Origin of the sequence: Nostoc sp. DedQUE05 (genome assembly GCF_034530955.1) — a bacterium.
GTDB lineage: Bacteria > Cyanobacteriota > Cyanobacteriia > Cyanobacteriales > Nostocaceae > Nostoc.
The window spans coordinates 1-57,671 of record NZ_JAVRCB010000004.1 but is presented as its reverse complement, the minus strand read 5'-3'; the positions used below and the strand labels follow the sequence as shown (position 1 = coordinate 57,671).

The following is a 57,671-nucleotide window of genomic DNA, read 5'->3' as shown; positions in this document are numbered from 1 at the left end:
GTGACCAGTTAGGTAATATTAGTTTTTTTGATGTCGTTGTAGATGTTACAAATTGTCCCGCACCAGAAGTTTGAGTATTAGTAACAGGGGATGATGAGGTTGGCTTAGAAGATGGAATTTGAGAAGGTTTACTTATAGGTGTATTTGTGACTGACTTAGATGCTTGTGGAATTGTTTGCTGAGGTAAATCAGGAATTGCAGAACTATTTCGCAACCGTTCAATTCTTTGTAAACTTTTCACCGCCTCCATATCTTGCCCTGAAGCCGCAGCTAATACCCGAATCCATAATTGCTCTGCTAAATCTAAATTCCTGTTTACTTCTGCTTGATAAGCATCATTTTTCAACGTGGCGATATCATTTAGAGTTGCATATCTTGGCACAAGTATTAGGTGGGATTTATTCACAGGTTCAGCAATCACATAAGGCGTTTGCCTTGTATTCTTATGCTGGCTAACCAGTTCAGGCACACGAAACCTGAGATACTGATCCAATCGTTCGACAGTAGCGCATTTACCTTGAATTCCTAACCCTTCTAGTAATGCCTTGGTAAAAGCACCTTGTTGTAAAGCATTAATTTCATAAGAATATTCCTGGGGAATACAAGAAAAAATGCTGATAACTCCTTGTTGACGTGCTTCATCTGCGGTTTGTCGCCCAATTCCTTCACCTGTTTTTTTGCCTTCATTGCGACAAGCATCCAGAATCAAGACAACGTTATCAGCACCGCAGCGACGCAGACGTTCAGTGACAAAGTTAATCGCAATTGCTGTGTTTTCAATATCCTCTGGATCGCCATCACAGGGCATGAGATAATCACGGTCAGCGTATCTTATCCCATGACCACTGAAGAAAAACCAGAAATTATCCCCTGCTCCCATAAAGGGTTTCTCAAATAACTGTCGTAAGACTCGCAGTAAGTTAGTGCGAGTTGGACGAGTCGATTTTCCAGCAAGTTCAGGGGAGTCATCAGAGAAGAAGAATATCCGCTCAAATCCGGCTTCATTGCCCAGAAACTCTTGCATTAACTGTGCATCCCGCTTGGCATAGTTTAGCGGTTGCAGATAATCATACTGGTTAATTCCGATCGCGATCGCCCAATTTTTTGCCATCTCATTATGGTTCTTGGCGCTTGAACTTCAGCTTAATTGCTCCTTTAGTCCCAGCTTTTGCACCATTGCCAATTAATTTAACTTCTCCATCTGCACTAATTTCTACCGACAATTCAATTTCATCTAGCTGCATCTTGGAGTTGACTTTTGCTTGCTGTTGGGCTTGACTAAACAAATTACCCACAACTTTGAGAAAGTGAGTCATATTTTGCTCTAATGTTTGAGCGCTAACCTTAACCGCATCTCCTACGCCTTTGCTACCAATACTTTCCCTGATAGTTTCGTCTCCCCAACCGCGTGTATTACCACTCCCGCCTTTAGCACCATCAGGAATTGCTATTTGCGGCGTTTCATCGGTAACAATCCAAATGCCGTCGTCTTGAGGTGTTTCTGACATATTACTTTAAATATTTAGATGAAATTTTCCCATAAATACAGATACAACGGTAGAGATAGCGATTCCGATTATTAAGAAATTTCAGTTACCCTGAAATTTCACTGAATATCTTGGATATTGTACCAAATACCATAGAGATGCCGAAATGTTTTACAGTCAGCTTCTTTTTGCCTCATTGAGATACTTCAAAACCAGCTTTACCCATTAGCAGTTAATAATTTAAAAGAATGCATCAATCAGAAAGAAGAAGACGGTTCTCAATTTATACGTAGAATATATTGCTACGAAGTTATTTGGAAGTGCGCCCAAAGTATGCTCTACCTAGCTTTTTATCAAGCTTGGCATCAACAAGAGAAAGTCAAAGATGGAGAGTAGGAAAAAAAATACTTCCTCCAGCCAAAACATAAGCGAAATGTAGAAGCAGCAATCCCTTGCAAAGACGCGATTCATCCCATCTCGTAAGCGTCTCGTAAATCTATCACGTCCGATCTTTCCGCAATCCAGGGAATGCGTCGCCCCTAGTAAAACAGATATCGTAAACAGAATGAAAATGCGTAGGCGTAGCCCGCCGCAGGCATCGCCTTTACGGTTTATATACCTCACTGCGATGAGCGATCGCCACAACAAGTACTTGCACAACTTCATCGTCTATAGAATAAATAACTCTGTAATCCCCGATTCGGTAGCGATAGTAACCTGCATAATCTCCCTTCAGGGCTTTAATGTTGGGGTGCGATCGAGGAGTTTGTTCTAGCTGCTGCAAACATCGGGCAATTTTCTTAGCAAGGGCTTTGTCAGCATTGACATAAACTTCCTGGACATCGGGATGAAGAATAACTTCATACATCAGAGCGAAGAGTTCTCCAGGGGGCGTATTGGGCTTTAGGCGTTACTTGATTTTGCTTAACTCGCTCTAACAATCCAGGAATTGCCAAAAGTTCTTGGGTTGCAGCTTCACTTTCAGCATTTGCCAAATAAGCAGCAAAATCAGTCAGCACCCGTAATCGTTCTGGAGATAGTTGCTGGAGTAAGTCATTAAGCTGTTGCTGTAACTCTGCAACAGAAATTAAATCTGCTGATGATCCATCATCCATCGGAGAATTATCGGTAGTATTCATTGCCTACTTCATAATTTTAAGGTTTAGTTTTTATTATGCCGCGATCGCTGGAGATGATAGAAGCAACTAGCTTTTATACTTCACTTTTAACCCAGTCCCCTGTTATAACTGAAAACTATTTATTGTTCCATTCCCTATTGACGCGTATAACGATGTTTCACCCCAATCGGGAAATATTCAAAATCACCCATTGGCGCTAATGTAACTTGTGGTGTTTGATATTCTACCGGAACATAATTAGCAAACTCGCTATTTAGACGTAACAATTGTGAAAGAATCGAAGAAGCGATCGCTTCTCTTCGATCTTCACTACCCTCTACCCCTACTGCTAATTCCACAACTACAGACAAAAATCGGTTTTTATCAGCATCTTCTTTCACCTGCAACACGAATTTACCCGTCACCCATTCTTGAATTCCTGGTTGTTCTAATCCCACCGTCACATTTTCGGGATAGATATTTGCACCAAAGTAGGAAACTGTAAAGTTAGAACGGCCGAAGACATAAACAAAAGGTAGCTGATGAATACCTCTAGGTGAGTGCTGAGTGCTGAGTTCTGAGTTTGGAGTGTTGAATTCTGAATTGTGACTCTCATTCTGTAACGCTGCAACAGCATCAAATCCCCATTCTGCTAAAAATTGCAGCATGGCATCATAACTAATTATCCCGCCAGTATCCAAAATGTCATAACGCACTAAGGGAATACCGTTATCTCCCGAAAACAGCAATCCGCCATCTTGAGCTTCAAAAAAGCGAGTAAAAGGATCGTATTGTACTAGTGTGGGTAAACGCGATTCTCCAAATAAAGCTCTGGCTGCATCGGGATTTTCTGCCAAAAAACGGCGAATACAGATACTTAACGGTGTTTCATTACCCAAAACTCCCGCATCCGCAGTGCCGTAAAGTGATGCAAAATCATAACAAGGATTTCGCGAACCAACTCTTTCGCCAACTAAACTTCGCCATTCTTCACTAAATACTTCTCCCGCCATCACTAATTTAACCTGATATTGCTGCCACTCCACACCACGAGCGATACCAGTATCAATCACATCTTTTAAAAATGGCGGGTATCCCAATAACACCACTTGCTCAAAACCTGAACCAAGTTCTTGGACAACTCGCAAGATTTCTTCTTTATTATTACCAGGAGTAATTACAGTGATGGGATAACCTTTGCTAGCAAGATAACGACAGCAATTAGTGGTAAACATTCCACCTACCCAAGTGCCTAAAGTGAAACAAATCACTGCTAGGGTACGTCTGCTATCTGTATAGAAACTATCGTGAAAAATCTGTTCAAAGCGTGTGGCGATTTGGAGTTCATCTGTGAAAAAACGAGGCCAAAATGTCGGTTTACCACTAGAACCTGATGAAGCAGCTATCATGTCGCACTCTTGGAGTTGTCCGTTGCGGCACAAGTCAGCTAGAGGATAACGCAGTATATAATTTTGTTTAGCGATCGCTGGTAGTTTTTGAAACTCCTCTAAGGTTTGAATAGTCGCGGGATTAATTTCCCTTTCTGCTAAAAACGCCTTGTAGGCTGGTACATTCGCCGCCACATCGTGAAATAAGCTCAAAGCTGCCGAAGTTTGAGTGTTGAGATGCCTTTGCAGTAGAGTTTCTAGGGAGGTAGACAAAAAATCTTCAAATGCTTTAATTACTTGCTGATGTCTTGATTTGCCGTTCATGACACTTGCTTATTTATCCTGAAGTAGAACCAACACCGTTTAAAATAATTCGTAATTCGTAATACTCGTCTTCATGCGAGAAGCAAGCTACGTAATTCGTAGAATATCCGAAAATGAGGGTATGTGCGTTGTAGTCATTAAATAAAACCTTAATTTATCCTTCAGCACCATGCAGCTCTATTGCAGTAAACAACACACAAATAATGGTAGTAACCGCTTTTGCACCCATTGTGGTGAACCATTACCTCTTGCTGTGGGACAGGTTGTGGATAATCGTTATCAAATTATCCGTCATCTAGGACAGGGCGGCTTTGGACGCACCTATTTGGCGGAAGATATCAATAAATCTCATCAAACCTGTGTGCTGAAGGAATTTGCACCCCAAGTACAAGAAAATCAAGATTTACAAAAAGCTAAAGAGTTATTTGAGAGAGAAGCGAATGTCTTAAAAAAACTCCAGCATCCACAGATTCCGCGTTTTCACGCCTCGCTACAAGTGAAAATAGGCACTAAAGATTTTTTCTTTTTAGTGCAAGATTATGTGGATGGTGATAACTACTACCAGTTATTAGAACAGCGTGAAAGTCAAGGAAAAACCTTTAGTGAAGAGGAAGTAATCATCCTCCTGCAACAAATTTTACCTGTATTATCATACATCCACTCACGAGATGTAATTCACCGTGATATCTCTCCCGATAATCTCATCTGGCGGCGTTCTGATAATCTACCAGTGCTAATTGATTTTGGTGGCGTCAAGCAATTGCCAGCTTCTCAAGGTTTTTGGCGCACCAAGTTGGCTGAAAATAATACTCTGCTGGGTAAAAAAGGTTACGCTCCAGAAGAACAGCTACGGCAGGGAAAGGCATTTTTTAGTAGCGATCTATACTCTTTAGCGGTAACATCACTGGTGTTACTCACAGGTAAAGAACCGCAGAAACTATACGACAGCTATCAGGGAATTTGGGGATGGGGAAAGGAAATCCAAGTTAGTCCCAAATTAGAGGCGGTGTTAAAAAAGATGTTGGCTTATCGACCGAGCGATCGCTACCAACGAGCCGAGCAAATCCTCAGAGATTTACCATCGCCAACTGCAACTAAATCTTCAGGTAATTATATTACCACCAAGATCAAGACGATGGTAGTTGCTCCGGGAAGACAACGCGCCAGTGCTGTTATGAGCAGATTTCAGAGGCAAACACAAGCAATTGTTAAACCAGCATCTTTCCCTGTTTGGATTCGCCCTTTTGTGATGAGTTTAGGGGGAACGGCTTTAGTTGTTTTAACTGGCGCAGGTGCTTGGGCGGTAGTAAATGCAGTGATTAAGAGTGTAACTTCAATTACTATCCCATCAATTTCATTACCGCAAATCCCCCAGTTTCCCAATCCCAGCGGGAAACCAGCAGGCGACAAAGGAAAAAATAGTGACCTCCAGAAAATTATCAGTCGTCGTCAAGAGCTAGAAATTACTGAAGGATTTTTTATTCGCACAGTAGATGATTTATTTTATACAAAAAAACCAGAATTAAAAGGACGTAGCCTGACATCTAAACCTGAAGATGCTGGTTTACGAGATGAATGGTCTGATATTGCCGATAATTTATTAGATAAACTAGAACAGGCTGACCTCAGTACAGCAGCTCGTCGGAAATTAGGTAACTATAGTCAAAAAGATTACGATACATTGAGACAACAAGCGCGATCGGGGCAGTTTGGCAACTATACAATCGATCAGTTGACTAAAGACACAAATGAAAAATTTGATCGCTTGTTTCCCGATCAGCAGCGTAAGAAACTCAATCAACAGACTTTTGGTCAAATTTGGTATGCGATCGCAGCCGATCGAGTCAGTAAAGTACAATCTGGCAAATAAAGCGACTGGGGATTGGGAACTGGGGACTGGGAACTGGGGAAGAGTAACAAATGACAAATGACAAATGACAAATGACAAATAACAAATGACAAAAATATATTGTTCTAAAGGACATGAAAATTCCCCAGGTAGTCGCTTTTGTCTCCAGTGTGGCGAAAATTTGTTGGATACACCCATGAGTTATAGTATCCAACCAGGAATGACTTTAGGCGATCGCTATGCGATCGTGCGTCAAATTGGCCAAGGTGGCTTCGGACGCACTTATTTAGCTGAAGATATCAACCGTTTCCGCGAACTTTGTGTTTTAAAAGAATTTTCCCCCCAAGTTCAAACCGCTTACGTTGTCCAAAAAGCTGAAGAATTGTTTGAGAGAGAAGCAAGTGTTCTTTATAAACTGCAACATCCTCAAATTCCCCGCTTCCGAGAACTGCTGCGGCTGAATTTAGGGGGCAAAGAATATCTATTTTTGGTGCAAGATTATGTAGAAGGGGAAACTTACAATTCTTTGTTAAATGCCCGGATACAACAGGGTTTGCGCTTTACAGAGGCGGAAATACGCCAATTGTTCTTTTCAATTTTGCCAGTGTTGGAATACATTCACTCACTAGGAGTAATTCATCGAGATATTTCCCCAGATAATTTAATGCTTCGGACTGTTGACAAACTGCCAGTTTTAATTGATTTTGGCGGTGTCAAACAAGTAGTAGCAACCGTAGCTTCTGAATATTACCAACCCGGTATGGTTGCACCTCCGCCAGCACCAACCTTATTAGGTAAAATCGGATTTGCGCCCCCAGAACAAATGCAAACTGGGTTAGTATCCCCCCACAGCGACTTGTATGCTTTGGCCGCAACAATGTTGGTTTTACTGACAGGGAAACAACCCCAAGAATTAATTGATACCTATACTCTCAGTTGGCAATGGCGACGGGAAGTTAATCTGAGTCAAGATTTGGCACAGGTATTAGATAAAATGCTATCTGCTAGACCCAGCGATCGCTATCAATCAGCCCGTCAAGTACTCCAAGCCCTCAACTCACCTCCAGCAAACTATCCGCCAACTCAATATCCCACTCCACCACAACCCACATCCGCCACCGTCGCCGTCTCTCCACCTCCCCCACCTTCCCCAACCCCTCCATATCCCTCATATCCCTCATCTTCCCCCTCTTCCTCGTGGTGGACGCCAACAAAAACCTTCCTGGTGGCGGCGCTAGTCGCTGGTAGTGTGGGATTAATTTGGTGGGGATTGAATGGCAGACGAGATGTGGGGCAAGTCGATCCTAATCCTACAGCCAGCCCCATTCCAACCAGCGAACAACCAACCGATCCTCTAGCGCAATATTCGCCAGCAGAACGAGAACGCAAAGAAAGATTAAGCGATCGCCGTCAACAGTTGGGTATTGACTCTAACTTCTACGTGAACTTGGTGAATCAAGTTTTTTGGGACAGAAATCCCAGTTTACGGGGACGTACTCTCAGCAATGGCCCTGAAGATGAGAGTTTGCGCGCAGAATGGGATAAAACAGCTTCAGAATTACTGGAAAAGCTTGCACCACTGAGTAATAATGCCCGCCAAAAACTGGGAACTTACACAACTGCTGAACGCGATCGCTGGAAAGCAGAAGTCAACAAAATCAATGTTGGTAGCCGTTCTTTGTATGATTTGGGAGATACTGCATTCTTAAGTGTATTTCCTGAGCAACGGGGTAAAAGTTTCCAAGGTCAGCCCATTGGACAAGTTTGGTACGGATTTGTTAGCGATCGACTCAGTGCAATCCTTGACAGTAGCGCTTTTCAGAAACTTGTCTTCGATCCTGGGGCTACTGGCAAAACAGTCAATGGTACTCTCCAATCTGGTGGTGGTAAAGTATTCATTGCTGGACTTGCCAAAAACCAATCTCTAGACTTGAACCTAGAAGCAAATTCCCAAGTCTTGTTATCAGTCTATTCACCCTCTGGCAAAATTCGATTTTTAGAAGATTCTACCAAGCGTAGTTTGTCAACTAAATTACCAGAAAATGGATTTTATGAGTTTGTTGTAGTTTCCACAGCAACGAAACCAGTAGATTATCAACTCACTATTACAGCCGAAAATCCCACAGTTCCCCCATCACCAACACCCACGCCCACGCCTACGGAAACATTCACACCGATACCAACTCCCACGCCAACGCCGACACCTACGCAAACACCTACGCCTACAGAAACCTCCACACCTGAACCGGAACCTACACCAATACCAACTCCTGAGACAACGCCATAGTACCGCAAGGCGGAAGTCAAAAGTCAAAAGTTTGTATATCAAGGCTTTTGCTTGTTTAAAATGGTGGCTTGATTTCCGCCGCGCTGTACTAGTATTGGTGTTTAGACTAAGAAAGGACAAAATGACCCAGTAGTGCTGAGTTAAGGATCTCAAAATGTATATAGTTAAAAGTCGAAGATTTAAATTAACTTTGAGGCTTATTTCCTTTGTTTAATAGTGCCTTTTTTAATAATACTTATAGCTAAGACCGCAAAAAAAGTGATGAAATGGATAATTTTTTATATAACAAAACCATTAGTAATCTCAGCAATCATAGGATCAATCATAGGATCGCTCTGGGCAATATTTTATCTACTGTATAGCCAAAATATTCAAATAACTCTCAAATTATTTTTCTACTCATTTTTGGGAGGATTGCTTGGTGGAATAATTGGTGGTTTTATTGGTCATCTAGTTGGTTCGAGGGTATCTGAAGAATTTTCAGGTGATTTCTTTATTACCTCTGAAGGCGCAAGTTGGATTATTTGGCTTTCAATTTTCTGGATTATAGGCATTATTGTGGGAGCAGTTTTAGGAGGATTGATTTTTATCAGATTTTATTCATAATCCGTTCTGGATAAGTACGTGTTTATAGATTTTATTCGTGCGCGTATTTTTTAGTTTTTTGTCGAATTTCCGTCTTTTATGTTATGTGTTTAACTAGAAATTTTTCCGGCTTATACTACTATACATATATTATAAATGAAAACTCAAAGTATTATTGTAATCGTAACGATTCCAACAGTTATTTTAGGAATGCTTGGAGCAATTTGGGCAATATTTTATTTCAGATATACCCAAAATATTCAAGCAAGTTTTGAATTGTTTTTCTACTTCTTTTGTGCCGGTTTGATTGCTGGAATAGTTAGTCTAATTATTGGTATTTTATTTAAGTCGATACTTTATTAAAGTATCAGGTTTGGGATGGACATTATTAGAAGGTTCTTTGAGAGAGAGTACACTAGTAGTACTTTTGTATACCTAAATAGTAATAGTTAATGTTTCACTCTCTAGTGGTCAAACTTTAGCTATTCTCATTGCTGCACCTTTATTATAGGATGTTTGAAAAGTCGTATTGTCGGTATAAAAAGTTATAGATACCCCTAAATCCCCCGATATATTGGAGGACTTTGATTCCCGTTCCCACTTTTTTAAGGGGAGCTAGGTAAAATACTTTTCAAACAACCTCTAAAGTCTAGCTAGTAGTCTCTCAAGTTTAAATTGATAGGTAAGTAAGTTCGTAGTAAAGACTTTAGTCCTTAGTTTTCTAAGCACTAAAATGCTTACTACAAACTTTTCATTACTAGCTTAGACATTAAACCTCTTGCAAAAATCCTTGAATACCCCTCCCCAACCCTCCCCGATGTGTTGAGGAGGGGGCAATATTTCAAGTTTCCCCCCTTTATAAGGGGGGATTAAGGGGGGTCTATTCGACTTTTGCAAGAGGTCTATTGTAGTAGTACAACACGGCGGAAATAAACATACCATTTCAAATCAACAAAACGCTTATGCTGCATTAATTTTGAATTTTGAATTTTGAATTTTGAATTCCGCCTTGCGGTAGTAGTCTCTTTCAACCTGTCTCTACTACACCTAAACGCGACGCAATTCGCTGGTGCTTGGTTGGATCGTAAGGTCTACCTCTGTGCATCACTTGTGAATTATCCCAAAAAATAATATCTCCTGGCTGCCAAACATGAGAGTAGACTGGCGTACAGTCTAGAACAGTCCTAAACAAATCCTCCCAGAAACGTTTTGCTTCTTCTGGTCGATCTTCCATACCAACTGCGATCGCAGTGTCCGAACCTAAATATAATCCCTTTTTACCAGTGACTTTGTGAGTGGATACAATGGGATGCAGTTTCTTTGGTATATCAGTATCTGCATTGGGTTTTTTAGAAAATATTGGTGGCGAGTGATACATCGACATCTGCTCTAATTGCTGCTGATGTTGAGGATCTAGGTTATTGTAAGCTTCTACCATATCGAGGAACTCAGTAGTGTGAGGTTGCCCATCTACACCTTCCGGCACTTGTATCCCATAAAGCATCACAACATATAGTGCGTTCATGTCCAGTCCCTCTGCACGGGGGAGACCATCTTTATCATGATGCCATTGCCACGCATATTTCCCAGATGGATCGGCAACCGGCCCTTTAGGATTGCCCAATATATAGACATCTTGGCTTTGTAAATCTGGACTAATCTCAGGATCTAATGTTTTCGGAGGGCCGCCAAACATAAAATCGCCAAAGGTCTGCTTGGCAAATTCTTTTAATTGTTGTGCAGTCATCTGTTGCTTTCTGACGACTACAACGCCATGTTTCCACAGTGATTCTTTTAATTCACGCGACTCTAGATTTGTGAGGCAGTTAAGATTACAACCGCGCAGGACTAAACTCCAGATCAAATCTTTCTCTCTAATTGCGGGTGCTACAATCTCGGCAAACTAAATCCTTATTTTTAGCGTTGCTGATTACGACGCTATCGAATAAACCGTTGATTAGTCGTATTGACACTTTTTCCATAACCTAGTTACGATTTAGTAACTGTCATAGCCGAGCGATTTATTATTAAATTGTTTAGCTGTAGATAATCAAGAATGTTTTGAAGCAGCAAATATTTGAGCAACAGGAATAATTTAGATTATGCAATGGAAACCAGACAATCAAACGCTATTAGCAATTGCCATAGTATTCATTGCAACGTGTTTTTTTGGAGGAGTAGTTGCTGGAATAGCTACTCTAATTATCACTAGGAAAAATAATTTTTTTGTTGAAATATTTAGACTATTAATTGGGGCTATAGGAGGATATGAAAGTGTATTAATCTGGAGTATTTTCTCTCTGAAAAACAAAAACTCAAATGAAATACTTAAAGCAATTATTTATTATCATCAAACCCCCCCTGGTTTCTTCCTTTTGAGTATATCGATTATATCCGGTGCAATAGGTGCAAGTATAGCTATATTTATGATGAGAAAAGTATTTCGCTGGCGTTCATAAATTTTGACTATAGGCTCCGACAAAATTGTGATTACCTAACTGCTGAAGAGTCTTGGTTATAGTGGTTCTAACCCCATCGCTGATAGCTATGTTAAGTTTGGCTCCTCTGGAAGGTGTTGGGTTTCGTTCCTCAACCCAACCTACGCATAGATTTATAAAAACTTATTACAACAAAGGTTTCTAATTTTTATCTCGTGAGAGTCATAAAACAGCGCTAATCAAAGTCTGTCGGTAAATTTGGTTGGCGATAATGTTGAAAAAGTCGATTTATTTGTGCTGGTGTCACACGTCCGAGAGAAAGTTCTGGTAACGCACCTTCAGGGAAAAAACCTACTTCTTCAGTTTCAATACTTGATGATGGCGAACCACCAATAAGTTCGCAGTGAAAAAACAATTTGTAGACATAAAACGGTAATGGTGGATGTCCCTGTTTGTTTCTGTCATAGACTGCTAGGAGTTTGATAGCGCGTGCTTGATATCCCGATTCTTCATATATTTCTTTCACAACTGCTTCACTGGGCGACTCACCAATATCAGCCCATCCACCAGGTAAAGTCCAGCAGCCGTCTACCCGTTCCTTGACTAACAATATAGTATCGTCCCGAAAAATTGCTCCTCGCACGTCAACTTTAGGAGTTGCATATCCGAGTTCACGGCTAAATAAATCAAGGACATAAGTGTGTTCTACATTTGAGTAACTCGCCATGATTTCGGTGGCGATCGCTCGTAATTGTTTGTAACGTTCTATATCAAAAGGGTTTTCAGAATAGGTTAGACCATTTTGAGCGATCGCTTGTAATTTTTGCGCCCATTCCAGCCATTTAGGTTGCATATATTTTTCTCATGTTGAGGATTGGGCATTGGGCATGGGGCATGGGGCATGGGGCATTGGGCATGGGGTATTGGGAAGTGACAAGGAAGAAACTTGTTCAATATTTCTCCCTTATCCCCCTAGTCCCCAGTCCCCAGTCCCCAGTCCCTACTTAAGCATCATCTAAAGCTGCAATTCCAGGCAACACTTTGCCTTCAAGTAACTCCAAGCTAGCGCCGCCGCCGGTGGAGATGTGGCTCATTTGGTCGGCTAAACCAACCTTTTCCACAGCCGCTACCGAGTCACCACCGCCAATGATGGTAGTTGTGCCAGTTTTACCGATTTCGGCGAGGGTATGAGCGATCGCTTCCGTACCTGCGGCAAACTTATCAAACTCAAACACACCCATCGGCCCGTTCCAAATTACCGTTTTGGTATCTGCAAGGGCATCTTGGAAAACTTTTACTGAGTCTGGCCCAATATCCAAACCCATACCATCATCGGGGATGTTCTCAATGCTGACGGTTGTCGCATTAGCATCAGGAGCAAACTTATCTGCTGATACTATATCTGTAGGTAACAAGAAGGTAACACCCCGTTCTTTAGCCTTCGCTTCCAAAGATTTTGCTAGTTCTAGCTTGTCTTCTTCTACCAACGATTTGCCGACACTCAAACCACGGGCTTTGTAGAAGGTGAAAATCATCCCACCACCGATGATTAGCTTGTCGCACTTCTCCAGCAGTGTTTCAATCACACCAATTTTACTGGAAACTTTGGAACCGCCAATAATTGCCGCCAAAGGACGTTGGGGATTTTCAATGGCGTTTTGCAGATATTCCAATTCCTTCTCAACTAAATATCCAGCTACGGAAGGACTGAGGAATTTTGTCACACCTTCAGTAGAAGCATGGGCGCGGTGTGCAGTACCAAAAGCATCATTTACATAAAAATCAGCATTAGCTGCCAATTTTTTGGCAAATTCTGGCTCGTTTTTCTCTTCTTCTGGGTAAAAACGGACATTTTCGAGTAACAGCACTTGGCCATTTTGCAGGGCGCCAACTTTAGCTGCAACTTCATCGCCAATGGAATCATCAGTTTTAATAACTTCTTGCCCCAGTAACTCCGACAGACGCTTGGCAACGGGAGTTAGGCGTAATTTGTCATCTACACCCTTGGGACGGCCAAAATGGCTGGCGAGAATGACCTTAGCTCCCTTCTGCGTCAAATCTTGGATGGTTGGTAGAGCGGCGCGAATGCGAGTATCGTCGGTAATGTTGCCTTGATCGTCTACAGGCACATTAAAGTCAACCCGCACTAAGGCACGTTTCCCAGAGATATCAGCCGAAGATAAACTTGCTAAACTTTTTTTGGACACACCAAACTCTCCTGATTGCCTTTTTGTTATTGTTTTGAAAGTAGAACCATCAAGATTTTACCGGAGTCAGGGGTACCCAAGTGACAGATATATTTAAGACGGTATTATTTCCTATCGATCAAAGCCGGGAAACGCGGGAAGCTGCTGATGTTGTTACCAACGTAGTCAAAAAATACAGCAGTCGCTTGGTACTGCTGTCTGTGGTAGAAGAAGCGCCTCCAGACGCACCTAGCGCCGATGATCCAATGGTGTCGCCAGAGGTAGTTGCGAAACTACTGGAAAATGCCCAATCTTTATTTTCTGGGCAAGGAATTCAATCTGAAACCTTGGAAAGGAAAGGCAAACCAGCTTTTACGATCTGCGATGTCGCTGATGAAATTGGGGCAGATTTAATTATCATGGGCTGTCGGGGGCTAGGTTTGACTGAAGAGGGAGCGGATGATAGCGTTACCACTCGCGTGATTAACCTTTCTCCTTGCCCAGTGTTGATTGTGCCTTAGCAGTGTGTTGCCGAATACTAGTTGTAGTGCGATCGCTAATAAAAAGTTCTGCGGTTGTTGTAAAAAGGGGGCTGAGGAAGGTTGTCCTAGATTTAGTAGTGCTAAATAAAGGCATCAAGTTTTAGCCTTAAGCAAGCATTATTGATTCCTACCTCCTGCCCCCTGCCTCCTTAAACCTTAGCATTTTGAATTTTTTGATTATCTAATTTTCTGATTCCTCCAAAAACAATTAACCAAACTACTACTACAATCCAGTGAATTAAAACGATCGCAAATAAAGATCCTGTGAGGGTATATGCAACAGTACAGATAATTCCCAAAAATGCCGCTAAAACAAGAAAAACACGATCAAAAAATGTAGGAATTCCAGCTTTAAAAAAAGTTTTAGCATTCAAGGGATGATACAAAATAAATAATAATAAACTCACTATTGCCCACAAAGACCATTGGAACCAACTGGTAATTTCGCTAGGATGAGGAAGCAAAAAAACCCGAAAAAAGAGTTCTTCCACAATTGCAGGTAAAAATAAGCAACGTAATATTAGCAAGCATTTATTAGTCCAATTTGCAGACCAAAGTTCTATCTGTAAAAATCCAAATTTCCAACCATAAGGTAGAGCAAGAATACTATAAATTATCAACAGTACAACAATAACTAACCAATCTTTGAACCTCGGAACTACTAAGGACGCTAAAACGCGATTTAAAAGAATTGAAAGTGGTAAAATATTAGTAAAAGGAATCTTAATTTGCCCCAAAAGTACTGTTGGGGCAATGGGTGTAATATTAGGTTCCCAACCACCGACTTGATTAGTTCGCAATACTTGCATAGTTGCGCCATGTTTTAAAAATATTGCAGCTAGGTCGTCGTGTGCAAGTCTTGGCATTATTGTTCGCCATGTTGTCAAACCAGCCCAAATACTACGATCTTGAAATGGTTTTGTCGTTTTTCCTCTACCCGTACCTGCGAGTATACCTGCTTGACTTTGCCAATCAGCGCGAACTATACCCAAGGGTGCTAATTGTTGTTCCAAAGATTGACCTAATTCAACTAGCTGCTGAAAGCGTAATGTTTGCGGGTGATTGGGGTTGGCGCGTATCCAAGTTTGAATTTGAGGAGTTGTAGCAACTTGGTTTTTAATTGCTAATATCGCAGCATAAAGTGCTTGGCTTGAGTCTTGAACGCATGAGGTAGCAGGTGATACCATTGCGCCACCAGTTCCATCACCAACTCGATAACGTGCCATTGTTATCTGTAATTGTTGCTGAAATTCTTTTAAAGGCGAAAGTTTAACACCATCAAAATCATAATCCTGCGTTACAGGGTCGAATTTGATGAGAATATCTGATACTGGACGTGTTGCTAGCCAACCACGTTGTAAATTACCCATATAATCAGCCCATGTATGCGTTCCGGCAATAATTCCATCGGGGTTATGGGCATAAATTTGGTGGTATTTAGTCTCAAAGCGTAATTCGTTAGTAAACTCGTCACGGACAACTTCTGCAATTCCAAAAGCAAAATGTCCGGTGATAGTATAAGGTACTCCCAATGGTTCAGCTTTACGTCCGCCAATTCCACCAAATAGGTGTAGGACAATAGCCTTATTACCTTCTTGCCATTTTGATATAGATTGATTATGTGAATTTTGTATTTCTACAGGCTTTAATAATACAGTATTGAATTTACCTTTATTTTTCTCAGTATTTTGCCAATTTACATCTTGGATGTAATTTAGCCCTAATTCCTTACCAGTAATAATTTGACGGGGTTGAATTTGCAACAGAGAACGAGGTGCAAGTGCGCGTACCGTAAATACGCCCTTTGCATCGGCAGCACCATAAATATACCACCCATCTTCACCCGCAGGCGATCGCTCGATTTGCTGCGAACTTGAAGGAGCAAAATTTCGCGAATCTATTACTTGTTGGGGAATGCGAATAGTTTCTTCAATCCCATTAAATTGATTTGCATTAGGATTATAATGTTGTACTAAAAAATAATCGTTAAACTGCTTTTGATTTGAAAATAAACTAGTTTTATATTGAGATTCAATCGGTTTAATTATTTTTACCAACCCATAAAATCTACCAGTTGCCAAAACAGGTTCGTGTTCAATTTGCAAAATAGATTTTTCTTGATTTGCATCAATGATTGTAGTTGAATCTAAAACAACAATTGTTTCATCATCAGGATTTGCACCAGCCAAAGAGCGTAAAATCCCTACCTGACGAACTCCATTTAGTCGAAAAGGATGAATATTTCCTTGTTTTTGGCTTTTAATCACTTCAGGAGTGAAATTTATATCTCGCGTTACAACTCGTTCTAAAGCCAGCAAATTTTTATTCTTTTTCCACTCCAAACGTACAATTTGACCAACCAAATTTTGTGCTGTAGGTGGTGCATATTGTACTTCCATCCATACCCAATCTAAACCATCTTGTAATTGCTGTTTTGTTGGTAAAATTAACCTTCCTACCCAATCGCCAATAGGTTTATAAAGGTTTGTAGATGGAATTTGGGCAATGGGATAAAAAGCAGATTGATTAAAGTTTTGTTGAATATGGATTGCGTAATTACTTTTTTGTACTAACTGAGGTTGGGTTGGGGAGAGTTGGCACAACGCAATTACTGCAATGAACACTAGCAGTAAAAATTTCGTAAATCGTAACCTTGCTTTTCGACTTAATCCCCGGAAAATCATATATTATCAGCAAGTTTTATTTGCTGATCATCTTACTATAAATACACAATTTTGACTTTTTGCTCTAATTAAGGGCTATTTCATTCTAAATGTAGGCGATATATAAGACATCTGGTGAAATTAAATATGCTTTATCTAGAATCTTTGTAGAGACGTAGTAATGCTACGTCTCTATATTCTTTCTCAGCAAATATCTAATGACAAACAGAAAATTCTGAGCGTGGAAAATCAGCGCTCAGAACTTTAGAGACAAAGCTTGCATATTTACACGCTTTGCCTAACAGCTTAAAAACGATAGTTGCGATCGCGCACCCACATACTAACTGGCACTGCCTTTCCTTGTGGATCTACTTTCGCCTTGACCACAATGGGTGGTACTTGTCCTCTGCGGGCGCGTTGGGCTTGCAAATCGTTGCGAATCTGCTGCCGTTGGTTTTCTGGGATGTAATATGTTTCTAAGCCGTAGTTAACGGAACCATCCTGATAAACACCTTTTAAGGCTGCCTGATTGGCTCTAAGAGTTGTGGGGCGATCGCTACTTACTCGTAACGGTCTCCAAGCCCTAGGAACACCGCGACCAGAAGATAATTGCTCTTGCAAAGTCACGTAAATATTGGTTCCTTCAGGCAATCTTCTGCCACTTCCACGACCTCTGCTGACTAATGTTTGCCAACCAGGTAGTCTGCTCAAATTTGAGGTACGGGATATGTTGTAGTCTAAGGCTAAGGTGTTACCTTCTAGCACATTGTTAGGATCTACAGGTACGGTTTGCAAAATCACCGTCTTACCTGTGACATCTGTATAAACCGCTTGGGCTGGTACTGCCATAATTAGCCCTGTTTGCAGCGCCAGGGGAGCTAGTAACCGCCAAAAAGGTAAGGGCTTATTCGATTTTTGTTCAGTAGCAATCAAGTAATCCCGAAAAGTCACTTTATTGGAAAATTCGGCTTCGGGAGACAAGGGTTTATTTTTAGATTCAGAAGAAGTATTACTCATGAGCGTAGTCCTAAAAAGCAGAGGTCTTGAGGAGGTTAAAAGTAACGAAATTAGGACTGACGCAGAGAAACTTTAAAAATTTTGAAGTACAGAGATTTCTCAATTTTGGATTTTGGATTTTGGATTTTAGATTTTTTATTCAATCCAAAATTTAAAATTCAAAATCTAAAATTTGCCCTACTTTTTACTTGTAGAGCTACCACCAGGTAGGCGGCGTTCAAACCAAAGTCCAGCGCTAATTAAAGCAGAACCGCACAGGATATAGACTAGCGACTTAAAAAGTAAGTCGGTGTCGTACTCCTGCACGCGACTGATAATTTGTAGTGTTACTAACAGCATACCGCCCCAAAAGGAACTTCTGTTGCTTAATTTCAATCCTTCTTGAATTAGTCCCCAGGCTAATGTTGCAAGAAGTACATTGAAAATAAAAATGCCAAGTTCATCAATCCGGCTGATAGTTTGATGCCAAAAAGGTACTATTGCAATAAAGACCAGAAATGTACTAATGACAGCAGTTGTGAAAATCACTTCGCGGCGCGGAGGATTATTTCTTTGGCGCAGTAGAAACAACCATTGTAATACCGCCAAGCCGCTGAGAATCCCCAAATCGATAATCGGCAGAGACTCAAATAAGTTTGTCAAATTCGTTGGCTGATTATAACTATAATTTGGAGATTCCCAGACCCAACGAAAAGACAGAACGTAAAAGACAACGCCGAAGCTTACTAACGCTAAATTACGGGCTAGATATTGAAACAACCTGTAATTTATGGTTGGAAACAGTAAATCATCATAACTCCAGAATAATGCAGGTGGGAGTGCAAAAGCAAAAGATGCCACCCAAGGGGCTATATCAGCATAATTTAGCAGTGGCAGTGGATTAAGGTTAGCTTGTAAGGAACTAGCAAAAACAAAGGCTGCTAGACCAAAAATCCAACGAGAGCGACAGAAGTATGCTAAAGGTACAAATACCAGCCATGCCAACAAAGGCAGATGCTGCACTACTAGCCGCGACCAAGTTAACTCTCCTGTTGCGTACCATAAGTCTTCTAGTCCAGTCCAGTAGCCGATTTCCACGAGGACAATTGATAGAATTCCTAAAGAATTTAAGGACAAACTGAAGGCCATGACTACAACACCGAATCCCCAAGCGAGAAACAGTTGGGAAGCTGAACCGACAATATTGAACATCTGGGCCATCAGCAGTAAATTTGCACCGAAGATGAAGGCACTTAAAATTAGCAACCCTTCTCCTAATAGGCGTTTGCTTCGTTCTGGCTTCTTTCCTTCAGGTGGTCTCCAGGTGTAAAATCCTGTGATGGCGATCGCAAAAAACAAACTCATCATCAAAATAATTTTGACTTCTCGCGATCCCCCCTGCCAGTTTCCTGATACAAAGGTAATTATGCCTAAGCATAAAAGGATGCTACCGATAGCGATCGCGATTGCTTTGTTGCGATCGCGTGCAGCAGCTTCCAGGTTTTTAAATTGATAACGTTCTGCTATCTGCTCATACTGCGAAGAACTAATTAATCCTTCATCCCTCCATAATTGTGCTTGTTTGCGTAATTTGTCCTGAAAACTATCTAAAAACATGACCTTCTCCGGTGCAGTGGGGTAGCTTGGCCATTGCGTTCCCAATGGCGGTCATTATATTTTGAGTATGAAGCCAAAAGCCTTAATTACATTGTTCTTGTGTAACAGTTTGATTTTGATTTAGATACAACGGACTAATTCGTAATTCGTAATTCGTAATTCGTAATTTATAATTCATAATATTGATGGAAAAACCTTCTAATTTATTACTTAAAGTTTCGCGGCGTTTGTTCGCTAATCTAGATGAACAAGAAAAATTTATTGAGGCTTTAATGAATCCTCAGCCTTTTTCACCTAGTATTCTTTGGTGTCAAGAAAAGCCAGATATTTCACCTTTGACAGTGCAAACACCAACAGCTTGGCAACCACAATTTATAGACCGCTTATCTCTGGGAGAAAAACCTGGTAAGCATCCCTTGCATGAAAAAGGATATTTCTATTGTTTAGATTTTTCTTCGGTGTTTGCAGCTAGTACTTTGTTAGCTATTCCTGAGTCAGTGCGTTTAGTTTTTGATATGTGTGCCGCACCAGGAGGTAAAAGTATCTTCGCTTGGAGAGCTTTAAAACCTGAATTGCTCATCAGTAATGAAGTAATTGGTAAACGTCTGGGAATGCTAATTTCTAATTTGAAGCGTTGCCAGGTTAGCCCTAGCGCGGTGGTTAATCGAGATTCGAGCATATTTGCTGAAATGTTTCCCGGCTCTAGCAATCTAGTCATCGTAGATGCTCCGTGTACTGGACAATCTTTACTTGCCAAAGGTGAAAAAGCACCCGGATGTTTTCACCCAACTGCTATTAACAAGAGTGCAAATCGGCAAAAGCGCATTATAGCTAACTCCGCTAAAATTGTTTCACCGCAAGGCTATCTGGCTTATATGACTTGCACATATTCGCCCGAAGAAAATGAGCAAGTTTGTGAATGGTTTTTAGAACGGTTTCCGCAGTTTGAAGCAATAGAAATTAGTAATTTAGCTAAATATCAATCACATTTAACCACGATGCCTTGTTATCGGATATTTCCTCAAGATAGGTTAGGTGCTGGTGCATTTACAGTCCTGTTTAAAAATACTAATGAAGATGAAGATGAACCTAAAGAAGCGGATTTAAATACAATATCTTCTCTATATATCTACCAAAATTTGAAAAATTCAAATTCTATTATGTCCGTATAATTAGTTAGGACTTAGTTGGGGAACTATATTTGATTAATCGTAACCCTTCTAGTCTGAGAGCTTCAGGATAGAGAGCTTTGTAAATATTGCAATTTGGAGATTGAATATCGTAACGACCTGTAGCTTTAAAGGTTGCTAGAGAACAACCACCTGTACACCAATATTTCCACTCACATGTACGACAGCCTTCTTTTTCTTCAACTGACAAATTTTGAATACCTGCTTTATCTTGCCGCACAATAGTTAAAGGATCTTGAGTTTTAGAGGCAGATATAGTTTTATGTAGTTGCATCTGGCATTTAGCAATTTGCCCTTTGTAATCAAATACGAGATAGCTTTGCCCAACTCCACAAGTTCGTTTATGAGGAGATGCTAAATTAGCACGATCGATCAATGAACCTAGCAAACTTCGATTAGGTAATTTCAATTCGATAACTTTGAATGCTGCCAACATTCCCTCAATTAACCGAGATTCTTCTAGTTGCAAGTCTTCATAAGAAGCTGACAGTTCATTTTCTCGATAGAAATTTAAACTAAAGGGCAGATTATATTCCAATATCCATTCCAGAAGTTCGGGTAATCCTTCTGCATTCCGCCCACTAACTGTAATCGAAATATCTGGTATTAAACCATTTTGCAAAGTAATCTTAATACCTCGTTCAACATCTGTAAACGATCCCTTTTTGCTTGTATAAGAACGTTGGATATTGTGGAAATTTGATAATCCATCTAATGAAATCATTAGACGCAGATTTAATATTTGTAGCATCTCAATAATTTCAGGCGTAATCAATGTTCCATTACTGAGAACAACTCCATCTAATATAATCTCTGTTTCTTTGCTAAGGGATTGAGCGTACAAATGGAGATCCTTAATAAAAGGAGAGCATAGTAATGCCTCTCCTCCTGCATATTTCAGTTTGACGCGGCGGTAATTATTTAAGGTTGCAGAGCGAAATGTAGATTCAATAGCTGCTTTACCTATATCGATTGACATATCTTTTGCTTCGTGCGGAAGATAGCAATAGTCACATCTTAAATTACAGCGATCGGTGATATGCAACCATGCTGTTAAAGTCTCTGGTATTTCATTTAAGTCAAATGATGAATAATTATTGGGTGCTATTAAACGTGCTTGGTATAGTTCTTGAATAGCTGTCTGTAAGTCTATTGGGTCAATCTCAGAATACTCTATTGCAATCTCATCTAATTTATGAGGATTTGTAAATTTTTCAAGTAAAAATATCGCTGATTGATTCAGAACTGCTACTTGATGATAAGTACCAAAACAGATAGAATAAGTATCATCTAAATTCATCATCTGCGAGTTAGGAACTCTCACAAATTCTGTGTCCAACATCCCCAGAGGTAATCGGATATTTGAGCTTAATTCTGTTAAAGGGGATAAGTCACAGGCACAATCTCCTCCATCACAATCGCATTGCCCAGTTGGTACGTAGGTAGAATTAAGAGAAACTAAAATTTGGGGTCGATCAATTTTTTTACTAAGCATGAGAAGATGGCTGTTTTGTGGCACGTATTCTGGTCAAAAACATTTGTTGATCGCACCATTCCTTGAGAGTTTTATGATCTTTCCACTGAGATTTTAGTTGCTGAATCAGAGTTTTAGAAAGTTCTATAGGCAATCGTTCAATTTTCTTTTGGAGCAGATTTAGCTCATGTTTAATCGAATACGGGCCGAAACCTCCATGTTGAAAGATTTGGGGTATTCCTTGAGCATATTTACTAAAAGCAAAATTGTAGTTAGCTTGTTGAAATGCAACATCACCTTCTATGCGTAACATGCGGCCAAAGTATAGTGTGTGGATATTTTGATATGATTGAAAGCGATCGCTAAGTTCTTGTGCATAATCGGAAATATGCTCGTAGGCTTTTGCATAATAATCAAACTCTGCTTTACCTACCAGGCTATCGATGGCATACCGCATGTCATTGTACTCTAAACTAGTCTGATAAGAGCGATCGTTGAGTTTTAAAGCTTGGTCTTGTAGCGTGCGATCGCCTGTTTGAAACCCAAGATGCCAATATACACTAGCAATTTGGTGCAAAATTCCAGGTAATTCCTCTTCAAGTCCATATTTCTCTGCGAGTTTTAGGCTTTTTTCTAAAGCATTTTGAGCAAGACTTAGCACATTGAGATCCCACTGCACCTGTGTCACATCCCAAACAGCTTCATTTATTACCTCAGCACTAAACCACTGATTTAAGCCTAACTGAAAGTATGCCCTACACAGTATTTGATTATCGTTTTCTTCATTGTCACAACGGCTTAATGCTCGTTCAAGTAGTTGTTTCGCTTTAACATAATTACCATTATCTACCAAAATAGTAGCAGAGGCAATTTCGGCGTTGGCTATTTCGCGTTCGCTCTCAACACTCGACCACATATCAATAGCAGCTTTAAAACATTGTTCAGCCTTGACATAATCTTTTTGTTGTCCGTATAAAAATCCCAAATTATTCTGAATGCTAGCCATAACTTGAGTTAAACCTTTGTCAGGAGTATCAATTTCCATAGCAGCCTCCCAACCTAGTTTGTAATATTTCTCAGCTTCCTGAAAGTTGTTGAGTTGTCTATGCAGATAACCAACTAGGTTAGCTACAGCAGGAATAGCGTATGATAGCTTTTTGCCTTGAACTAGGGATAAACACTCTTGCTGATATTTTAAAGCTTCTTCATAAAGGTGTAACTTGGTATTTAGCATTCCCAAGACATTGTAAATATCCGCTTGATGAGAAGAATTAGAAGATTGATCGGATAGCATTCCCTCCAACTTTACTAGTTCATTTTCTTTTGTACTCTTATCTTTAAGAGCATGAACAATCTTTGATTCAAAAATAATCATTTTAAATTTTTGATCGGGATTTATTTCTGTTTCAAACTGTTTGGCAATTGCCAACAATTGATTTACAAAGCCAAATTTTTTGGATTGGCGGCGTATCCTATCAGTAACTTCGTGCCAAGTTTCAAAGCCTGTTATCGGATCGGCATATAAAGCATTCCAGAGCCATCGCGTAGTATTGAATTCTCGCCGTTGCTTAACTTCTTCAATCAGAAACTCGATACTAGCAACTTGATGAGAATCATCACAATAACGTTGAACCTCCAATATCCTTTTTTGTGGCCCTAAATCATAATCTTTTTGCTCAAAATATTTAGCAGCAATCCGACTATCTCGTTTTCTCCATTCCAAATCGGGGTCAATATCTGCCCATACATATTTTTCAACTAAGTCTCGCACAATATCATGTAATGATATTTGAGAACCACCGATTACTGGTTTTATAAAAAAGTAGCTTTGTGCATCAAGAAATAATCTTTGAGCATCTTCTGTAGATAGTTCTAATAAATTAGCAATATCACAGCTATCTAATGGGTAGATACGTGAAAGTAACAGAGTTAGCCGATCCATTGATGTCCGAAGCTGTGTAATATGTCGAACCATCTCAGCTTCAAATCCACCAGTTTTTTCTAACCTGCTGGGAATAGTTTCTATATTTTCACTTTCTAACCAATCTGGTATGACTTCCCGATAAGCATACTCTACTCCAAATTCAATCATGATCGGGCTACCACCAGAAAGAACTATGATCTTTTTAACCAATTCTTGTCCGAGAGTAAAGTGAAGTTGTTCCTCCTTGCAACGAATGTATGTTTGTACATCCTCATGAGTAAATTCATTTAATTCTAAATAAGTTAATTCTTCTTCTTTGAATGATTTTTCTAAAATTTGATGAGCAATATTAGGACGACCTGCTAAAATAAATACGGCATTCTCTAGTTGATGGCATAAATTGCCAATACACTCCCAAACTTGCTCTCTGACATCTGCTTGTCCTAACTTTTCAACCGTATCAATTAGAAAGACTAGTCTCTGTTGGCTGGATTTGCGATTAATTTCATCGACCAAGAACTTTTCAAGTTGTCTGCGTTCTTGTTCGTATGCACTTTGACTGAGGCGGTTTTCATCTTCTCGCAGTTGTCGTAACCGCAGCAACCATTCTTTATATGTATGGTCGTATAATTGTTTGGCGATTTCAGTGTATAAATCTTCTGCATCATTAAAAACAGGGATATCGCAATCAATAATTTCACTTGTGCCAATTTGAACTTGGTTTAGACGAGATTTTAATGCATGAAGCAACCAAGTTTTGCCAATTCCACCTCTACCCTCTACTAAAACTACACGCAGTTTATTAGATTCCTGAACAAGGGAAATAATTCGATTTAGATGTTCTGCACGACCAACAAACTCTAATTTATTTAGTTCAGACATAATAGACTCCTATTTAATTGTTAGTTATTTTGAATGGCTTCATCAAGCTTTTGAATTAAATCTCGATAGGGTGCGTCATTATATTCATCATTGTGTAGATAGTAATTGACAAGAAACTGAAATTCCCAGTCATTTTCTACTTCAGATTTAAGGGTATAAATAAATTCATGAAATTGCTCTCGATCTGTATTGCGAAATATTCCCAGAGTTTCCTCAACGGTTTTATCAAAGAAATCATTACGGAGTTCTTGTCGATAAGCCAGACTATTTGGGCCATAATTGATGAATCCAGCGTGTTTCTGAAGACTTTGAAAAAAATATTGCATAGACCAAGTACCCGCAACAGCAGAATTATTCTTTGATTTCAGTTCGTGAATATATTCCCAACAGATTTGAGCCGCTTCAGTGCAAAGTTCTTGAAAGTCATCAGGCGAGGTTTCTCGGAGCAGACCAATAACTAACAGCCGCCGTGTCATCCCATCTTTAATAATCGTTTTATCACGAGTAAAAATAGATGTCTTTGTCAGTTCAGCATTTAATTTAAAACTATCGTCACTGAAAGGTAACTTAAATCTCCGAACAGCTTCCTTTAATATCCAAGTTCCATTGAGTATAGGAAATATACTCAATTTTTCAATAGATTCGTATAGATGATTATTTTCTTTTGTCAAGCTTTCTTTAATCTGATCTCTACACTTTTTGAGGTTTTTTTCCCATAATTGGTTTCCATAACTGTTTAAAAGCCAGCTAACTGTGTAACAACCATCTCGATAAACTTTTAGTGCTTCAGCGATTCCCCCTGGATGTCCACCAGTTAAATACAATAAGTGTCCTGCTAGTAAAGCAAGACTTTCAGAAGTCATCTCTATAGGCTTGAGATATTTTGTTGCTGTATCCTGAATTACTTCCCAGTTAAAAGGAGAGAGTATTAGTTTAGGAAAAGTCCGATCTAATGGAAGATCGATCAAACAACGAGCTGCTATCACAACTCGAAGTCTCCGCGAATTATCTTTAAAAAACTGTAATTCTTTTAAACATTTTTCAATTCTCCAGGCAAATTCTTTAAAGTCATTAAAAAGTTCATTTAAACGTTGCTTTTGTGGGGCACATCCATCCAGATCGATTAGCAGCACAATACCTTTTTTGCCCTGTGATTGCCATTTAGCCCAATTTCTATGCAATAGTGAACCTAAACGTTCTCCCCAACTTAAATCATGTCCTTCCAGAAGCTTAAGTTGCAGAGAATTTGCTAATCGGTTTTCTAAGTTTTCAATAGTTTCAAAACCAGAGATGGGAGCGTAAGCACAACACCATTGCAATTCTTGAAACCGTCCCAGTATTTGTTTGAGAAATTCTGTTTTTCCATAACCTTCAGGTGCTGTCACCAGACGATAAGGAGGAGAATTAATTGCTGTAATTTCATTAATTGCAGCATCGCGATTAGTAAATGGTATTTTATCCGGCTCAAGCTCTAGAGATTGTTGATTGAGCTGGTTTAATTCTGATTCAGCTTTTTCTATTTCATCGAATTTTTCTTTAAGTTGTCTTTGTAATTTACTTTTATCTACCTCATTAAGCATCCACCCTATTTGATTACTAAGACTTTCAATCTCAGTTTTTAAATTGGCTATTAACTGTTCTAGATAGTTTTTTCGTAAATCTACAGAGCTTTTCATTTTATTTAGGTATTAAATTAATGGTTTATGGTATTAAGTTCGCTTTCTACTCGCTCTAGTTCTTGTAAGATATTATCAATTTGGCGTTGGATGATATTGCGATCGCTCGCACTAAGTGTATAGTTGAGTTGATTGTAAGCCGCCTCATAATCACTACTTAGAACGTCAAAGCGTTGTTGCAAAGTTTTGATTTTGAGTTGTTGAACTCTACTAGGAATATTCTGGATATGCGCACGAGATGAAATAGACAAGCCGATTTCATCCCATGCTTCAATCAATACATCCGCAGGAATCATGAAAGCAGTTTTGATATCTTCTCGCCGCTTCTCTGCCGCTACTGCCATCCCAACCACTCCTACAAGAGTTTCATCCCATATCGGCGCACCACTAAAACCCGGTTCTATTCTGTAGCCGGTGACTTTACTATCTTCCAGTTGCACCCATCCCTTTCCTTGGCCATCTCGCAACACGCCTGTGGCCCAAACGCCATCATTATGTCCGTTAGGAAAACCGAATATGCGGAAAGGATGCTGCCAAATATTGTTAGCTCTTATTAGTTGGATAGCTTGAGTTTCTTTAGGCAACTGCTCTTCTATTTGTAACCCGGCAATATCTTCAGGCTCAGAGGTTGATGCATTGCTAACGACAGGTTGCCAAAAAACAACTTTAGCTTTTAGTTGTTGTCCTGATGCAATTAGGGGGAAATCTAAATAAATATCATTATTAGGAGCTTCAACTATATCCTCTGGTAAAGATAGGGCTGAGGTAACAACATGAGCGCACGTCAGGATGTAATTTCGAGTTCGTCCAGAGACTAAAAAACCTACACCAACTACCGCACCATTGGCATGAAAAATCCGGGCGATCGCTGACCTAAAAGTTTGAATATAATTATCTGTATTCGCTACCATACTATGCCTTGTCTTGCTTCCATTTCAAGGTAATTTCGTAGTTAGCTTCACCACTTACAGAGGTAAAAATTGCACCCGCCGCCGCATTTAATTTAATCCCAAACTTAACCTCTACCTCATTGGCAGGTGTATTAAGCTGACTCAGTTTGGTGATAATTGCTGAAGCGACAGGTTGTATTTGATCTAATACATCTTCAAATTTCTTTTTAGCTTCAACTACCATTTGCCCTGTATCTGGTCTAGCAACACGTACAAGAGCATTGCTATTTTCTGGTTCATCAACTTCAGCTAAAAACTTCGTGCCATCTTTGAGAGAAAACTCTGCGATCTGTTTCTGATTCATAGTGAAACCTGTGATTTGAAACTAATAGTTTAATGTGTTGACCATCAAAAGAGTTGGCAGAAAATTTTGTAATCTTATTCACATTTGATGGTTAACTCGTTAAATACTTCTCCAACAATTCATTACTTTCTCCCATTTCATTCAGCTTTTGCCAATACTCTCCCCACCCATCATTTATTGATTGACAGCTGACTAGAATCTGTCTCATTAATTTTGCGGGGTTGCGAAATCCCCGACTTATTCCAGAAGTCGAGGATCTCGTAGTCCTTATCTATCAGAATTAATAACATCAACTCTAGTAATCCATTAAGCTAACTTTGCCTGCTACGTAGTAAACACTTAAGTGATTAACACAGGACTAAGGTCTTGACTACAAACTGATTTACCCAGCATCTTTGACTTGATAGCCTTATAGAAATTTGTGAAGTTTCTAAATAAACCGACCAACTTCCTGCTGCTTGGGCATTACAGGCTGCTTGACTGTCATGTAATAGATTTAATAATTGTTATATTAGTTATATATGTAGCTTTAGTTCAATTAGTAATTATACTGACTTAGCGAGAAAATTGCTTGAATCTAACTAAGTAGGCAAGAATAATAGAACCTATATTACACAATGTAAATTTAATTAAACTTTCTCGTAGTAACGCTATGTAAAGCCTGAAAATCCTAATACATTCGATCGATGCGCGCCTTATGATTATCGACTCATGCCATGTCCGGCTAGTGCTGGATGCTATGGACGAAGTTTAGGAATCCTTGCAGGAGTTACGAACAAAAATATCCCCGACTTTTTCAAGAAGTCGGGGATTTCAAGCTGTCGAAATGAGAATGAATATGTGTTGAAGAATTAATTGAATTGCTGGTTTTCGGAAGTACCAAGGAAAAATTCCTCGCGAATAGTCTATCAATTTGGAGAACAGTTAGCGCAAAAATCAGGGCTGAATTTGCAGTATTGGCTACCTGTCAATTGGTAAGCTGTACAATAAGGGAAACTTGTAAGTGGAATTTTGGCTGCTTGTAATTTGGAACCATTCGCCAATGTTTCAGTAAGTTTGGTTTTATCAGCCAAAAGGATAGCTAAAATCTTCGGTAACGCTATGCAAGCAACAATATTGAGCAACGTTAGTATTATGCCGTCGATAAAATTCATAGGTAATCATCTCCTGTGAAATATAGGTGATCGCTGTTCTTAGATGCAAACACAATCATTGCTTGCACTCTATGTAAATTAACTTTAACATAAATTTTTGTAAATATAAACGTGGAATTCCTGGAATTATCATACACAGAAGGGAATGTGGATAATAAGGATGGTTATTGTAGCAAAATAACAAAATAAGCTGGAAAATAATCAGTTTAAAATCTTTAAGTAAGGTGTTATGTCAACAACCCAAACCGCGTCTTCTTTTTTATCTAACATCAGCGAGCGAGAACGTGAGGCATTAAAGCGGTTGGTAGATTACACAAATGTGGAATCGCTACCAGAAATTTGGCCTTTGGCAGCTCAAAGATTTGGTGATGTTGTCGCCCTCCGCAATCCTCATGCTAAACCAGAAGTAGCGATTACTTATACCCAGTTGGTAGAGAAAATGCAATTATTTGCTGCTGGGTTACAAGCGTTAGGAGTAAAGGTAGGCGATCGCATTTCCTTAATTTCTGACAACAGTCCTCGCTGGTTCATTGCCGATCAAGGCATCATGACTGCTGGAGGCGTTGATGCGGTGCGTAGTTCTCAAGCGGAAAAAGAAGAACTGTTGTTTATTATCGCCAATAGCGGCAGTATAGCGATCGTCGTTGAAGATTTAAAAACACTTAAAAAACTCCAAGATCGCCTCAAAGATTTACCAATTCAAGTGGTAATCTTACTCTCCGATGAAGCACCACCAACAGACGAAACCCTAAAGGTACTCAACTTTTCGCAGTTTCTCGAAATCGGGAAAAATCATAATTTTGTGCCAGTCAAGCAAAATCGTGACGCTCTGGCAACCCTAATTTATACCTCTGGCACTACGGGTAAACCCAAGGGTGTAATGCTGTCTTATAGTAACTTGATGCACCAAGTAATCAGTTTTGGCACAGTATTGCAACCAAATTCCGGCGATATCGTTCTCAGTATTCTACCTTCGTGGCACAGTTATGAACGAACTGTTGAATATTACCTACTATCTCAAGGTTGTACGCAAGTTTATACCAACTTGCGCTCCGTAAAAGGGGATTTGAGACAATTTAAACCCAATTACATGGTCGGTGTACCCCGCCTGTGGGAGTCGATTTATGAAGGAGTGCAAAAGCAGTTCCGCGAACAACCAGCAAATAAGCAACGCCTAATTAAATTTTTATTGGGCATTAGCGACAAATATATCAAAGCCCAGCGAACTGCTCAGGGATTGGATTTAAATAATCTTCATGCTTCAGCCGCCGAACGATTAACAGCTAAGATCCAAGCATCAGCTTTATTACCCCTCCATGCCTTGGGAGAACGACTGGTTTACGCCAAAGTTCGGGAAGCCACAGGAGGACAAGTTAAGCAGATGATTAGCGGCGGCGGTGCGCTTCCCAGACACATAGATAATTTCTTTGAAATTATTGGCGTCCAGATTTTACAAGGCTATGGCTTGACAGAAACTTCTCCTGTCACCCATGTACGGCGTCCTTGGCGGAATTTGATTGGCGCATCAGGGCTACCACTCCCGGCTACAGAAGCTAAAATCGTCGATCCGGAGACAAAAGCGCCTTTACCAATAGAGAAGCGAGGCTTAGTATTGTTGAGAGGCCCGCAGATTATGCAAGGCTATTATCAAAACCCCGAAGCGACAGCGAAAGCAATTGACGCGGAAGGTTGGTTTGATAGCGGCGATTTGGGTTGGCTGACACCACAAGACGACTTAGTGCTGACTGGCAGGTCTAAGGATACGATTGTATTGACTAACGGGGAAAACATCGAGCCACAGCCGATCGAAGATGCGTGTTTGCGATCGCCATACATCGATCAAATTATGCTCATCGGTCAAGATCGGCGCAGCCTGGGAGCCTTAATTGTCCCCAATGTCGAAGCCTTAGAAAAATGGGCAGCAAGTCAGAATCTAACGCTGGATACGCTGGGCGATCGGATGACTTCCTCAGATAGTCAAAAAATTGACTTGGAGAGTAGAATGATCCAGGATTTATTTCGCCAAGAATTGAATCGGGAAGTCCAAAATCGTCCAGGCTATCGACCGGATGACCGCATCGGAACGTTTAAACTCATCCTGGAACCGTTTTCTATTGAAAATGGCTTGATGACACAAACACTAAAAGTTCGCCGACATGTCGTCACGGAACGCTATCGCGATATTATTGACGGCATGTTTGCCTGATCATTCCACCTGCTAACTGTAAAGAGTGAACGTGAAATATTTATGGATGTCTCCAAATCTAATTTGCTTCTGAAACGCGTCGTTAACGTCAAAGTTATTGTGACTCCCCTGTGGAAAGAGGAAGTACAACAGCAGCTGCAAGCGCAAATTAATCAACTCGACCAGCAACTGCAACAGCTAGACGTTGAAGGACAAAGAGCGATCGCGGCAATTCAAAAGCAGAGTCTGCAACCACCTGGCCCCCAGACCCTCCAACAAATTGACAATATCCAACTCCAAGTCAATCAAAAGAAAAGTGAATTTTTGGAGCAAAAAAATCAGTTGCTGCAAAACCTCCAGCAAGTGCAATTTCTCCAGCAAGATCAGGAAGTCAACCAATTCCAAATGGAAGGCTTTTTCCGAGTAGAAATCGGTGATAACCTGATTAGCAAAATGCAAGTCGAAATCGTTCTGCGCGATGGCGTTGTAGAAGAAATTCGCGGCGACATTTAAATTTGTCATTTGTCATTTGTCATTTGTCCGTTGTCATTTGTTTTGTGACCAATACAATACTTCGACTACGCTCAGTACAAGTGACCAATGACTAATGACAGATGTGATTTAACTTAGTGTGACGGCTCCCAGCCCAACATTCCACCTGGGAGCCAGCCCAAACGATTTGCCACACTGGAGGTGAACTAATAAAAAGCGATCGCCCAAAGGTTGTCATCTCTGCTCGATATTTAACTGTCCCAACTGAATTATTACCCCGCTTGATTTGCGTAATCGTCACTAACGCCTGATTTGGTTGGGGATAAACTACCTCTATCTTTTGCGATCCTCCCACTGCTATCTCCTCAAAGGCATTCAGGGCAAGGGTAGTAGGATTACTGCCTTGGAGAGATGAGTTAAGTTTTTCTAAAGGTATAGTTTGATAATCGGAACGCTCTGAGAAGGCTGCAACTTCCTGAGACTGATGTATTGCTCCCACCTGCTGGGTTTGCCCATCACTAGTCTCAACAATCGGTGCAGATTGCTGGTGCTGGATAATATAAACTCCAGCACCAACCGTAGCAGAGATACCTAATATCACAATCAAAAAGAATTTCAGCTTTGCCGACATAAAAGTAAACAGGAATTTCAAATAGGTTTATTACCAATTTTGAATTCTAGATTGAACTACATCCCATATCCTCTATCCGTGAGAAGCTCGTGTATCTTAAGTAGTGGTTATGAGAAATATTAAATAGCAAGGGAACAGGGAACAGATGTATACTAAGTTTTTTCAAAAATCAAATACAAGTCCTATAGACCTCTAAGCTATATTTAGGTTCCTAGAGTTATTAGTGAATAACCAATGCCCCATGCCCAATGACGCCACTTGCTCCACTTGGTGAGCGAGTCCGGTCTTGTTGTTTCAACAAAGAGGAACTCGCGAACCCGAAGGGGGAGACCCCAAGACCGCAGTGGCTCCCCAATGCCCCATGCCCCATGCCCAACCTAAAATATAAACAGTCTAAAACTCTCCCACCAAGATACAATTCGATCTGATAAAAACTGTTAAAGTCCATAAACCATTGATTTCCAAACCACCCTATGAGCATTCACGAAGTATTTATGCCGGCGCTGAGTTCCACCATGACGGAAGGCAAAATCGTCTCCTGGGTGAAATCGCCAGGGGACAAAGTGGAAAAAGGCGAAACAGTGGTGGTTGTAGAGTCAGATAAGGCAGATATGGATGTAGAAACCTTCTATGAAGGATTTCTTGCCCATATCATAGTTGAAGCTGGTGAAACTGCCCCGGTAGGATCTGCGATCGCCTTTATCGCCGAAACGGAAGCTGAAATTGAACAGGCGAAATCTCAGGCTAATTCTGGTGGCGCGGCTGCTACTCCTACCTCTTCCCCTGAACCAGTTGCCGCCACAGCCTCAGTCGCCACACCTGCCTTAGCGTCTCAAAACGGTTCTAACCACAAAGAAGGAAGGCTTGTAGCTTCACCTCGTGCCCGTAAGTTAGCCAAAGAACTCAAAGTTGATTTGACTACACTCCAAGGTAGTGGCCCCCACGGACGCATTGTCGCCGAAGATGTAGAAGCATTGTCTAATAAAGGCAAGCAACCTGCACCTGCCCCAGTTGCCCCAGCTGCACCTGTACCAACCAGCGCCCCAGTTGCACCCCCAGCACCTCGGACACCAGCACCCGCACCCGTGGTAGCGGCTGTTCCTGGTCAAACCGTACCTTTAACTACCTTCCAAAATGCCGTAGTGCGGAACATGGTAGCCACCATATCCGTGCCCGTCTTCCGTGTAGGTTATACAATTACCACCGATGGATTAGACAAACTTTATAAACAAATTAAATCCAAAGGTGTGACAATGACAGCGCTACTAGCGAAAGCTGTAGCAGTGACATTGCAAAAACACCCATTGTTAAATGCTAGCTACTCAGAGCAGGGTATTGTTTATCATTCTGATATCAACATTTCTGTAGCAGTGGCGATGGATGATGGCGGATTAATTACACCTGTGCTGCAAAATGCAGACACAGTGGATATTTATTCTCTATCGCGTACTTGGAAGTCTTTGGTAGAACGTGCCAGGACAAAACAACTACAGCCCCAAGAATATAACAGTGGTACTTTCACCCTGTCCAATTTGGGGATGTTTGGCGTAGATAAATTTGATGCGATTTTGCCACCTGGACAAGGCTCAATTTTAGCGATCGGGGCATCCCGTCCGCAAGTAGTAGCAACACCCGACGGTTTATTTGGCGTGCGGCAACAAATGCAAGTCAATATTACTTCTGACCATCGCATTATTTACGGTGCCCATGCTGCGGCGTTCTTGCAAGATTTAGCAAAATTGATTGAGACAAATCCTCAGTCTTTGACACTGTAATTTTGAAAAAACACCAAATTTAAATGTTAGCGCTATCAGCGAGCAGCAGTTTTTCGTAGAGTAGCGCTAACAATAAACAATACCTAAATTTAAATTTTTTATGGACAAACTATGTGGCGATATCACGTCTCTACATGAGTTCATGTTCAAAGTGATATCAAAGTGACATACGACAACACCCTAAAATATCTAGTTGAGGAGTATCCAGAAGATTTTATCCGCTACTTACTCGCATCTGAAGCAACGGATATCCAGATTCTCAAAACAGAATTAAATCAAGAACCAATCCGTGCCGATTCTGTAACCTTTTTGCAAACTGCCAATCAAATACTGCATTTAGAGTTTCAAACCTTACCAGCATCCACTCCACCCTTACCACTGCGGATGTTGGACTATTGGGTGCGGCTATATCGACAATACAATTGCGATATCGAGCAGATAGTGATTTTTCTTAAACCGACAACTTCAGAAGCTGTCTTTGTAGATCAATTTACTGCCCACAATACTAGCCACCGTTACCGCGTCATCCGAATTTGGGAACAAGAACCAGAACCTTTATTGTTATCTCCTGGTTTATTACCTCTGGCAACTTTGGCGCGAACGGATTCTCCTCAAAGTCTACTTCAACAGGTAGCAGTTCAGGTGAGTATGATTGAAGAAGAAGCCACCAAACAGAGTATCTCGGTATGTACCCAACTTCTAGCAGGGTTGGTATTCGAGCCAGAACTAATTCGTCAGTTTTTGAGGAGAGAAGATATGAGAGAATCTGCCATTTATCAAGAAATTCTCGAAGAAGGACTTCAAGAAGGGAGACAACGAGGCATTGAACAAGGTATTGAACAAGGTATTGAACAAGGTATTGAACAAGGTATTGAACAAGGAAGACAATCAGAACTAAGGCTAGTGATGCGTCTATTAACTCGTCGGCTTGGTTCAATTAATTCTCAGTTACAATCTCGGTTGCAAGAGTTGTCCTTAGCTCAATTAGAAAACTTGGGTGAAGTATTACTAGATTTCGCCAGTGAGGCTGATTTGATGAATTGGCTTAATACAATAGAAAGTTAGAGTTTGCTTTAAAGCTTTTTACCAGTTACAAAAAAAGTCAAATTTTCGTACCAAGCTCCTTGTTCAGTTGCTTCTGCTTCAGTTTTTTGACTATATTCTGCTTTTAATTGTGCCATTTGCTCTGATGAAACCTGTAACAAGGGGTTTTCTCTAGGATGAAACCATCCACCATTCCATTCTTTAGCTTGCTCTAAATTGCGGTAGAAACCTAGTTGTTGGGTCTTCACTTCAATATTTTGAAAACCAGCTTCTGCAAGCAGATGATGGCATTTTTCGGGTGTACCTGTTGGCTCATTGATGCTTGTCAGCGAAATGCCATGTTTGTCACAGATTTCGATTATAAGTGGCGCTCCACAAGATTCCTCAGAGCAACAAGAAAAACCCACAGTTCCCCCTGGCTTTAGAAAACGATACCATTTACGTAGAGCAGCAGGAATATCTTTAAAATAAACTATTGCTGTAGAGCAAAAAATAACATCGAAACTCTCATCATTGAAGTTGATATACTCAGCGTCGGCTTCAATAAGCTCGATATTTTGTAAACCTAATTCATCAATTTTCTGTTGTGCTTGAGCTAGCATCACTGAAGAAAAATCTACTCCAGTGACTTTTCCTTCGGAACCAATAATTTGTGAAATAGCAATGGCAATGATACCTGTGCCAGTTGCCATATCCAATACTTTTTGTCCCTTTTGCAGTTGAACTAAATCTAGTAGAGGCAGAGCACGATGAATTGTATAATCGTTGTCATAGCTAGTTCTGCTATCGAAGAAATCAATTACTCTTTTCTTATACTGTTGTTCGTATTGGCTATTTTGCATGATATTCTCAATTTTAACTGGACAATTATGAGAATAAATTGTGAGTGAAACTTCTGTCTTCTGAAAACTTGCTTTCAAAATGTTTAAATCTTGCAAAATCCTAAAATTTATATCATTTCTCTATATGCTTTGGGTGTGATTCCTATATGCTTCCGAAAAAGGGTGGTAAAGTTACTTTGGCTAGAACAGCCAACTTGAAGTGCAATTTCGAGAAGAGATAATTGAGTATAAGTGAGTAAGAATTTAGCTCGCTCAATCCGGCATTGAATAACGTATTGATGTGGAGAAAGACCCATTAAACGTTTAAACCAACGACAGAATGAATAAGAATTCATATTCACTAGACTAGCCAATTCTACCAGCGTTAATTCTAGTGCTATGTTGTCATAAATATAATCAATTACCTCCCGTAATTGACGCTTGGAAAGATTAACCTCAAATGCAATTAGTTGCTGTGTTCCAGAATAAGTCTTGAGGAGATGGGCTGCTAGAGCAGTAGCAACTGATTCACCATATAGTTTACCAGATGGACATCCGGCTTCAAGCTCTGCTTTGAGTGCCATTCCCAGATGAAGAATTTGGCGATCGCAGACTCCGCGCTGTGGGATAATTTCAATAGTGCGATAGCTCTCAACAATCAGCTCATCTGCTATTCTCTTAAATAGACTGGAATCAAAAGAAATTAGGAGAAATTTTATTTCCTGGTGCCAACGTGCTTGAGTCGGAATCCCCTTTGGAGTGACATTAACCAAACCTCTCCTCATCTGCGTACTATGTAACCTTCCACCTGCTAGCCGCCAGTCTATTTGACATGAATTACCAAGCCAAATATTAATGCTGTGCTGCTGTAAACAAAGCTCTGGACATTCAAATGCGGGTAAATAATGCTGTTCAAGCACAATCCCGTTCCAGCCATTAGTGCTTGATAAAATAGGAGGTTTGCTGCTCATCGGCACAAGATTTCCGCTTGCCACATGAATGGCTGAGAGTTGTTCAGATTTCATGTTGCCTACTCACTTATGAGCTACTACAAAAAAGATGGTAATCTAATGCGTGACAAAATTACACTATTAATTTATTTTCGCTAGCCCTCTCTGATAGCTCTATTTGTTCAGTCGCACTTAAAACAATCATTTCTTCCTCAGCGTACCTCTGCGCTTACCTCAGCGTCCCTTTGCGTTTAAAAAAATAAAAAAGGTGGGCATTACCCACCCGACAAACTTATCCCTTCACACAAAGAACTTGCTTGAGAGTCGCTACAACCTCAACCAAATCCGCTTGATTTGCCATAACTTGCTCTATCGGCTTATAAGCACCAGGAATCTCATCTAACACACCCTCATCTTTGCGGCATTCTACGCCATTTGTTTGCTCTATTAAATCATCAAGTGTATAGACATTTTTTGCCTTATTTCTAGACATCAAACGCCCTGCACCGTGAGAGCAAGAACAGAAGCTGTGGGCATTACCTTTACCCTTAACAATGAAAGACTTTGCCCCCATCGAACCAGGAATAATCCCATAATCTTCAGTCTGGGCGCGGACTGCACCCTTACGAGTAACGTATACATCCTCGTCAAAATGCACTTCTTTTTCGGCGTAATTATGATGACAATTAACCTGCAATAAAGGTTTAGTTGCTTTCCCACCTGCTAAATGCTTCTCGACAATATGCTTAAAACGCGCCATCATCACATCGCGGTTGACACGCGCATAGTTTTGTGACCATTGCAAATCGTGCCAGTATGCTTTAAATTCTGGCGTTCCAGCGACAAAGTGAGCCAAATCGGGATCAGGCAATTTATTACCTGCCATTTTTGCTAATTCTCTGGCTGTGTGAATATGACACTGGGCGAGTTTATTGCCAATGTTACGCGAACCAGAATGCAGCATCAGCCAAACTTGATTCTCTGTATCAAGGCACACTTCAATAAAGTGATTTCCTCCACCCAGAGAACCCATCTGTTTCATCGCTTTACCTTGTAGGTCTTGCACGCCGCGATGCAAGTCTTTAAAATCATCCCAGTGTTGCCAATTGCTAACAGATTTTTCAACGTCTTTATTTTCGTTGAATCCAGTCGGAATTGCTGCTTCAATATCCAGGCGGATTTTCTTTAGTTTACCTTCTAGTTGTTCGGCGGTAAATGCTGTTTTGATCGCGCTCATACCGCAACCAATATCCACACCGACAGCAGCTGGAATAATTGCCTCTTTGGTTGCAATTACAGAACCCACTAAAGCACCTTTTCCTAAGTGAACGTCTGGCATTAATGCCACGTGCTTAAATACAAATGGTAATGATGCCACATTCTTGGCCATCTTGGTTTCTTCTGGGCCCAAAGAGTGATTTGCCCAAGATAAGACGGGTGCTGGTGTGGTAATTTCTAATTTTTCGTAGGGCATAATTTTTTCTATTTTGGATTTTAAATTTTAGATTTTGGATTTGGTATAGGGCAGTGACACTTATCGGTATGACATATAACCCATTACCTTGTTAGTTGTAGCAATTTATATGTTGTATTGTCTTTCATTTGGCTCCCTGAATTTTCGTGAAGCTGAAGAACTTACTTTTAGGAGTTACGTTTTGTATTATAAATGTAATAAAAAAGATTACAATCGTCAATCTATCACCACAGGGAGAAAGCAAATGTTTTCCCAATGTATTAAAATTTGTAAAGAAAATCACTGTGTTTAAATAATTCCTTAAAGTTCCGACACAATATGGCAGTGCGTCAAGATACAATCTGGGAACGTTTTTTATCCCCTGTAGTGCGTCTTTTGATTGATGAAGATGGGTTACGGCGTTACGCTGATAGTATTGACTGGGAGAAAGAGTGCGATCGCTATCGACGAGATGATGTCATAATTCCGTCGTACTACAGCAGTCAAAACTTTCACGGTATTACTGGCGGATATCTCACTTACGATGCAGCAGTTACTTACGATCCGGTTACTCAATACGTTCTACCGCCTAATGAAGGTATTGTCCGTCAAGCTTTAGTTGATGCCGTCCAGGTAAAACCACGACGCATACTCGATTTAGGTTGCGGTACTGGTTCCACTACTTTAATGTTAAAGCAGGCTTTCCCCGAAGCGGAAGTAATTGGTTTGGATTTATCACCTTATATGCTGGTAAGGGCGGAAGATAAAGCTAGAAATGCTGGCTTGGAGATAGTCTGGCGACACGGAAATGCTGAAAAAACTGGTTTGAGGGATGCAACATTTGACTTAGTAACAGCTTCTTTGCTATTCCACGAAACACCAGATGCGGTGTCTCTAGCAATTTTACGAGAAAGCTTCCGGTTGCTGGTAACTGGAGGACAAGTATTAATTCTAGATGGAAATCAGAAGACTCTGCGTCAGTTAGAATGGCTCAATGACGTTTTTGAGGAGCCATATATTCGTGAGTATGCTGCTAGTAGTACAGAAGCGAATATGGGTGCAGCCGGATTTGAAGCGGTGCGATCGCAAGATGTATGGTGGATAAATCAGGTAACTAGCGGCATAAAACCGATCGCAACTGAAAATGTTCGTCATTATACTCCCACATCAGTAGATAATAATGATTTGGAGGGACTTGGTTCTCCAGCATTTGGCATAACGGCATGAGTTTAAAGGCAGTTCTCTTTGATTTTAATGGTGTCATTATCAACGATGAGCCAATCCACCTGCAACTGATCGATGAAATTCTCATTCAAGAAAATCTCCAACCCCAAAAGGTGAGTGAGCGTCAAGCTTCTCTTGGACGCACAGATCGCGCTTGTTTTGGGCAACTACTTGCTAATCGTGGTAGAGTAGGCGATGAAAAGTATTTAACTCAGTTGTTGTACCGCAAAGCAGAAGCCTATGTGGTGGAATTAGAGAAAATAGAGAAACTGCCTTTATATCCAGGTGTAGAAGATTTAATATTTCAGGTGCGATCGCGGAATCTGAAATTAGGGTTAGTCAGTGGCGCGATTCGCAAAGAAATAGAACTGGTACTCAATCGCGCCAAACTAGCCCAACATTTTAAAATTATCGTTGCGGGTGATGACATCACCAACAGTAAACCAGAACCCGATGGTTATTTACTGGCCGTGAAACGTCTGAATCAAGAATATCCCGAATTGAATCTTCAACCACACGAGTGTCTGGCGATTGAAGATACACCAGCCGGGATTGCAGCAGCGAAGCGAGCGCAAATGCAAGTTGTAGGTGTAGCGAATACTTACCCATTCCACATGCTCCAGCGCTGCTGTAATTGGACTGTTGATTATCTCAGTGATTTGGAACTCGAACGGGTGCAGAAGGCTTATTCCCAAAAAGAGCCTCAACCATCGATAACTGAATGTTAGAATACTATATGGTGATGGTGTATTGAGTTAATGAGTAATATTACTCTTGACTTGACACCGACTAAGGGGAATTAGCTCAGTTGGTAGAGTGCTGCGATCGCACCGCAGAGGCCATCGGTTCGAATCCGTTATTCTCCATTTGTACATTAAATAATTATTGTCAGTTTTAAAGAATTAATGTCCATTTTTTCCAAGTTTAGGGGCATAAGTTACGTATTTTCGAGGCTTTCAGCAATTCAATCAGTTTTAAAGAATTATTGTCCAGAGTTGAAACCAGTTTTAAAGAATTATTGTCCAAAATCAGCCTGTAAAACTCGGCTAAATATATGTTTTCTAATTTAATTTATTACAGCAAGCCCAAGGCTCTTAAATTGCAAGAATAGCTTTAAAGCACTTTATTTGCAGTCTAGTTACAAAAATGTATAACCTCTTCTTTTGCTGTTTTCACCCAAGCAGAGGCTCCATTACTATAAAATAGCTGCGTTTTATGTGCGATCGCAGCACTCCTTTCAAACCACCCTAATAGAAAATTATATCGCTAAAGTGGTGTCTTCAATCATAAGAATTTTCAACCCACCACCTAACGGGAGGACTGTGGAAACAAAGTAGACCGTCTCCAGTATCGGTAATTTTTGCACTTTCAACCCACCACCTAACGGGAGGGCTGTGGAAACACCAATTCTCTAGATTTTAGTAGTATGCTTGTAGTCTTTCAACCCACCACCTAACGGGAGGGCTGTGGAAACGCTTGATATCTGTTTGTCCCGTGCAATGTCTACCACTTTCAACCCACCACCTAACGGGAGGGCTGTGGAAACTTTGAACGCTTGCAACTGTATAATTTACAGATTTTAACTTTCAACCCACCACCTAACGGGAGGGCTGTGGAAACCTACCTAGCGTAAATTCTGGATATCCAGAAAATCAAGCCATCTTTCAACCCACCACCTAACGGGAGGGCTGTGGAAACCTGAGATTGAGGCATGGGTCAAGCAGAAACGCTCTTTCAACCCACCACCTAACGGGAGGGCTGTGGAAACCGCACCCATGAAAACTCTTGCCAACAATGGCTTTTGAAGGCAAATTTGGCAAGCCTTCTTTAATTCCTATTTTCTACGGCCAATGAATAAAATTTTATTCATGACTAAAACAGTAATACCCAGTGCAGACAAGAGTTTTAGACATTTGGCAGAACCCCAGGGATTTTGCCCCCGCTTTGATCTGCCAAAAATAAAAATTAGGGGGTGGTAGTTCGGTAGCCACCGTGACGGTATACCCGTACCCTTACTTTGTTGTAAAGTAAGAGGTAATGACACTCCTCGTAAAACCAAAATCTAAGATTTCAGTAGTACAGGCCGCTCTGGCACCTAACACCAAGCTAAAAGAGTTTGATGTCAAGAGCAAAGGTTCTGGGTTGTTTGGAACCCTAACACCTTATACTTCCCATGCGTCTCGGTGCGAGTACTTTCTCATCTAACAGCAGTATTACCTTACCCAAGCAATTACCACTAACAAACGCTTAGATGATCGCACAGGTAGAGTTGGCAGCTACCAGGGTCAGAAAGAATACGCTTTTCCAAGCGTTAAACTAACCCATTCCACAGTATCTACACAAAGGAGTTAATACTGTAGCATCATACAGTTAAGGCTCAAAAGAGCATATATGACGGCACCGATTTAATTTCAATAAGATTACATTCTTTGGGTAGAAATTTTATCTACCAAAAGTATTAATTCGGCATTGGTAAGCGTAAAATGCTAAATCTCTCGCTTGTTCTTCCAGAGTACCATAATGTGGTTGGATACCAAATTCGATACTAATTTTCAATTCAGCAGCTTTCGAGTTTATGGATTCTTGAAGTCTGTTATAACTCCAATTGTGTATCTGACGGTTATATTCTTTTACGTATAATTTTTGAGCATTTACATCACCTGGAATTTTAGTCTCAGCTTTAGCTTGAATTGCGCTGGTACGAATTTCCTTCATATCTTTTAATCTAGGTAGTATAATACAACCTGCCTGATAAGACTTAGCGATTTCTACTATTCTATTTGCTAGTAATTTGTCAATGTATTCACCTAGTTTCGATTCGCTTGTATTACATGGTGAATCTTTTTTTTGAGCTTTTTTTCTCTCTTTACTTAAATGTACTTGTTGCCGCCGTCTGCGGCTTAACAGGTGAAAAGCATTGCCTAGTAACTGTTTGACTGTATTACAAGCGAGTACTTTTTTAGTATTTATATCAACTATGGCAACCGTCGCTAACTCAATAGGATGAAAACTGATACCAACAATTATATTAGATTGACCTTGATAAATTAGTTTACCAGGACGGTTGAATGAATTATTAAGTCGAGATAATGAAGATTTATCTTTATTCAGTTGTTGAATGTTGTCTAGCTTTTCATTTTCTTCAGCTTTACTTACTCGTTTTTGCGCCTTGTCAGTCTTTTCTTTTCTCACTTCTTCAGTACCCTCTGCTGTCCATAAACGAGCGTCATAGGTACAATGCAGAGCTAATTTATGAACTTTCCACGGCTCACCCTTGCCTTCACCTTGTTGCCATAGCAACTGTGCAGAACGTAGTGTAATTAAACTTCCTGAAAGTTTTTCTTCACCTTTCTCGCTTTCTTTAAAAGCTTTGTAGTCTTCTAGAAAACGTTCAAAAAAATGACGTTGGCGTTTATTACAACAAATTTTAAAGTGATATTCACTCCAACCATTAAAGTAAATAATAATATCACCACTATTGTTTTTATACCAAGTTGGATCACCGTACAAGTAATCTATAGGGTATGGTAAATGTGATATTTTCCTCGATAAATTAGCTATCCAATCTTCCCACTCTTTATTATCTTTAGGTACTTGATTCATTAAGTTGTCAAATGCTTCACTATATCTTTCTCCTGTTATATCTCTACCACTAGGTAATCGATTACCTTGAATTTGCTTCTCTAGACGTTTTATCTCGAATTTTTTGTCATTACGACGCTTTTTTAGTTTTTGAATATCTTCCTCTAAATCACTAATTTTATTATGATTTTTTATCAGGTAAGCTACTGCACACCGCGTTAAAATATCCTGTGTTTGTTTATGGATTCTATATAAAATATTAGTTAATGTTTCTAAGCTACCTTTATCTACATTGTTTAGATAACTAGAATCTTCACTTTGTTTTACAGTGGTAATTTTATTGTTACTATTTCTGTTAACTCTTTTTCTAGCTGACTTCGTTGGCTTTACATCCTCATCATTAATAGTAAGTTGTTTTAGAAATTTTTCTGGTTGAGTAAGTACTTCTTGCGCTTTAGAACGTATTGTCTCTAAATCACAGTTACTTTCACCTATAAGTTCAACATCACTTTTGAGTATATTTTCGAGAAAGTATTCTTTACCCTCTTTCTGCCTTTTTCGTTTCTGGTATAAAGTAAGCCATGAAGAATAGACTTCTTTTACAAAAGACTCTGCTGATGAGCGAAGACGACCTGATTGTTCTTCAAATTCAGGATTTTTTGTCAAAGCTTTACGTAATTCTACGATTTCTTTCTTAGTTATTTCTCCCTTTTCTTTATTAGCTTCAAATTCTGGTTGTTCGCTTACACTCTTTAACAATTGAAGAATAAGAGGAGTATTTTTTTGAGTCATTTCTTCCCATACTTTGCGAAGTATATCTTCACTAGCATCTAGATGACATCGTATGGTTCTATGAACTGGAACCGTGGATTTACTCTTACGATCACTACTCATGGTGACAACATCTCCACCAAATCAATAATTTTTTGTTTGTGTAATTTAGAACTAACTACTTATTCGTATTCGCCAGATAACGATCGCCACTTGACCCGCTCGCCATCCAAAAACCTCGGCATTGTCGCACTTGTTCAGTAATGGTTTTAATCTACCATAAAAACATTGCCACACATTGTTAAACATTATTGAGCCTTGTTCCAAGGTTACGGGAGTATGATGAACTGGCAACAAATCTTTGTAGTGTTGATGAGTCAGAGCGATCGCGTACAAACTTCCATATATTTCCCCAAAGATATCCACGAGGCTTTGGTGAGATGGGCTGAGGAAGAAGACCGTCCCATCAGTAATCTTGTTGTGCGGCTTGTCAGTAAGGCGGTTGAAGAGCGGGAAAAGAAGCAAAATCCGCCGCAATAATATCTAGATGTTGCAGATAGGACAATTTGTAAATTCCTGATACACGATATATCCTCAGCCACTACATGAGCAAAATCCTTGTGCATGATATGTTATTGGTTCTTTGCAAGATGTAAAAACTTCAACGCAAAGTGAAGTGTCAAATGGGCTTGACGAACGTCTGGCAAAGTTAATTAGGGGAGGTCTTTTGAAGGCTACACAAAAAGCGCAAGTGTGATTTTGTCAAAAGGCTGTGCCAAAATTAAGCCCGAACCCAGGCATTATGTGGAGATAGTAGAAGAAACTAGAGAAGTTAGGGGAAGAATTCCTAAAGATTTAAAAATTGCTTTTGAAATCGCCTGCGCTCGTCTGGAAGTCACACAGACAGCAGCCTTGGAGGAGGCGATTAGGGACTGGTTGAAAAAGAAAGAGTCCTCTGAAAAACAGCACTAGAAGGATTGAGGGACGCATTTGCTATCGATTTAGTTTGCTGTCAAAATACTTATACTGTTGAGGGAAGTAACAATTTTGGCGGTGATCGCTCAATAATTATTTATGATTTCGGGATGAAGCTTATACTCATTGGTATTGTCGTTATGATGCTCTCCAACAAAATCCTTTAAGGATTCAAAACTCAAACTTTTGCCCATTGCCTTTCCAATTAGAGCCAGCAAATTATTTGCCCGCATCTGGAAAAATGCTTCAAAGTCATCTCGCTGTAAGCTTTTTGGAGATATAGCGTGCGATCGCAACATTTCATCCAGCCTTTTTGTTGATGTCCCAGAAAGTTCAAATTCCTTTAAATAAACGGAAGGTGCTTTACAACCAATCTTCTTGTTCGTTTTGGCACTTAAAGGCGTGCGGTTAATCAAGCAGTTATACTTTTTAGGATCGATGCTCTGCTTGCGACACCATGCCACTGGAAAGATGTGGTGCGAATCTATCTGTTCTTCAAAATAAATTACATCATTGATTTGTTCCCCAGTACACCAATCAATTGCCCCCTCGCGTCGTAATAAAGCTGCCAAACCCTGATACACTGCACCGTAACGTTTTCTAACGCTAATCAGCCTATCAAAGGAGAAATCCGCTTGGACAATGGTGAATGGAAGTGAACCACCTGCTAACCAATTTACTACTTCTATAACGTCTCTACCGGCTCTTGCCTCGTACCAGCGTGTATATATTTCACCAAACATCCCACACCATAACCAACGTTCCAGCATAGAACGTACCTGAAAAGAGCGGGAACGTTCTCCAAGAACAGTAAAAATTGTACTGAGAATGAGTAATTGAATGGGGTAAGCTAAATCATCTGCATCAAAAATTTTTTGACTATAAAGGAAACGAGCAGACTCTTCAAAACCTCTGGTAATTGGGTCAGCCCATTTTTGATATTCTTCTTTGGTGAGTTTTAGTACTTCAGCACGACCACAAGCAACACCTGGTAATTTATCGACATTCCACCCTTGCTTTAAAGCTTCTATCCTCTTTGCGTAGCCAGCTACCAAAGTAACTGCTTGTACAAAATCAGTGCTTCGTAGCTTTCGCAACACTTTTAATGATTGAAAGCGGTTTTTTCGCTGCTTCCAATCATCTCTCAGACTGAAGTCAGCAGTGCAATAGCTGGAACTCATTAAGTCGAAGTAATTGAGGTCACAGCCAGAAGTATTTGTATCCTCAAATACTTGGCAAACGCCTTCTTTTGGTAAGGAGTCACGTAATTGGATTACAGGTATTTGATAATGCTCAAATTTCTTCACAATTTCTAGTTCTAAAGTATCAATTAGTTCTAGTTTTTGAGGATTGTATCGCCAATACCTAGAGAATTTGCTACGCCATTCAGGAAAAGAGAAAACCTTGGATAAAGGAAACAAGAACGCCTCATATTCTTTTTCAGCAGTAGAACAATCAATTAAGTTACCTGAGAAAATTCGGATAATTTTGGATTCAGGTAAGGCAACGATTGCCTTAATGCGATCGCATTCTGGGTCAAGGCATTTTTTGATATCCAGGTAGTACCACTTTTTAATACTTTTTTGGCTTTTTTGGTCTTTTATGGTTACAGGTAGTTGAGATAGCAGTACCATAAACAGAGTTGTCAAGCGTTGCTGCCCGTCAAGGATTAGTAGGTTTGGAACATAGTTTTCTGGTTTTAATACCCCATCAACCGGGCGGGGTTTGAATTGTCGGCTTTGATTACCTTGCTGAAGCATCATTACTGCGCCAATTGGGTAAGCCAGAGATATGCTGGCAAGCAGACGACGCACATGGATATCGTCCCAAACCCAATCTCGTTGAAAATCTGGAAGTTGGATACGTCCAGTTTTAATGTCTTTCATGACATCAAGGAGAAAATATTTAGTGATGTCAAAGGTAGAGATTGAGTTCATTTGATGTTCTGCCATTTTTGTCATCAAGAAAAATGCGGCTACTCTTTACAGCTAATACTTCTGTACGTCAGCCTAAGATTCTCTTTGGGGTAACAGCAAGGGGTTTTTGGGGCAGTTGGTCGTGAGTAGCGATCGCTTATGCTTAATCTTGAGGAAAGTCTGGAGGTAAGACAACAATTCCCCTTACTACTAGCTGCTTAAATTGATTGATTAAATCAGCTTGCCGTAATATTCGGGTAACGTATCTAGGCCGTCGATCAAAGTCTGTCCCCCAATCTTTAACAGTTTTTGGGCTAGTACCTGTAACTTCTGCGATCGCATTAATGCAAGCTTTGCGATAATTACGTCCTGGTTCGTGAGTAACCCAACGACGACAATATTCCATCGGTTCTAGGGGCAACTGACAGAGGATATCAATTTGATGTTTATTTTGGTGGGATTGCCTCCCAGTTTGCATCTTGAGCGTTCGTGAGTTAGTAAGGGTTACAGCAGCAGGGAATTGTGAAGACACCTAGCTACTGCACCCAAAACCCATACTTGCTGACCTCAACTTAAGAAATATCTGCTCTTAGCACAAGTATTTTAGTCACGATTCACGAGTAAATTATTGTTGAGGAAAGTCAGGGGGTAGGACTATTTTTTTGATTTGGTTGAGCATATCAGCCATGCGTAAGATATGCGTCACATAATTGGGGCGCTTCTCGAAGTTGGAACCCCAATTACCTATAGTCCTTGGACTCAGCCCAGTTGCTTCGGCGAGAGCGGCTATGCAGGCTTTTCTGTACCCCCGGTCATCGGGGGACATATCAACCCATCTTTTACAGTATTCCATCGGCTCCAAGGGCTTTTCACTGAGCGCGTCGATTCTATATTCAGCCCTTGGGCGAATGATGTCTATGACCTTGCTTGATCTGAGTAACACGTTTACTCACGATTCGTGACTATATTTAAAGATATTATGAGCCACGATGTATGTAGAAAAGCAGTGCGATCGTTATTAATAAAACTGCTTGTTGTATGATTTGTGATCTAGGGTAGTCCTTGAGGTGTGCATCTAGCAACTGCTGGACTGCTTTGGTTGCCGTAGCTATTACTCACAAGATTAACTGGCAACTTGGGTTAATAAACACTAGAGGATACAATTACTAACACGATATAAATACCAACACTACTTGAAAAGAGATGCAAATACAATGCTTTTATCAACTTTTCAACATTTAAAAGGAATTGGAGCTAAGACAGAAAATGAACTTTGGCGTTCAGGTATTGTATCTTGGGACGACTGGGAATTAAAACAAGCAACTCAGTTATCGATATTTGATATTAATACAGATAATAGTAGAAACAATTTTATTCAAGCTTCACGCAAAGCTATAGAATACGAAAATGCTGATTTTTTTGCTGAAAATTTACCCAGATCAGAATACTATCGAATTGCGCTTACCTTTCCTAAAAAAACAATATTTTTAGACATCGAAACTACTGGTTTAAGTAGATATTATAACAATATTACACTAGTAGGATGGAGTATGGATTCAAAGTACAAAGTATATATACGAGGAGAGGATGATTATTCTTTCAGACAAGCATTAACACAAGCAAAAGTTATTGTTACTTTTAATGGTTCGCTTTTTGACATTCCTTTTATTTGCAAAGAATTTCATGATTTGAAATTTCCTAAAACTCACATTGATCTACGTTTCTTAGCAAAACGGGTTGGACTAGCAGGAGGACAAAAAAAAATTGAAAAAATTTTAGGAGTAAAAAGACCTTCTAATTTGGTGGAAATAAAAGGTGATTCTGCTCCTTTACTTTGGTACAAATACTGTCGAGGTGATTCTGACTCCCTTAAACTGTTGATTTCTTACAATCATGCGGATATAGAAGGTATGAAATCAATATTTGATGCTGTCATGGCTCGGCTTATACAAAAACATCAAATCCCTCTAAATATTAGTGCATCCATTCATCATTTTGCGGCGAATCCAAGTCCATTACAGTGGAATGAAGGTAAATCCAAATCAAATCAAGAGGGAATATGTATACCTGCGCCTAAAGAAAAACAATGCTCAAGCATATCACTAAAAGATATTGCCGATATCAAAGATTTATCTAATTTAAAAGTTGTTGGTATTGACCTTTCCGGTTCAGAGAAACGAGCGTCTGGATGGAGCGTATTAGAAGGAGATTATGTAATTACTAAAAGATTAAATACTGATTATGATATCATTAATGCAACGCTGGATGTTCAGCCTACTCTAGTCTCTATTGATTCACCATTGTCTTTACCTATAGGAAGAGTTAGCGTTGAGGATAGCGATCCTGGACGGCAGCTTTACGGTATTACTCGATCTTGCGAAAGAATATTAAAGAAGCGTGGGATAAATGTTTATCCATCTTTAATTAGAAGTATGCAAAATTTGACTGCTCGTGGTATTAGGCTTGCTAAATATTTTAGAGAGAAAGGGATAGCTGTGATTGAAAGTTATCCAGGCGCAGCACAAGATATCATGAATATTCCAAGGAAGAAAGCTAGTATTGAACTTCTTAAAATTGGGCTTAGTGAATTTGGTGTTAGAGGAGAGTATACTGAGCAACCAATAAGCCATGATGAACTAGATGCAATTACTTCAGCTATTGTTGGTGTTTTCTTCTGGCATGGAAAATTTGAAGCATTAGGAAATAGTGAAGAAGAATACTTAATTATTCCTGATGTTAATTCCATTCAAAGTCATTGGAAAAACAGAATAGTTATTGGATTAAGTGGCCCAATTGCTGCTGGAAAAACAACTGGGGGAGAATTTTTTAAATCACTCGGCTTTCACTACACTCGATACAGCCTCGTGTTAGCAGATATTTTGCATGAGCGCGGCATAAAACCTCGCCGTGAAACTCTACAGCAAGTAGGGGAAGAAGTTAATAAAAATCCAGGGCAACATTGGCTATGTAAAAAGCTTCTTGAAAAACTTCCCAATCAGGGTGACATTGTTATTGATGGATTGCGTTACCCAGATGATCGTGCTTTTTGGGTGGAAACGTTTGGCCCATCTTTCCTGCATATTCATATTAACTGCCCGCCAGAACTTCGTATGGCGCGATATATCTCCAGGGGAGGTAATTATGAAGAATTTGTTATTGCTGATTCTCATTTAGCTGAAGTAGATGTCGCTAAATTGGCTTCTTTAGCAGACCTTTCGGTTGTTAATGTCAATAGTCTAGAATCTTTTTTGTTACTGCTTGCTCAAGCTGTAGAGTATAAGAAAAACGCAAAGAATCTTTAAAAATGCCTGTAACAGTAGTAGTTGGTGGTCAGTTTGGCTCTGAGGGGAAGGGGAAGGTTGCTCATTTCCTTACGCAAGAAACAGGAGCAAGTGTAGCAGTCCGTGTTGGGGGAAGCAACTCTGGGCATACGGTGATCGATCCATCTGGTACAGCGATAATTCTTCAGCAATTACCTACTGCGGCAATTCTTCCAAACGTTACCTGCGTAATAGGTGCAGGAAGTTATATAAAACCAGATATTTTACTTAGCGAAATTGCCTGCACAGGATTGCCTAGTGAGCGGCTTTTGATAGATCCTAATGCAATGATCGTTACAGAACACGAGCAAATTGAAGAACAAACAAGTTCTTTGCGTCAATCTATAGGTTCAACCTTAAGTGGAACAGGTGCGGCAGTACGCAGACGAATTGACCGCGATTTCTCGGTTTGTTTGGCTAAGAACAATGAACACCTGCGTGAATTTGTCAAACCTGTAGTGCCTTTTATGCGAAACCAGTTACAAGCTAAACATAGAATAATTATCGAAGGTACACAAGGATTTGGTTTATCCCTACTTCATTCTGCTGAATATCCTTATGTAACCAGTCGTGATACGACAGCGGCAGCTTTTGTTTCTGAGGCAGGTCTTAGCCCATTGGATGTAGATCAGATTGTACTGGTATTGCGTGCATTTCCTATCCGTGTGAGTGGAAATTCAGGGCCATTGCCTTATGAAATTGATTGGCAAGCTGTGTCTAGTGAATCAGGAAGCTCCGTGCCTATTCTTGAGCATACATCAGTCACAAAATCGATTAGGCGAGTTGCACGCTTCCATCCTGATGTCGTACGTCAAGCAATTATGGTGAATCGACCTACACATATTATCTTGAATCATTTGGACTATATAGATAAATCATGCTGTACTTTAAATGCACTATCGGCAAAAGCACTTAGCTTTGTTGAAGAAGTCGAATCATTCATTGGCTCACCTATAGATTATTGCGGATTTGGGCCATCTTCATTGTTGACACGAGAGCAAGCTGCAACTCAGATAAATTTAGTATGACTAATCCTTCCCAAACCAACTTACAAAACAATAATCCATTTGCTCAAACTGAAGCAGAAGCAGAAGATCGCTTTAAAATTTATCGCTCACTCGATCCATTTGATGATATAGAACCTGCCCTTTTGAATTCGGCTCATATTTATGATTACGTTGCCGCTACAGGCATGATATATCCATTTGACCCAGAAAATCTTAAGTCAGCATCATATGAAGTGAAGGTACTTGGCGAATGCGTATATTGGGATGAGGAAGGACAAAAAGTAGTTCAAAATATAAAAGAGGGCGATCAGTTTTTCCTGAGGCCAAACTCTATAGCATTTGTCACGCTGGAACCTATGTTCCGTCTTCCCGACTATATTGCGTTACGATTCAATTTAAAGATAAAAAATGTTTATAGAGGTTTATTACTAGGAACTGGCCCCCTAGTTGATCCAGGCTTTGTTGGCAGGCTTTCTCTACCCTTGCATAACCTAACTACTAATGAATAAGAGTTCAAAGGTGGCGACGGTCTGATTTGGATGGAATTCACAAAATTAAGTAGTTACCAAAACTGGAAGCAATCGAGTGGACAAGCAGTTGTAATTGATCGTAAAGGGGAATACAAAGAATTTAGGAATCCACCTTCTGATGTACACGCCTACCTTATCAAAGCAGATTCTAGCCGTAGTATTCGCAGTTCCATTCCTAATGAGATTCGGAATGCTAAACTTTCTGCCGACAATGCTGCTCGGTCTGCCACAGATGCTGCTCAGTCTGCGGAAAATGCTGTCGGGAGAATTACTCAGTTTGCAGATGAAACTGATAAGAAACTCACTCAAAGTCAACAAAAGTTTGCGTTAGGAAGTGTTGTAGTAGTAGTCTTATCAATTATCGCTATAGTAGTTTCTTCTTGGGGATTAGTTGGTCTTTTTCTAAGTACATCTGATTACCTTAATAATACACGCGAAAAAAACTTTGATCATACGCAAAGAATTCAATCTTTAGAAAAACAAATTCAGGAACTCAATAAGAGAATAGATGAACTGGAGAATTCTAAACGGGGAACAGTACAGAAACCAGCAACACCCAAAGTTTCCTCAACAGCAACGCCATAACATCTGATTTCATAGTGACAAGGCGTTGCCGCATAACAAGCCCCACATAACCGAATGGGTACATGCTGCATACCCACCCTAGCAGATGGTAACATTTGCGTTAATCTATCGGCATCAACCCCCACAACCTTAGCTAAAGCTTCCAACTGGTGGTGAGACGGTGGAGGATTAAACCGAAACTTTTCCTAGCGAACGATCGCTCTTTAGTTGATATTGCATAAAAGGGTCGATGGCAATTCTTAGCGAGATTTTTGACGCTTTGCCATCTTTGTAAAAGGCAGGGAACAATGAAAGCATTCACCATACAGCCAATTTGCAGGAATTGGAAATGGTGTCTCACAGTTAGTACATTTTGTTAACAAACCCAACTGGTGGCGATCGCAATTTCTGGCGATGGTTCTGTTCGTGAGAGCAAAGTTAACTATTGTAGCGATTTTGTGAGTGAAGTTAAAGTACGTAGACACAGCCTGTTAATGCTTTAACGGTATCGCCTCCATAAACGCCGCCAAAGCAAAAGCACTAAAATAGCGATAATAAATCCGCTAAAAGTGTATATTCCCTTAGTAGCTGGGATTAGCCACCAAGGTTCCTTTGGGGTTGTCTGTTGTGTACTTGTTAGTGGTTGCGTAGTTTTTATTTGTGGTGTACTTGTTGCCTGTTCTGGGTTGACTTTGACCTTGAATGATTTGATCAGGGTAGACCTTACAGGGTTATCATTTTCTTTATCTAGTCCTGGCAAAGCAGCAATAAAGGAGCCAAAAGTCCATCCCGCAGCTAAGAGGCTAACGAAAGTTTGAAAATTGCGATCGCGTTCAGCTTTTTCTACTTCAACTCGGCTACGAACGGCATTAATGGTATCTGATAGTAATTTTAAACCTCGCTCCAGGTTTTCTGAGTCTTTAGTTATTTGTAGCCGATATTTATCTTTAACTAATTTACTAAACTCTGTTAAAAACTTAACTTCTGTTTCTTGATTTGATTGAATTTTGTTAGACTTTTGTTTAATTCTACCTAGACGTTTTTCATAATTACTTAAATTAATATCAATTGTACCACCCTGAAAATCAAGTATAGTTAACTCTCTTGTATACTCATTGAGTGTGTTTTGCACATCGACTAATGTTTTATACAATGTATTTAACTCACTTCCCTTATTTCTAGCTTGTTCAATAGCATCACTTCCAACTTTAATTTTACTAAAATAAGTTTGTAAAGAATTTTTTAATAGCCGACTTTGACTATAAGCCCAAACTATTTTGTGTCGATAATAAAATAAACGCATCCAGTCAGAATAAAATTTGCCAGATTGGTTTGAAGTAGCTTCGTCAGGATATATTACTATAATAAAATGCTGATTATTTTGGGTGAGTTCAAAAATATTAGCTCCCAGAAAGTGTCCTTGACCTTGTAAATCTCCTTCCCAATCTAAACCGGGCATTAATGCCTGATAGCAAGCTTGAGCAATCTCTTCCTGGCTTTTGGACTGAGAGGGAGGTAGCCAGCCAGAGAGCATCCAGGTTTGCCCAATAGTAGCTATTTCACCCTTCAATATTCGCTCAATTTCAACTTTTATATATGTAAAGCATTTAGCAGGTTGAGCATTAGTTTTATTTTTGAAAGCACACTCTACAAGTAAGCCATAACTATCACCGAGGAGAACAGGATAGAAATAGCCTTCATATTGTTCATTATCATGTTTTGTCTGTGCATATACATCTTTGAGGAGATGAACGTATTCGCCTTGCAAATCTTGCCCATTTTCTAACAATAATGGACGAATATGTTCAGGAATTTTATTGTAAAAAGATTGTTGATTCAGCTTAATCTCTTCTGGAGTATCGCCTAAACTATATTTCAAGTCATAGAGAAAGAGGTCGATAGTGGGATATATGAGGTCAGTCATTCAAGGAAATCATTTTAGATTTTTGATTCTGGATGGTAAACACAGATAAATAAAATTTTTATCCTTAAGGGGAAAGGCTATTATATTGTCACTTGGTCAGCAAATCAATAAATTTATTGTCTGATAGCTCAAGTCCATTTAAACCGAGTATGAGTGATAGTTTTATCCTATCCTCATAGGTTTTGCCATTAGTCTAATAGTCTATTGATAATTATGCAAGGTAAGGTATGAACTAACCCCGCCTTTTTCAGGTAGGGGTTAGGGAAAATGAAGTCAAGCACTACGGTTAAGGCAAATCATAGATGAATAAGAATAACGTTATTTTTGTGCAAGATTTTGGTTTAAAAATTGTTGGAATTGCTCAAAGCTGCTTAATTTTTTGGCAGTTTCAGAAGGGTTAGGAGTTGCCAAAACCTTGATAGCCATATTGGTAATTTCATTGCTTCTCAAGTCTGAAGAGCTTACTTGTGGAATAGCGCGGGTTGTAGGTTGAGGTTTCTGCTTTGGTACAGCTTGTTCTAATTCAGCCTCGCTAGGTAGTAAATTGAGAGGGATTGTATCACCTAAATTATCTAATTGAGATTTAGCGGCTTGAAACCGTTGATTTAAAGGTTCGTTAGCTTGAATCATCACCAACAAACGGGGTTCGATGAGTATCTCCCAAGCTTTTGGGTTAGCGGAAAGTTGTTCAGCAGCTTGGGATAAGTCGGATTGTTCCGTATCACTCAGAGGAATTTCTGAATCTTTCAAGGCTAGTAACAGAGCTAATAAAGTATTGTTAAGATTGGTGGTTTCCATGAGGAAAATTACTCAGATTTTTTGGTTACATGATTAACTAAGTTTACCTGATACTTAAATATCATTGGCGGCTATGGAAAGAGAAGCACTGGTGATCGGCATTAATCGCTATCCTACCTTGATAGAAAAATCTAGCGATCGCCCACCGCATCTCAAAGCACCAGCAACTGATGCAGAAGCCATAGCCCAAATCCTCGAAACTTATGGCAAATTCCATGTCGAGCGTTTACCAGCAGCTTATAATCTGGATGGGTCTTGCTTTGTCGATCCTCAGCAGCAGCTAACCCTCAAAGAGTTAGAAACAGCTATTGTCCAACTTTTCAACCCCCCTGGACGCAGCATTCCTGATACAGCCTTGCTCTTTTTTGCGGGTCATGGTTTACGCAAAGATATCGGTGGAGTCACAGAAGGCTTTTTAGCTGCCAGCGATACTTGTCCTGTGATTGGACAGTGGGGACTTTCTCTAGACTGGTTACGCAAACTTTTACAATCTTCCCCGGTTCGTCAGCAAATTGTTTGGTTAGATTGTTGTTATAGCGGTGAGTTATTCAATTTCGATGATGCCGATCCTGGGAGTTTTGAGACTAAGGATAGATGTTTAATTGCCGCTTCTCGTGGATTTGAAGTCGCATACGAAGAGTTGAGTGGCAATCATGGGATTTTGAGTGGCGCATTAGTAGAAGCACTTAAACCTGAAAGTCATGCTGAAGGCTGGGTGACAAACTACTCCCTGGTTGACTTAATCAAGCAGCAGCTAAAAACCGCCCGTCAGCGTCCCATTTTTCACAACACTGGCGGAGAAATTATCCTTACGGGACAAAAAGAAAAAATTGACCGTGCTGTTTTAATGGCAGAGTTGTGTCCTTACAAGGGTTTAGCAGCTTTTGAATTTAACGAATCAGACCCCAAATATTTCTACGGACGCACCGCTTTAACTGATTCGCTTTTGGAGAATATCAGGCAAGGGAATTTTTTGGCGGTTGTCGGGGCTTCTGGAAGTGGTAAGTCTAGTGTAGTCAAGGCAGGTTTACTGTATCAACTGAAGTTAGGCAAAAGATTGGGAGGAAGTGACCAATGGGTAATCAAGATTTTTCGCCCCGGAGAGCATCCCCTCAAGAGTTTAGCTAGAGTATTTGGGCATCACATAACTCCCCGCCAGGTTCAGGATGCCCAAACACAGACAGATAAACCGAAATTTGAATTAGAAAAGACAGAAGAATTACTCAACAAAGGTGCGATCGGATTAACTGAATTAGTCCAAGCCACATTACAATCAGTAGAAGTACTGCATGAGCTAGAGCCTGATGCAAACACTTTATCCTTACAAACCCCAGTTTACCATCGTCTCATTCTCGTCATCGACCAATTTGAAGAAGTTTTTACTCTCTGTCAAGATGAAGGCGAGCGACAGGAGTTTTTTGAGTGTTTGTTAGGGGCATTAAATAATTCTCTGTTGACGGTGGTAATGACGATGCGGGCAGATTTCTTTGGGAAATGTGCGGAACAAGAATATGCCGGATTAGCACAGAAAATTCAAGAGAATCTGATTACTGTCACCCCAATGAATAAAAAGGAGTTGACAGAAGCCATTACCCAACCTGCTTATCAAGTCGGGTTAGAAGTGCAACGGGAACTAGTAGAACAAATGCTAGCCGATGTCGAAGGCCCTGGTAGTTTACCTTTGTTGCAATATACCCTAACGGAATTGTGGCGTAAGCGAGAGGTGAATCGCTTAACTCTGGCAGAATATAGCAGACTTGGTGGAGTCAAAGGCACGCTACAAAAACGGGCGGATGAAGTTTATGATGCTCTCGACTCGAAAGAAGAACAACTGACTGCTAAACGGATATTCATAGAGTTAACCCAGTTGGGAGAAGGAACAGAAGACACCCGCAGACAGGTGTTTAAAACAGATTTAGTCAACTCCCAGCAATCGGCAGAAGTGGTGGAACAAGTGCTAATGAAGTTGACAGATGCCAGATTAGTGGTGACATCTGAACTGCAAGCACGGGGGGAGAGTGAAAAGACGGTGACTGTGGTGGATGTAGCCCATGAAGCACTGATTCGCCATTGGCCAAAATTGCGTTCTTGGGTGAGTGAAAACCGAGCCGCCATTCGCATTGAGCGCAAGATTGAGGCAGCATCAGAGGAGTGGGAAAGTAAAAGCAAGTCGAAAGATTACCTGTTTACAGGGTCAAAATTGGCAGAGGCAGAGAATTACTTGCAAGAGTATGGGGATCTCGGTTTGCTGTCGCATTTAGCATCGGAATTTGTCCAGAAAAGTATTCAGCAACGTAACATAAGTAAATGGCTAAGGTTTGGGGCTGTTGCTTCTTTTGTGGGGGTAGTGGCTATAGGAGCAGTTGTTTCGACAATTTTTGGATTTGAGTCTCGCAAACAGGCAACCATCGCCAGTTTGCGCGAAAAAGCTGCAACTATTAAGTATGTGCTGCCAATACAAACAAATGTAGAGCAATTAATTTCAGCAATTGGGGCAACTGGTGAAAGTCAGTCACAACTCAAGGAAGTTTTGAGTGAAGTTCAATCTAGTTTGTCAGAAGCAATAGAAGCTGTTCATGAGCGCAATGTTTTCTCCGGTCATACAGCACCTGTCAGGGCACTGGCGTTCAGTCCCGATGGCAAGTATATTGTCAGTGGCAGTGAAGACAAGACGC

General features: G+C 40.2%; 48 protein-coding genes, 1 tRNA gene and 1 CRISPR repeat array (1 of these 50 running past the window's edge). Of the genes, 23 read left to right on the top strand and 26 right to left on the bottom strand.

The features are described from left to right. Together RMZ42_RS04225 and RMZ42_RS04220 are read right to left on the bottom strand one after the other, a co-directional pair. Positions 1-1,111: the 5' portion of an SUMF1/EgtB/PvdO family nonheme iron enzyme gene (locus RMZ42_RS04225; protein ID WP_322670229.1), read on the bottom strand. Its footprint begins 893 nt before the window's first position; the window shows 1,111 of its 2,004 coding nt (coding positions 1-1,111); its start codon is at positions 1,109-1,111; the stop codon falls past the left edge of the window. Positions 1,112-1,115: 4 nt separating this feature from the next. Then, on the bottom strand, positions 1,116-1,508 hold the full coding sequence (locus RMZ42_RS04220) for a hypothetical protein (RefSeq protein WP_322670228.1): 393 nt from the start codon (positions 1,506-1,508) through the stop codon (positions 1,116-1,118). 174 nt (positions 1,509-1,682) lie between these two features. Between RMZ42_RS04220 and RMZ42_RS34645 the strand changes: the two genes are divergently transcribed. Next, positions 1,683-1,883, top strand: a complete 201-nt coding sequence (locus RMZ42_RS34645) for a hypothetical protein (RefSeq protein ID WP_416211788.1) — start codon at positions 1,683-1,685, stop codon at positions 1,881-1,883. Positions 1,884-2,091: 208 nt separating this feature from the next. Here RMZ42_RS34645 and RMZ42_RS04215 read toward each other — a convergent pair whose 3' ends face one another. The 3 genes from RMZ42_RS04215 to RMZ42_RS04205 all read right to left on the bottom strand — a co-directional run bounded on the left by RMZ42_RS04215 (position 2,092) and on the right by RMZ42_RS04205 (position 4,317). After that, complete coding sequence (locus RMZ42_RS04215; RefSeq protein ID WP_322670227.1) at positions 2,092-2,355, bottom strand: type II toxin-antitoxin system RelE/ParE family toxin; 264 nt, start codon at positions 2,353-2,355, stop codon at positions 2,092-2,094. Continuing rightward, the gene (locus tag RMZ42_RS04210; protein WP_322670226.1) at positions 2,348-2,626 is read right to left on the bottom strand and encodes a hypothetical protein; all 279 of its coding nucleotides are present in this window, start codon (positions 2,624-2,626) and stop codon (positions 2,348-2,350) included. The genes RMZ42_RS04215 and RMZ42_RS04210 overlap by 8 nt, the downstream gene beginning before the upstream one ends. A 134-nt stretch (positions 2,627-2,760) precedes the next feature. Next, positions 2,761-4,317, bottom strand: a complete 1,557-nt coding sequence (locus RMZ42_RS04205; protein WP_322670225.1) for a phenylacetate--CoA ligase family protein — start codon at positions 4,315-4,317, stop codon at positions 2,761-2,763. A 169-nt stretch (positions 4,318-4,486) separates the two neighbouring features. On the opposite strand from RMZ42_RS04205, the gene RMZ42_RS04200 reads away from it, so the two are divergent. The 4 genes from RMZ42_RS04200 to RMZ42_RS04185 all read left to right on the top strand — a co-directional run bounded on the left by RMZ42_RS04200 (position 4,487) and on the right by RMZ42_RS04185 (position 9,401). Next, positions 4,487-6,187 (top strand): serine/threonine-protein kinase, encoded by a 1,701-nt coding sequence (locus RMZ42_RS04200; RefSeq protein ID WP_322670224.1) that lies wholly within the window; start codon positions 4,487-4,489, stop codon positions 6,185-6,187. Between the two features lie 85 nt (positions 6,188-6,272). Then, positions 6,273-8,453 carry a serine/threonine-protein kinase gene (locus RMZ42_RS04195; RefSeq protein WP_322670223.1) on the top strand — a complete coding sequence of 727 codons (2,181 nt, stop codon included), beginning with the start codon at positions 6,273-6,275 and terminating at the stop codon, positions 8,451-8,453. 261 nt (positions 8,454-8,714) lie between these two features. Further along, complete coding sequence (locus RMZ42_RS04190; protein WP_322670222.1) at positions 8,715-9,059, top strand: hypothetical protein; 345 nt, start codon at positions 8,715-8,717, stop codon at positions 9,057-9,059. Positions 9,060-9,194: 135 nt separating this feature from the next. Beyond that, positions 9,195-9,401 carry a hypothetical protein gene (locus RMZ42_RS04185; RefSeq protein ID WP_322669127.1) on the top strand — a complete coding sequence of 69 codons (207 nt, stop codon included), beginning with the start codon at positions 9,195-9,197 and terminating at the stop codon, positions 9,399-9,401. A 664-nt stretch (positions 9,402-10,065) separates the two neighbouring features. On the opposite strand, the gene RMZ42_RS04180 is transcribed toward RMZ42_RS04185, so the two are convergent. Further along, positions 10,066-10,902 (bottom strand): TauD/TfdA family dioxygenase, encoded by an 837-nt coding sequence (locus RMZ42_RS04180; RefSeq protein ID WP_322670221.1) that lies wholly within the window; start codon positions 10,900-10,902, stop codon positions 10,066-10,068. 238 nt (positions 10,903-11,140) lie between these two features. Here RMZ42_RS04180 and RMZ42_RS04175 point away from each other — a divergent pair, with 238 nt between their 5' ends. Beyond that, a complete protein-coding gene (locus RMZ42_RS04175; protein WP_322670220.1) occupies positions 11,141-11,497 on the top strand; it encodes a hypothetical protein in 357 nt (118 codons plus the stop codon). A 214-nt stretch (positions 11,498-11,711) separates the two neighbouring features. On the opposite strand, the gene RMZ42_RS04170 is transcribed toward RMZ42_RS04175, so the two are convergent. Together RMZ42_RS04170 and RMZ42_RS04165 are read right to left on the bottom strand one after the other, a co-directional pair. Beyond that, on the bottom strand, positions 11,712-12,329 hold the full coding sequence (locus RMZ42_RS04170; protein WP_322670219.1) for an NUDIX hydrolase: 618 nt from the start codon (positions 12,327-12,329) through the stop codon (positions 11,712-11,714). Between the two features lie 151 nt (positions 12,330-12,480). Continuing rightward, positions 12,481-13,683 (bottom strand): phosphoglycerate kinase, encoded by a 1,203-nt coding sequence (locus RMZ42_RS04165; RefSeq protein ID WP_322670218.1) that lies wholly within the window; start codon positions 13,681-13,683, stop codon positions 12,481-12,483. Between the two features lie 89 nt (positions 13,684-13,772). Here RMZ42_RS04165 and RMZ42_RS04160 point away from each other — a divergent pair, with 89 nt between their 5' ends. After that, positions 13,773-14,183: a universal stress protein gene (locus RMZ42_RS04160; protein ID WP_322670366.1), complete on the top strand. Its 411-nt coding sequence runs from the start codon at positions 13,773-13,775 to the stop codon at positions 14,181-14,183. Positions 14,184-14,353: 170 nt separating this feature from the next. Here RMZ42_RS04160 and RMZ42_RS04155 read toward each other — a convergent pair whose 3' ends face one another. The 3 genes from RMZ42_RS04155 to RMZ42_RS04145 all read right to left on the bottom strand — a co-directional run bounded on the left by RMZ42_RS04155 (position 14,354) and on the right by RMZ42_RS04145 (position 19,480). After that, positions 14,354-16,888: a type II CAAX prenyl endopeptidase Rce1 family protein gene (locus tag RMZ42_RS04155; RefSeq protein ID WP_322670217.1), complete on the bottom strand. Its 2,535-nt coding sequence runs from the start codon at positions 16,886-16,888 to the stop codon at positions 14,354-14,356. A 285-nt stretch (positions 16,889-17,173) separates the two neighbouring features. Continuing rightward, positions 17,174-17,884, bottom strand: coding sequence for a GDYXXLXY domain-containing protein (locus RMZ42_RS04150; RefSeq protein WP_322670216.1), 711 nt, complete (start codon positions 17,882-17,884; stop codon positions 17,174-17,176). Between the two features lie 177 nt (positions 17,885-18,061). After that, positions 18,062-19,480: a DUF2157 domain-containing protein gene (locus RMZ42_RS04145; protein WP_322670215.1), complete on the bottom strand. Its 1,419-nt coding sequence runs from the start codon at positions 19,478-19,480 to the stop codon at positions 18,062-18,064. Positions 19,481-19,665: 185 nt separating this feature from the next. On the opposite strand from RMZ42_RS04145, the gene RMZ42_RS04140 reads away from it, so the two are divergent. Continuing rightward, positions 19,666-20,652 carry an RsmB/NOP family class I SAM-dependent RNA methyltransferase gene (locus RMZ42_RS04140; RefSeq protein WP_322670214.1) on the top strand — a complete coding sequence of 329 codons (987 nt, stop codon included), beginning with the start codon at positions 19,666-19,668 and terminating at the stop codon, positions 20,650-20,652. A 4-nt stretch (positions 20,653-20,656) separates the two neighbouring features. Here RMZ42_RS04140 and RMZ42_RS04135 read toward each other — a convergent pair whose 3' ends face one another. From RMZ42_RS04135 to RMZ42_RS04110, 6 genes are all read right to left on the bottom strand, one after another. Continuing rightward, positions 20,657-22,165, bottom strand: coding sequence for a radical SAM/SPASM domain-containing protein (locus RMZ42_RS04135; RefSeq protein WP_322670213.1), 1,509 nt, complete (start codon positions 22,163-22,165; stop codon positions 20,657-20,659). Continuing rightward, positions 22,158-24,950: a tetratricopeptide repeat protein gene (locus RMZ42_RS04130; protein ID WP_322670212.1), complete on the bottom strand. Its 2,793-nt coding sequence runs from the start codon at positions 24,948-24,950 to the stop codon at positions 22,158-22,160. Before RMZ42_RS04130 ends, RMZ42_RS04135 begins: the two co-directional genes overlap by 8 nt. A 20-nt stretch (positions 24,951-24,970) precedes the next feature. Further along, positions 24,971-26,626, bottom strand: a complete 1,656-nt coding sequence (locus tag RMZ42_RS04125) for a hypothetical protein (protein WP_322670211.1) — start codon at positions 26,624-26,626, stop codon at positions 24,971-24,973. Between the two features lie 17 nt (positions 26,627-26,643). After that, complete coding sequence (locus tag RMZ42_RS04120) at positions 26,644-27,537, bottom strand: trypsin-like peptidase domain-containing protein (RefSeq protein ID WP_322670210.1); 894 nt, start codon at positions 27,535-27,537, stop codon at positions 26,644-26,646. 1 nt (position 27,538) lies between these two features. After that, on the bottom strand, positions 27,539-27,880 hold the full coding sequence (locus tag RMZ42_RS04115; RefSeq protein ID WP_094352373.1) for a CU044_2847 family protein: 342 nt from the start codon (positions 27,878-27,880) through the stop codon (positions 27,539-27,541). 908 nt (positions 27,881-28,788) lie between these two features. Continuing rightward, positions 28,789-29,034, bottom strand: coding sequence for a hypothetical protein (locus RMZ42_RS04110; protein ID WP_322670209.1), 246 nt, complete (start codon positions 29,032-29,034; stop codon positions 28,789-28,791). Positions 29,035-29,263: 229 nt separating this feature from the next. Between RMZ42_RS04110 and RMZ42_RS04105 the strand changes: the two genes are divergently transcribed. Both RMZ42_RS04105 and RMZ42_RS04100 read left to right on the top strand, forming a co-directional pair. Further along, positions 29,264-31,240 carry an AMP-dependent synthetase/ligase gene (locus RMZ42_RS04105; RefSeq protein ID WP_322670208.1) on the top strand — a complete coding sequence of 659 codons (1,977 nt, stop codon included), beginning with the start codon at positions 29,264-29,266 and terminating at the stop codon, positions 31,238-31,240. Positions 31,241-31,282: 42 nt separating this feature from the next. Beyond that, complete coding sequence (locus RMZ42_RS04100; protein ID WP_322670207.1) at positions 31,283-31,732, top strand: YlqD family protein; 450 nt, start codon at positions 31,283-31,285, stop codon at positions 31,730-31,732. A gap of 91 nt (positions 31,733-31,823) precedes the next feature. On the opposite strand, the gene RMZ42_RS04095 is transcribed toward RMZ42_RS04100, so the two are convergent. Beyond that, on the bottom strand, positions 31,824-32,342 hold the full coding sequence (locus RMZ42_RS04095; RefSeq protein ID WP_322670206.1) for a hypothetical protein: 519 nt from the start codon (positions 32,340-32,342) through the stop codon (positions 31,824-31,826). A gap of 473 nt (positions 32,343-32,815) precedes the next feature. Here RMZ42_RS04095 and RMZ42_RS04090 point away from each other — a divergent pair, with 473 nt between their 5' ends. After that, complete coding sequence (locus RMZ42_RS04090) at positions 32,816-34,117, top strand: dihydrolipoamide acetyltransferase family protein (protein ID WP_322670205.1); 1,302 nt, start codon at positions 32,816-32,818, stop codon at positions 34,115-34,117. A 162-nt stretch (positions 34,118-34,279) separates the two neighbouring features. Next, entirely contained in the window at positions 34,280-35,182 is a 903-nt protein-coding gene (locus RMZ42_RS04085; protein ID WP_322670204.1) for an Rpn family recombination-promoting nuclease/putative transposase, read from the top strand. 8 nt (positions 35,183-35,190) lie between these two features. Here the strand turns inward: RMZ42_RS04085 and RMZ42_RS04080 are convergent, their stop codons facing one another. From RMZ42_RS04080 to RMZ42_RS04070, 3 genes are all read right to left on the bottom strand, one after another. Next, a complete protein-coding gene (locus RMZ42_RS04080; protein WP_322670203.1) occupies positions 35,191-36,003 on the bottom strand; it encodes a class I SAM-dependent methyltransferase in 813 nt (270 codons plus the stop codon). 107 nt (positions 36,004-36,110) lie between these two features. Beyond that, positions 36,111-37,007, bottom strand: a complete 897-nt coding sequence (locus RMZ42_RS04075; RefSeq protein WP_322670202.1) for an AraC family transcriptional regulator — start codon at positions 37,005-37,007, stop codon at positions 36,111-36,113. A gap of 217 nt (positions 37,008-37,224) precedes the next feature. Beyond that, positions 37,225-38,406, bottom strand: a complete 1,182-nt coding sequence (locus tag RMZ42_RS04070; RefSeq protein ID WP_322670201.1) for an RtcB family protein — start codon at positions 38,404-38,406, stop codon at positions 37,225-37,227. A gap of 318 nt (positions 38,407-38,724) precedes the next feature. Between RMZ42_RS04070 and RMZ42_RS04065 the strand changes: the two genes are divergently transcribed. From RMZ42_RS04065 to RMZ42_RS04055, 3 genes are all read left to right on the top strand, one after another. After that, complete coding sequence (locus RMZ42_RS04065; RefSeq protein WP_322670200.1) at positions 38,725-39,612, top strand: class I SAM-dependent methyltransferase; 888 nt, start codon at positions 38,725-38,727, stop codon at positions 39,610-39,612. Beyond that, positions 39,609-40,337, top strand: coding sequence for an HAD family phosphatase (locus RMZ42_RS04060; RefSeq protein WP_322670199.1), 729 nt, complete (start codon positions 39,609-39,611; stop codon positions 40,335-40,337). Before RMZ42_RS04065 ends, RMZ42_RS04060 begins: the two co-directional genes overlap by 4 nt. Before the next feature lie 65 nt (positions 40,338-40,402). Further along, a tRNA-Ala gene (locus RMZ42_RS04055) sits at positions 40,403-40,475 on the top strand. Between the two features lie 427 nt (positions 40,476-40,902). Then, positions 40,903-41,377: a CRISPR direct-repeat array (repeat unit 37 nt; unit sequence CTTTCAACCCACCACCTAACGGGAGGGCTGTGGAAAC). 674 nt (positions 41,378-42,051) lie between these two features. Here the strand turns inward: RMZ42_RS04055 and cas12k are convergent. Further along, the gene (gene cas12k, locus RMZ42_RS04050) at positions 42,052-44,085 is read right to left on the bottom strand and encodes a type V CRISPR-associated protein Cas12k (RefSeq protein ID WP_322670198.1); all 2,034 of its coding nucleotides are present in this window, start codon (positions 44,083-44,085) and stop codon (positions 42,052-42,054) included. 216 nt (positions 44,086-44,301) lie between these two features. Between cas12k and RMZ42_RS04045 the strand changes: the two genes are divergently transcribed. Further along, positions 44,302-44,502: a ribbon-helix-helix domain-containing protein gene (locus RMZ42_RS04045; protein WP_084227262.1), complete on the top strand. Its 201-nt coding sequence runs from the start codon at positions 44,302-44,304 to the stop codon at positions 44,500-44,502. 213 nt (positions 44,503-44,715) lie between these two features. After that, positions 44,716-44,934, top strand: a complete 219-nt coding sequence (locus RMZ42_RS04040; protein ID WP_322670197.1) for a hypothetical protein — start codon at positions 44,716-44,718, stop codon at positions 44,932-44,934. An 89-nt stretch (positions 44,935-45,023) separates the two neighbouring features. On the opposite strand, the gene RMZ42_RS04035 is transcribed toward RMZ42_RS04040, so the two are convergent. Both RMZ42_RS04035 and RMZ42_RS04030 read right to left on the bottom strand, forming a co-directional pair. Next, on the bottom strand, positions 45,024-46,874 hold the full coding sequence (locus RMZ42_RS04035) for a GmrSD restriction endonuclease domain-containing protein (protein ID WP_322670196.1): 1,851 nt from the start codon (positions 46,872-46,874) through the stop codon (positions 45,024-45,026). A gap of 142 nt (positions 46,875-47,016) precedes the next feature. Then, the gene (locus tag RMZ42_RS04030; protein WP_322670365.1) at positions 47,017-47,331 is read right to left on the bottom strand and encodes a hypothetical protein; all 315 of its coding nucleotides are present in this window, start codon (positions 47,329-47,331) and stop codon (positions 47,017-47,019) included. 219 nt (positions 47,332-47,550) lie between these two features. Between RMZ42_RS04030 and RMZ42_RS34640 the strand changes: the two genes are divergently transcribed. From RMZ42_RS34640 to RMZ42_RS04005, 5 genes are all read left to right on the top strand, one after another. After that, complete coding sequence (locus RMZ42_RS34640; RefSeq protein ID WP_416211786.1) at positions 47,551-47,784, top strand: hypothetical protein; 234 nt, start codon at positions 47,551-47,553, stop codon at positions 47,782-47,784. A gap of 283 nt (positions 47,785-48,067) precedes the next feature. Then, positions 48,068-50,155, top strand: a complete 2,088-nt coding sequence (locus RMZ42_RS04020) for a ribonuclease H-like domain-containing protein (RefSeq protein WP_322670194.1) — start codon at positions 48,068-48,070, stop codon at positions 50,153-50,155. A 2-nt stretch (positions 50,156-50,157) separates the two neighbouring features. Then, positions 50,158-51,201: an adenylosuccinate synthetase gene (locus RMZ42_RS04015; RefSeq protein ID WP_322670193.1), complete on the top strand. Its 1,044-nt coding sequence runs from the start codon at positions 50,158-50,160 to the stop codon at positions 51,199-51,201. Beyond that, a complete protein-coding gene (locus tag RMZ42_RS04010) occupies positions 51,198-51,689 on the top strand; it encodes a dCTP deaminase domain-containing protein (protein WP_322670192.1) in 492 nt (163 codons plus the stop codon). The genes RMZ42_RS04015 and RMZ42_RS04010 overlap by 4 nt, the downstream gene beginning before the upstream one ends. Before the next feature lie 30 nt (positions 51,690-51,719). Next, positions 51,720-52,295: a hypothetical protein gene (locus RMZ42_RS04005; RefSeq protein ID WP_322670191.1), complete on the top strand. Its 576-nt coding sequence runs from the start codon at positions 51,720-51,722 to the stop codon at positions 52,293-52,295. Between the two features lie 478 nt (positions 52,296-52,773). On the opposite strand, the gene RMZ42_RS04000 is transcribed toward RMZ42_RS04005, so the two are convergent. Both RMZ42_RS04000 and RMZ42_RS03995 read right to left on the bottom strand, forming a co-directional pair. Beyond that, on the bottom strand, positions 52,774-54,198 hold the full coding sequence (locus RMZ42_RS04000; RefSeq protein WP_322670190.1) for a hypothetical protein: 1,425 nt from the start codon (positions 54,196-54,198) through the stop codon (positions 52,774-52,776). Between the two features lie 318 nt (positions 54,199-54,516). Beyond that, a complete protein-coding gene (locus tag RMZ42_RS03995; RefSeq protein WP_322670189.1) occupies positions 54,517-54,996 on the bottom strand; it encodes a hypothetical protein in 480 nt (159 codons plus the stop codon). Positions 54,997-55,069: 73 nt separating this feature from the next. Between RMZ42_RS03995 and RMZ42_RS03990 the strand changes: the two genes are divergently transcribed. Further along, on the top strand, positions 55,070-57,671 hold a 2,602-nt coding region (locus RMZ42_RS03990; protein ID WP_322670188.1), incomplete at its 3' end, for a caspase family protein.

What these genes read in the sequence shown, in the direction of transcription:
- RMZ42_RS04220 (WP_322670228.1), bottom strand. Translation starts at nt 1,508, where the DNA reads ATGTCAGAAACACCTCAAGACGACGGCATTTGGATTGTTACCGATGAA.
- RMZ42_RS04215 (WP_322670227.1), bottom strand. Translation starts at nt 2,355, where the DNA reads ATGTATGAAGTTATTCTTCATCCCGATGTCCAGGAAGTTTATGTCAAT.
- RMZ42_RS04210 (WP_322670226.1), bottom strand. Translation starts at nt 2,626, where the DNA reads ATGAATACTACCGATAATTCTCCGATGGATGATGGATCATCAGCAGAT.
- RMZ42_RS04205 (WP_322670225.1), bottom strand. Translation starts at nt 4,317, where the DNA reads ATGAACGGCAAATCAAGACATCAGCAAGTAATTAAAGCATTTGAAGAT.
- RMZ42_RS04200 (WP_322670224.1), top strand. Translation starts at nt 4,487, where the DNA reads ATGCAGCTCTATTGCAGTAAACAACACACAAATAATGGTAGTAACCGC.
- RMZ42_RS04195 (WP_322670223.1), top strand. Translation starts at nt 6,273, where the DNA reads ATGACAAAAATATATTGTTCTAAAGGACATGAAAATTCCCCAGGTAGT.
- RMZ42_RS04190 (WP_322670222.1), top strand. Translation starts at nt 8,715, where the DNA reads ATGAAATGGATAATTTTTTATATAACAAAACCATTAGTAATCTCAGCA.
- RMZ42_RS04185 (WP_322669127.1), top strand. Translation starts at nt 9,195, where the DNA reads ATGAAAACTCAAAGTATTATTGTAATCGTAACGATTCCAACAGTTATT.
- RMZ42_RS04175 (WP_322670220.1), top strand. Translation starts at nt 11,141, where the DNA reads ATGCAATGGAAACCAGACAATCAAACGCTATTAGCAATTGCCATAGTA.
- RMZ42_RS04170 (WP_322670219.1), bottom strand. Translation starts at nt 12,329, where the DNA reads ATGCAACCTAAATGGCTGGAATGGGCGCAAAAATTACAAGCGATCGCT.
- RMZ42_RS04155 (WP_322670217.1), bottom strand. Translation starts at nt 16,888, where the DNA reads ATGATTTTCCGGGGATTAAGTCGAAAAGCAAGGTTACGATTTACGAAA.
- RMZ42_RS04150 (WP_322670216.1), bottom strand. Translation starts at nt 17,884, where the DNA reads ATGAGTAATACTTCTTCTGAATCTAAAAATAAACCCTTGTCTCCCGAA.
- RMZ42_RS04145 (WP_322670215.1), bottom strand. Translation starts at nt 19,480, where the DNA reads ATGTTTTTAGATAGTTTTCAGGACAAATTACGCAAACAAGCACAATTA.
- RMZ42_RS04140 (WP_322670214.1), top strand. Translation starts at nt 19,666, where the DNA reads ATGGAAAAACCTTCTAATTTATTACTTAAAGTTTCGCGGCGTTTGTTC.
- RMZ42_RS04135 (WP_322670213.1), bottom strand. Translation starts at nt 22,165, where the DNA reads ATGCTTAGTAAAAAAATTGATCGACCCCAAATTTTAGTTTCTCTTAAT.
- RMZ42_RS04130 (WP_322670212.1), bottom strand. Translation starts at nt 24,950, where the DNA reads ATGTCTGAACTAAATAAATTAGAGTTTGTTGGTCGTGCAGAACATCTA.
- RMZ42_RS04125 (WP_322670211.1), bottom strand. Translation starts at nt 26,626, where the DNA reads ATGAAAAGCTCTGTAGATTTACGAAAAAACTATCTAGAACAGTTAATA.
- RMZ42_RS04120 (WP_322670210.1), bottom strand. Translation starts at nt 27,537, where the DNA reads ATGGTAGCGAATACAGATAATTATATTCAAACTTTTAGGTCAGCGATC.
- RMZ42_RS04115 (WP_094352373.1), bottom strand. Translation starts at nt 27,880, where the DNA reads ATGAATCAGAAACAGATCGCAGAGTTTTCTCTCAAAGATGGCACGAAG.
- RMZ42_RS04110 (WP_322670209.1), bottom strand. Translation starts at nt 29,034, where the DNA reads ATGAATTTTATCGACGGCATAATACTAACGTTGCTCAATATTGTTGCT.
- RMZ42_RS04105 (WP_322670208.1), top strand. Translation starts at nt 29,264, where the DNA reads ATGTCAACAACCCAAACCGCGTCTTCTTTTTTATCTAACATCAGCGAG.
- RMZ42_RS04100 (WP_322670207.1), top strand. Translation starts at nt 31,283, where the DNA reads ATGGATGTCTCCAAATCTAATTTGCTTCTGAAACGCGTCGTTAACGTC.
- RMZ42_RS04095 (WP_322670206.1), bottom strand. Translation starts at nt 32,342, where the DNA reads ATGTCGGCAAAGCTGAAATTCTTTTTGATTGTGATATTAGGTATCTCT.
- RMZ42_RS04090 (WP_322670205.1), top strand. Translation starts at nt 32,816, where the DNA reads ATGAGCATTCACGAAGTATTTATGCCGGCGCTGAGTTCCACCATGACG.
- RMZ42_RS04080 (WP_322670203.1), bottom strand. Translation starts at nt 36,003, where the DNA reads ATGCAAAATAGCCAATACGAACAACAGTATAAGAAAAGAGTAATTGAT.
- RMZ42_RS04075 (WP_322670202.1), bottom strand. Translation starts at nt 37,007, where the DNA reads ATGAAATCTGAACAACTCTCAGCCATTCATGTGGCAAGCGGAAATCTT.
- RMZ42_RS04070 (WP_322670201.1), bottom strand. Translation starts at nt 38,406, where the DNA reads ATGCCCTACGAAAAATTAGAAATTACCACACCAGCACCCGTCTTATCT.
- RMZ42_RS04065 (WP_322670200.1), top strand. Translation starts at nt 38,725, where the DNA reads ATGGCAGTGCGTCAAGATACAATCTGGGAACGTTTTTTATCCCCTGTA.
- RMZ42_RS04060 (WP_322670199.1), top strand. Translation starts at nt 39,609, where the DNA reads ATGAGTTTAAAGGCAGTTCTCTTTGATTTTAATGGTGTCATTATCAAC.
- cas12k (WP_322670198.1), bottom strand. Translation starts at nt 44,085, where the DNA reads ATGAGTAGTGATCGTAAGAGTAAATCCACGGTTCCAGTTCATAGAACC.
- RMZ42_RS04045 (WP_084227262.1), top strand. Translation starts at nt 44,302, where the DNA reads ATGATGAACTGGCAACAAATCTTTGTAGTGTTGATGAGTCAGAGCGAT.
- RMZ42_RS04035 (WP_322670196.1), bottom strand. Translation starts at nt 46,874, where the DNA reads ATGAACTCAATCTCTACCTTTGACATCACTAAATATTTTCTCCTTGAT.
- RMZ42_RS04030 (WP_322670365.1), bottom strand. Translation starts at nt 47,331, where the DNA reads ATGCAAACTGGGAGGCAATCCCACCAAAATAAACATCAAATTGATATC.
- RMZ42_RS34640 (WP_416211786.1), top strand. Translation starts at nt 47,551, where the DNA reads ATGCGTCACATAATTGGGGCGCTTCTCGAAGTTGGAACCCCAATTACC.
- RMZ42_RS04020 (WP_322670194.1), top strand. Translation starts at nt 48,068, where the DNA reads ATGCTTTTATCAACTTTTCAACATTTAAAAGGAATTGGAGCTAAGACA.
- RMZ42_RS04015 (WP_322670193.1), top strand. Translation starts at nt 50,158, where the DNA reads ATGCCTGTAACAGTAGTAGTTGGTGGTCAGTTTGGCTCTGAGGGGAAG.
- RMZ42_RS04010 (WP_322670192.1), top strand. Translation starts at nt 51,198, where the DNA reads ATGACTAATCCTTCCCAAACCAACTTACAAAACAATAATCCATTTGCT.
- RMZ42_RS04005 (WP_322670191.1), top strand. Translation starts at nt 51,720, where the DNA reads ATGGAATTCACAAAATTAAGTAGTTACCAAAACTGGAAGCAATCGAGT.
- RMZ42_RS04000 (WP_322670190.1), bottom strand. Translation starts at nt 54,198, where the DNA reads ATGACTGACCTCATATATCCCACTATCGACCTCTTTCTCTATGACTTG.
- RMZ42_RS03995 (WP_322670189.1), bottom strand. Translation starts at nt 54,996, where the DNA reads ATGGAAACCACCAATCTTAACAATACTTTATTAGCTCTGTTACTAGCC.